We start from the raw sequence: 55,466 nt of genomic DNA, 5'->3' as shown, positions 1-55,466 counted from the left end.
GTAGGAGCCGGAGAGCCGCAGGGCGAGGGTGCGCGCCATCCGGGCGCCCAGGCCGGTCCGGGTCATGCCCTGCCCCACTACCATGCCGGACAGGACCAGCCAGAACGCGGAGGATGAGAAGCCCGAGAACACCGTCGCGGCCGAGCCGAGACGCAGCAGCATCGCCAGTCCGAAGAAGGCGAGTGCCGTGACGATCTCGGGCAGCAGCGCGGTCGCCCACAGGCCCATGCACAGCACGAGCAGCCCCGCCGTCGCCGCAATCAGTCCCTCGCCGCTCACCGCGATCGTCCCCGCACCACGCTACGCCGGAAGCGGCATCCTCATCGGATTGGAACGGTTCGCAATTCGGGACTTGTTGAGCGAGCCTTCGCCTGCGGCGAAGGCTGTGGATCCGGTGGGCCGATCTGGCCCAGGGGTCCTCACGACATTGCCCGACCGAAGGCCGGCCGGGCGTCGCGCGGTTTCGAGGATGCGCCGCGGGGACGAGACCCGCGCCGCCTGACTCAGTAGCCGTAGCCGTAGTAGCCGTTGCAGGCAGCCGGGTCGTAGGCGCCGTAGCCGTAAGTGTAGGCGCAATTGTCGTAGCCGTAGTCGAGACCGCCCAGGCCGTAACCGACGCCGAGGCCGAGCCCGAGGCCGGCGAGTCCGTAGCCGACGCCGCGTCCGTAGCGGTGGCCGTAATAGCCGCGGTTGACGAAGCCGCGACCGGCGATCCCGCGGTTCCCGACCCCGCCGAACCGGCCGGCCTGGTTATATCCGCCGGCCTGCAGGCCGCCGGTCCGGACGCCGCCGACGCCGGCCACGCCGAGCCCGGCCCCGCGGAAGCCGCCGCCCAGTCCGCCGACCCGCGCCCCGCCGACGCCGTTCTGGAAGGCGCCGCCGCCGAAGCCGCCGTTCCGGAACGCCCCGCCGCCGACACTGCCGCCGCGGAAGCCGCCGCCGAAACCGCCACCGTGGAAGCCGCCCCCGCCAAATCCACCGCCGTGGAAGCCACCGCCGCCGAAGCCGCGGGCATCGGCGACGGTCGGCGCGAGCGCGACGGCCGTCAGGAGGGCGGTGGAGACGAGTGCGATACGAGTCTTGGGAAAGCTCAGCCTGATGTGTGGTGCTTTAACCACTCAACCCGGCTCTAAGGCGGCTGTATCCAAGCTTGAGTATGACCGATGGCGTGGCAGTCGGTCGCTGAGTTGGCGATATGTACGTCGGGCTCGAACGTCACCCTGGACTTCACGAAGTCTCACCGGAAGGGCGGTTCATCGAAACTGCGCAGCTTGCGCGAGTGGAGACCTTGCCGATCGGCCCGAAGAACGTCGATGGCCGCCAGCCCGACCCGGAGGTGCTCCGAGACGGCCCGGTCGTAGAAGGCGTTGGCGGCACCCGGGAGCTTGATCTCGCCGTGGAGCGGCTTGTCTGAGACGCAGAGCAGCGCGCCGTAGGGAACGCGCAGGCGGAAGCCCTGGGCGGCGACCGTGCCGCTCTCCATGTCCACCGCCACGGCGCGGGACTGGTTGATCCGACGCCGCTCCTGGCTGAAGCGCAGTTCCCAGTTGCGATCGTCGTAGGTCACCACCGTGCCGGTGCGCAGGCGCCGCTTGAGCGCGTCAGCCTGCTCGCCCGTCACCGCGGCGGCGGCGTCCTGAAGGGCGACCTGCACCTCGGCGAGGGCCGGCACCGGCACGTCCGGCGGCACGAGCTCGTCGAGGATCCGGTCGCGGCGGAGGTAGGCGTGCGCCAGCACGTAGTCGCCGATGGTCTGCGACTGCCGCAGGCCGCCGCAATGGCCGACCATCAGCCAGCAATCTGGGCGCAGCACCGCGAGGTGGTCGGTGATCGTCTTCGCGTTCGAGGGGCCGACGCCGATATTGACCAGCGTCGTGCCCTGCTGGGTCCCGTCGGAGTCGCGCGCCACCAAGTGGTAGGCCGGCATCTGGTGGCGGTGCCAGGGCGAGGCGGCGATCACCGCGGCCGGGTCGGCATCGGCCGCCTCGGCACGGGTCACGGAAACGCCGCCCGGCAGGACCAGCCGCTCGAACCCCTCCGCGCCCGAGGCGAGCCGCTCCAAGCCGTGGCGGACGAACTGGTCGACGTAGCGGTGATAGTTGGTGAGCAGGATCCAGGGCTGGACGTCGCGCCAGTCGCAGCCGGTGTAGTGGACGAGGCGCCGGAGCGAGTAATCGACCCGAACCGCGTCGAACAGCGCCAGGGGCAGCGGCTCGCCAGGGATCTGGTCGAACAGCCCGTCCGCGATCTCGTCGCCCACGAGCGACAGGAGCGGCACCGGGAAATAGGTGGCGAGGTCCGCGCCGTCGACGCTCCGCCCGCGCGCGTCCAGCCCGGCCTCCAGCACGTAGGGATAGGGAATCTCCTGCGCGCTGAGACCGACCTCGAGGGCGATGCCGTAGTCGGCGATCAGCGGCTCCAGCTGGCGGGTCAGGTACGTCCGGAAGAATCCCGGATGCGTGATTGTGGTGGCGTAGGTGCCGGCGGCCTGGAGCTTGGCGGTGGCGCGCCGGACCCGGGGCAGCGGCCCGTCCGGGCGGTAGCTGATCCGCAGTTCCGGGTAGCGGAAGGCGAGACGCTCCGTGGCGTCCGGCGGCGGCCCGCCGGCGAGGTAGCGCTCCAGCGCGGTCCGCAGGGCGCCGGCCGCGTCGTCGTAGAGTTCGACCAGCCGGTCGATGGCGGTCGCGGCATCCGCCACCGCCTGCATCGGCCGCAATTCCCGCTCGATCATGTCGCCTCCGTTCCTGCTGCCGGATCTACACCCCGCGCCGTCCGGGGGCGAGATGCGGGGTTGCGAGCCGCGGACACATGGCCGACAAGCCGACCGGCGCGGAGCGCGGCGGCGAGGACGCGGGCATGGACACGGGGCTGGACGCGGATGAGTTCGGGACCCGTCCCGGTGAAGAGGGGGCCGCCCTGCCCGCGACCTTCGACGCGGGCCTCCACTTCATCGGCCGGCTGCGCACGCCCTGGCAGGCGCGGTCCGACTGTCCGAAGAACGGCCTGCAGGCCGACGGAATCTGCACCGTCGAGGTCGATCCGGCCTACGCCCCCGGCCTGCGCAACGTCACGGGCTGCACGCACCTGATCCTCCTCTACTGGATGGACCGGGCGACCCGCGGCCTCGTGATCCAGCGGCCGCGCCACGCCGACGGCCCCAGGGGCACGTTCTCCCTGCGCTCGCCCGCCCGTCCCAACCCGATCGCCCTGTCGGTCGTGGAACTGCTCGGCCGCGACGGCGACACGCTCCGCGTGCGCGGGCTCGACTGCCTCGACGGCACGCCGCTCCTCGACATCAAGCCCTACTTCGCCTCGACGGACGCGCGGCCCGACGCCCGGGTCGACCGGGCCGGGGCCGAGCCGTGAAGCGCGTCGTTCTCCTCATTATCGTCGGGCTCGCCCTCCTGGCGATCGGCGGCTTCGCCGGGTGGCGCCTGCATCGGCCGGGGGCCGACGCGCGGGCCTACGCCGAGATGCGCCTGATCGCCGTGCAGGTCAGCCTCGACGAGGCGCCGCCGGACTACGTGTTCTGGGCCGGCGATTCCCAGGTGGAGTTGCAGCCCGGGAGCCAGCGGCCCTGCGGGCTCGACTTCCTCAACGGCGGGATCAGCGGCGCGACCGCGGGCAGCTACGCGGACTACCTCGCGCGCCTGACCTTCAAGGTGCAGCCGCGGCTCGCGGTCCTGACCATCGGGACCAACGACATCTTGGTGAAGAACAACCCGCAGCTGCACAAGCCGACGGAGCAGTTCGAGGCCGCCACCGAGACGATCGTCAAGCGGCTGCAGACCCTCAGCCCGCGCGTCGTGGTGACCGCCCTCCCCCCGGTCGGTCGCGAGATCGGCAAGCTGGTCGATGCCGGCGCGGTCGCGGATTACTCGCGCCGGTTGCAGAACCTCTGCGGGCGGCTCGGCTGCGTCTTCGCGGATCCGTTCGCAGCCCTGCGCGACGGCGATACGGGCTACGCCAAGCCCGGCGCCCTGCGCGACGGGCTGCACCTCGCGGCATTCCGGCCGGCGCTGAGGGCGGTCGAGCCGGCGCTCTGCACCCCGTGAGGGCCGGCGCCGCGTCGTTGCGAGCGGTGCGTAGCAATCCAGGAGCGCGTCACGGATCGAAGCGTCACGCTGCCCTGGGTCGCTTAGCTCCGCTCGCGATGACGGCGCGGGATCGGGCCGGACGCCGGCTCATTCCCACTCGATCGTGCCGGGCGGCTTCGAGGTGATGTCGTAGGTCACCCGGTTGATGCCCTTCACCTCGTTGATGATCCGGGTCGCGACCCGGCCCAGGAAGGCCATGTCGAACGGGTAGAAGTCGGCGGTCATGCCGTCGACCGAGGTGACGGCGCGCAGCGCGCAGACGTGGTCGTAGGTGCGCCCGTCGCCCATCACGCCGACGGTCTTCACCGGCAGGATCACCGCGAAGGCCTGCCAGATCGTGTCGTAGAGGCCGGCCTGCCGGATCTCGTCGAGGTAGATCGCGTCGGCCTTGCGTAGGGCTTCCAGCTTCTCGCCGGTGATCGTGCCGGGGCAGCGGATCGCCAGGCCCGGGCCCGGGAACGGGTGGCGGCCGACGAAGCCCTCGGGCAGGCCGAGCTCCTTGCCGAGCACCCGGACCTCGTCCTTGAACAGCTCGCGCAGCGGCTCCACGAGCTTCATGTCCATGCGCTCGGGCAGGCCGCCGACGTTGTGGTGGCTCTTGATCGTCACGGACGGACCGCCGGTGAACGACACGCTCTCGATCACGTCGGGGTAGAGCGTGCCCTGCGCGAGGAACTTCGCCCCGCCGATCTTCTTTGATTCAGCCTCGAAAACGTCGATGAACAGGCGGCCGATAGTCTTGCGCTTGATTTCCGGGTCGCTGACGCCCTCCAGAGCCGCGAGGAACATCCCCGATGCCTCCACGTGGACCAGCGGGATGTTGTAGTGGTCGCGGAACAGCGCCACGACCTGCTCGGCCTCGCCGAGGCGCAGGAGCCCATGGTCGACGAACACGCAGGTCAGCTGATCGCCGATCGCCTCGTGGATCAGCACCGCCGCCACGGCCGAATCGACGCCGCCCGACAGGCCGCAGATCACCTTCTCGGAGCCGACCTGCTCGCGGATCTTAGCGATGGCCTCTTCGCGGTAGGCGCCCATGGTCCAGTCGCCCGAGCAGCCCGCGACGTCGCGCACGAAGTTGCGGATCAGCAGGGCGCCGTGGGGCGTGTGCGCCACCTCCGGGTGGAACTGGACCGCGTAGTAGTTGCGGGCCTCGTCGGCAACCGCCGCGAAGGGGGCGTTCCTGGAGATCGCCACGGTGGTGAAGCCGTCCGGCAGCTTGGTGACGCGATCACCGTGGCTCATCCAGACCGGGTATTTCTCGCCCTTGTGCCAGACGCCCTTGAACAGCGGGCAGTCGGCCAGGATCTCGACCTCGGCGCGGCCGAACTCCGCGTGGTGGCCGCCCTCGACGGCGCCGCCGAGCTGGGCCGCCATGGTTTGCTGGCCGTAGCAGATGCCGAAGACCGGGACGCCCGAATCGAACACGAGCTGGGGCGCGCGGGGCGAGGCCTCGACGGTAACCGATTCGGGGCCGCCGGAGAGGATCACGCCCTTGGGCTTCTGCTCGCGGAACGCGGCCTCGGCCTTCGTGAAGGGCACGATCTCGCAGTAGACGCCCTCCTCCCGCACGCGGCGGGCGATGAGCTGCGTCACCTGAGAGCCGAAATCGACGATCAGGATCTTGTCGTGGTCGGTGTTCATCGCGGGCGATTATCCGAAGCCCGCGGCGCGTGCAACGCACAAGTCCGGATTGTCCGGCCTTCCGACGTGCCGTCACCGACGGAATGCCGGACCCGAACGTCAGGTCCCGCGCGTCGCCGTCGCCCCGTCGGTGCCGGCGCGGCCAGCCGCGCGCGGCGGTCTCGGCTGGCCCGACGCGCGCCAGCTCTCAGTCGAAGTTGCGGACCTTGGCCGAGCCACCGAGGCTGATCGCGGGCTTCGCGGCGGCGCCGGCGAGGCTCACCTTCTTCTGGCCGGGCGGGGTCTTGGCGCGCAGCTGCGGGGCGGGCTCGGGAGTCGGTCGCGACGGCTTCAAGTGCGCCTGGCCGTGGATCACCGAGCCGATCTCCCCCGCCACGCGGATCAGGTCGTCGCGCTCGCAGGAACGAGCGACCTTTAGCCCGAGCTTGTGCATGTGGCTCTTGCCGTAGAGGTAGGCGGCGAGCTGCGCGCGCTTCAGCGGCGGGATCTGCTCCAGGATCAGCGGCAGGTCGAAGTCGTCGGCCCGGTACACGGAGCCCAGAACCTCGAGGGTCACCGGGCAATCGACTTCGGGCTCGGCGCCGCTGGTCGGATGCGCTTGCGTCATGGATGCCTCTCGGAGGTCGATGGATCGGGACCGGGCTCGGATGCCCCGGAGCCGGGGTCGAGTTCAACCCCTATCGGAACGGTGAGGTTCGCAATCCTGTCCTGCGCGGGCGCAGGCGTCGGTGGCGGGACCGGTTCGGGCTTCCAGGCGCCCAGGCAGCCGGTGCAGACCGATTCGATCACCGCGCGGGCATGGGCCTGCCGACGGGCCCAGAGCATCTCCCGGGCGAGGCGCGCCGCCTCGGCGTCCGGCAGCGGGCGGATGCGGATGAAGAGCGGCTCCTGCGCGGCGACGGGTGCCGGTGTCAGGGCGAGGAGCCCGAGCAGCGCCATCGCGGGATCGGCGGCACGCCACCGGCGCCGCGGCGCCGACCATGCAGGTCCCGCCATGTCACTCTCCCGCCCGGAACGAGCGCGATACCTCACCCGTCAGGGTAAACCGCCTCTTAACGGCCGCCGCGGCCGCGCGGAACTTCACCTCGGGAAGCCGGTAGAACCAGGGGGGACCGAGCGGGAGACGGCTTGATGCCTCAGATGTTCGACTGGATCTTCTTCGCGATCATGCTGCCGTTCCCGGCCTACCTGGTCTGGGACTTCATGCGGCATCGATAGGCGCGGCGAAACGGCGCTCACCCGCCGGGCGCAGCGGCCGCACGGCCGACCGGCGCGGTCCGTTCGGGCTCGATGCCCGGCTCCGCCGCCTGCTCGGCCCGCCGCCGCTCCTGCGCGCGCCCGAGCCAGACGCTGTTCACGAGCCACGCCATCGACAGCGGGATCGCGGCGCCGGCCACGCTGGCGCTGCCGAGCCCCATGCCCTGGATGCCGGTGAACGACCACGCGCCGACCTGATCGCCCAACCGGTAGACCACCGTGTCGATGAAGCTCTTCGCCTTGTAGCGGTCCTCCCGGGGGACGACGGTGAACAGCACCTCGCGCACCGGCCGGGCGATCGCGAAGTTCCCGGCCCGGCGGAGCACCTGGAACGCCACGATGACGCCGATCGTCGGCCAGAGCGCGAGCGCCGCGAAGCCGAGGATGCTGAAGGCCGGGAGGATCGCCAGCGTCAGGGCGACGCCGATTCGGTTCACGATCCGGCCGGTGAGGAACAGCTGGATGCCCAGCGTGAGGACGTTCACCGCGAGGTCGACGCTGGCGAAGAACGCCGTCTGCGCGCCGCGGTCCGGGAAGCTCCGCTTCGCGATGCCCGCCTGCTCGAAGTACAGGAACGTCGAGGTCACCGAGAACAGCAGCAGGAACAGCGAGATGTTGAGTAGGTAGGGCGACGCGAGGGTCCGGGTGACGCCGGCGAGCACGCTGCCGCCGATCGTCCGGTCCTGCCCGTCCTCGGCGCCCCCGTCGCGGCCCGGCACCTCGTGCAGCTGCGTCGACAGCGCGGCGAGCCCGCGCATGCAGAACACCGCGATCTCGAGGAGCACCACCGCGCACAGCATCAGGCCCCAGGTCGGGACGTTCTTGGCCAAGATCGCCGTGGTCGCCGAGCCCGCGATGGCGCCGAGCGTCGCGCCGGCCGCGATGAAGCCGAACAATCGCTTGCCCTGGGCGTTCGAGAACACGTCGACGATCGTCGCCCAGAAGATCGAGACCACGAACAGGTTGAAGATCGACAGCCAGACGAAGAACACCCGGCCGATCCACACGCCCCACTCGGCGGGCGCGAGGTAGAGCGTCAGCGCGAACGCCAGGATGTTGGCCGCGAAGAACCGATAGGTGATCGGCACGAACCGCGCCCGCGGCATCCGTTTCACCAGGTAGGCGAAGGGCAGGTTGAGGGCGAGCATCCCCAGGAGGGTGGCGGTGAACAGCCAGGGCAGGTTCTCGATGCCGCCGGCGACGCCCATCTGGTCCCGGATCGGGCGCAGGACGTAGTAGGCGGCCAGGATCGAGAAGATGTAGGCCCATGACCAGGCCAGCGCCCGGCCCTCGCCGGGCTGAACGTCGATCAGGCGCGCGAGCGTGCCGCGGGCGGGTTCAGGCATGGGCCGATCTCACCGGAATGGGCTTCTTCCCCGGACGGGCCTCCCTCGGGGAAGGCTCGGTCGGACCCCTCGCCGTTGCGGGGCCCGGCAAGGGGCCGGGCGACGCGCCTACTTCGCCAGTCCGAGTTTCTCGCGCATCTCCGGCGCGGTTACGTCGTGACCGAAGCCCGGGCTGCCCATGGCGAACTTGTCGGCATCCTTGAGCGGGCCGACCACCACCGGGTCGAACCCGGCATCGCGGACGAGGCCCTCGGCGACCTTCAGCGCCTCCGGGTCGTCCCCGGCGATCGGGATCGCCATCCGCCCGCCCGCACGACCCTTGCCGCCGTCCGCGCCCTCCTTGGCGAAGATCTTGTAATTGGCCGCATTGAAGGCGCGCACGATCTTGGCGCCGGGGAAGTACTTGGCCGAGGTCGCGCCGATCCCGCTGGCCTGGACCTCGTCGTAGAGCGCGCCGTCGCGCTTCTGCGTGGCGTTGCCGGCATCGAGGACGACCTTCCCCTTGAGGGACGGGCCGATCTCCTTCGCGAGGTCCGGATAGGCCTTGTAGGGGACGGCGATGAACACGGCGTCGCCGAACTTGATCGCCTCCTCGGGCGTGCCGGCCCTGGCCTTGGGCCCGAGCTCCGAGACCATCGCGGCGAGCTGCTCCGGGTGGCGGGAGGCGAACATGACCTCGTGGCCGTCCTTGACCCAGAGCGACCCGATCGTGCCGCCGATGTTCCCGGCGCCGATCACGCCGATCCGGATCTTCTTCGCGTCGTCCTGGGCCGCGGCGGGCACGGCCGCGGGAAGAGCGGCGGCCACGGCGAGGCCAACCGCGAGGGCGAGCGCCGCGCGGCGCGAGGTGAGATCAGACCGCATCGATGAACGTCTCCATCTGCTTGCGCTGCGCCGCGTCGGGAAGCTTGCCCCGCGCGGCCCCGAGGTTGTCCTCGACATAGGCGGCCTTCGCCATGCCGGGGATCGGGCAGGTCACGGCCAGGTTGCCGAGCACGTATTTCAGGAAGAACTGCGGCCAGCTCGCGCAGCCGAGATCCTTGGCGACCGCCGGCAACTCCTTACCCTGGACCGCCTTGAACAGGCGATCGCGGCCGAACGGCACGTTGGTCATCACCGCCACGCCGCGATCCGCGGCCAGCGGGAGCACGCGCTCCGCGGCGGCACGGTTGTCGATGGCGTAGTTCACCTGAATGAAGTCGAGGCTCTCGCGCTTCATGACGGCCTCCAGGGCGTCGAGCTGGTTGTCGCGCCAGACCGTGACGCCGACGTACCGGACGCGCTTCTGCGCTTTCAGATCGCGCAGGACCGCCAGATTCCCGGTCACGTCGATCAGGTTGTGGACCGCCACCAGGTCGAGGGTGTCGACCTTCATGCGCTTCAGCGATCGGTCGAACTCCGCCAGCGTCGCGTCGCGGCCGGTCGTGTCGACCTTGCTGGCGAGGAAGATCTTCTGGCGCAGGCCGGGCTCCGCCAGGATCAGGCCGAGGACGTCCTCGGCGGTGCCGTAGCTCGGGGCTGTGTCGATCACCGATCCGCCGAGTGCGACGAAGGTCTTCACCGCCTCCTTCAGGGGCGCCACCGCCTCGGGCGTCGGCTCGACCTCGTAGCGCCGGGACGTGCCGATCCCGATGGCCGGAAGCGTCTCGCCGGTGGAGGGTATCGGGCGGCGGATCAGCGGCTCGGCCGCCGCGGCGAGGCGGCCGGCGAGCGGGGCGATAGCGGCTGCGGCGATGACGGCGCGACGGGATACGGGCATGGCCGGCCTCCGACGGATTCAGGACCCGCCGGGAGATAGGGCGCGTCCGCGCTCTGTGTATTCTTAATTCTCACGCTTCCGCGAGGGATGCGCGCTGCACCTTCGAGGCTCGGTCTAATCTTCCTCGGGCGGGTCCTCGAATTCCGCGCCCTCGGTATCGGGGGCGATGCGGAACCGGTACTCGTCGATCGCCAGGAACGCCCGGTGGGCGACCTGCGGGTCGATCCCGTCGCGGACGACCAGGGTCTGGAAGTCGATGAACAGGCGCGCGACGCGGGCCTCCTCCGTCAGGGTGGCCAGGGCGGACGAGCTCGCGCCGGCGCGCATCATGTAGCGCTTGGCCTCTCCGGCCGCGTCTGGCGCGGGCAGGACGACGACCTGCCCGGCGGTTTCCGGCTTCAGATCCGCCCAGCGGACGGGCGTCCAGGCGATGATGGCGTCGGTGTGCTTCATCGAAGGCTCCGGCAGGTGGACGGGGATCCGCCTACCGGGCGCGGCCGGGAACGTCGAGGCTCCCGGCGTTCCGGATCAGGGTGCGCGCTCCATCTGGCCGCGGATCTCGCCCTTCGGGTTCGCGGCGGTGTGGAGGTTGAAGTAGACCTTCCCCGCCTCGAGATCGGCGGCCTTGGCGTCATCGAGGGTCGCCTCGCCGGTGAAGGGGCTGCTCGCCGCCGTCACCGGCACGAGCACGCCGGCATTCTCGCCCGCCTTGGCCGGTCCGTGGAAATGGGCGGCCGTGACCGGCCCGGTGAGGCCGCTGTACTGGCCCGACCAGCTCAGGCGCTTGGTGGCGGGATCGAAGGTCGCGGTGATCTCGCCCTTGCCGGAGGACGCGGTTGCCGGCACCTCGCTGCCGCCGGTGAGCGCCGCGCGGTAGGTGACGTCCTGGCCCGCGGCGAATGCCGGACCCGTGGCGAGCGGCACCCCGAGGACGAGAAGGGCAGCGAGGCTGGTGGTCCAGCGATGGCTCTTGCGCGCTGTCATCGAACGCTCCGCGATCTGACGGGCCGTCGAGCGGCCCGTGCCAAACCTAGCGGGCCGGGACGGGTCGGACATGGCGAAGTGGCTGTCGCCGAGCGATTCTCGGTGACAGCCAAGCGTTTCCCTCCCGCGCGCGACGGTACGCGGCCTGCCCGACCTCCGGAGGCGCGATTTGCTCACGGGAAGACGTTGACACGGAGCGCCCGCTCTTCCTATACCGCCGCCACTGCACGCATCGTCTCGATGGACGGTCGCGGCTCGTGGCGGGGTAGCTCAGCTGGTTAGAGCAGAGGAATCATAATCCTTGTGTCGGGGGTTCAAATCCCTCCCTCGCTACCAACAGTTTCAGTAATCTTCGTCTATAAATTCAATTCTCCTCTGAGCGTGCCGGCCTCTGTGTCGGATCTGGGCCGCAGCCGGAACGCTGATCCTGAGGATCGCAAATCCTTCCGCGAGCGGCCGGTCTCCAAGACGATCAGTTCTTCGCTCGACCGCTTCGGTCGCACGCGAAGCCACTCACTTTTCAATCCCGTCTCGCTTGCCGCGAAGCAATGGACGTCTGAACTTGCTTCAGGATCTTGTACGGCTTGCCGTCGAGGACGGAGATCGGCGCGTCGAGCGCTACCGACCTTTCGATCTCGGCCGGCCCGACAGCTGATCGGGTCGCGACCCTTTAAGGCAGGCGAAGGTTGATGCCGGCGAACACCGTCCCGTCTTGAAAGTTCAGGACGGTATCCGTCCATCGCATGACGCGGCGGCCACGATTGCCGGGCGGACCGCGGCTGCCGGTCCGAACCGGCGGGCGACCGTGATCTCTCTAAACGGAACCGGCCGGGACTGGATGGCTTGGCCTCCTGATGCACGACTTCGAAGAGACGCCGGCCATTCGGGAGACGGTGAAATCGATCGGCCCGGACGTCGGCGCGATGTCGCGCGCGCAACTTGAGGCGGAGGTGCTGCGCCTGCGCTCGAGGCTGCCGGAGGCAGGGGGCGAGACCGTCGGCCGGGAGGTGCGCCCGGTGCATCGGACCGCCGGGCAGGACGCGCCAGCGAGCGAATGGCGCCACCGGGTCGTCTTCGACAACGTCAGGGACTTCGCCATCGTCGTCACCGACCGCGACGGCTCGGTCATCGCCTGGAACCCCGGCGCCGAGCGGATCTTCGGTTGGACGGCGGAGGAGATGCGCGGGCAGCCCGCCGACCGGATCTTCACGCCCGAGGACCGTGCGGAGGGGCGCCCTGAGGCCGAGATGCGGCTCGCGACGAGCGAGGCGCGCGCCTCCGTCGAGCGCTGGCACCTCCGCAAGGACGGCAGTCGCGTCTGGACGTCGGGCGAGATGATGCCGCTGCTCGACGAGGCCGGTGCTCATCGCGGGTTCACCAAGATTGTCCGCGACCGCACGGCCGAGCACGAGGCCGCAAGGTCGCTGAGGCAGCGCGAGGCCCACCTCCGGCATACCGTCGAACTGAATCCCCAGGTGCCGTGGACCTGCGACCCGGCGGGCAACATCACCTCATACTCGAACCGCTGGCTGGAACTGACGGGCCAGGCACCCGGCGAACCCGACGGCGCGGGCTGGATGAAGGCCCTGCATCCGGAGGACGTCCCCCACACGGTCGCGGTATTCTCGGCCTGTCTCGCCTCGGGCGAGCCGGTCGACGTGGACTATCGCATCAACATCGCGGCGACCGGCACGTACCGCTGGATGCGGGCGCGCGCGCGTCCCCGCCGCGACGGAGCCGGCGCCATCGTGGCCTGGTACGGGGTGGTCGAGGACATCCACGACCGCCGCCTGGCCGAGGCGGCGCTGCAGGAGAGCGAGGCCCGTTACCGGACGCTATTCGAGACGGTCGAGGTCGGGTTCTGCATCCTCATGATGCGGTTCGACGCAAACGGACGGGCGGTCGATTACCTGATCGAGGAGGCCAATCCGGCCTTCGCCCGGCAGACGGGCGCCGACGTCGCCGACCGCTGGGTCAGCACGTTCGCGCCCGACCTCGAACGGCACTGGTTCGACAGCTACGGCCGCGTCGCCCTGACCGGGAAACCCGCCCATTTCGAGAACTACGCCGCCGTGTTCGGGCGCTGGTTCGACGTGCGTGCGCACCGGGTCGGGGACCCGCGCGACCACCGCGTCGCGGTCTTCTTCAGCGACATCACCGCGCGCAGGAGCGCCGAGTTGCTGGCGGAGGCCAGCGCGCGCGAGCTCCGGCTCATCACCGACGCGCTGCCGGTGCTGATCGCGTTCATCGACGCCGGCCACGTCTACCGCTTCGCCAACGAGGCCTACAAGGACTGGTTCTCCGCCCTGCCCGGCGAGGTCGTCGGACGCGATGTCCGCGAGCTGCTCGGCCCCGCCGCCTACGCCGTGCGGCGACCCTTCATCGATCGGGCGCTCGGGGGTGAGCCCGTCACCTTCGAGACGGACTGGCCGCACCGCGACGGGCGCCACCGCGTCGCCGAGATCCGCTACCTGCCGCGACGGACCGCCGGCGGCCGCGTCGACGGTTTCCACGTCTTCGTGCAGGACGTGACCGTCCGGGTGCAGACGGAGGCCGACCTCGCCCGCCAGGTCGCCGCCCGGACCGCCGAGCGCGACCAGATCTGGCAGGCCTCGTCCGACCTGCTCTGCGTGGCCAACCTCGACGGCTACTTCGTCGGCCTCAACCCGGCCTGGTCGCGAACCCTCGGGTGGACCGACGCCGACATGAAGGCGCGGCCGTTCCTCGATTTCGTCCACCCCGACGACGTCGCGTCGACCGTGGCGGCGGCGGGGGGACTGTCGCGCGGTGAGGCCCAGCTCACGTTCGAGAACCGCTACCGCCGCAAGGACGGCAGCTATGTCTGGCTGTCCTGGAACGCGGTGCCCCGCGACGGGCTGATCTACTCGTCCGTGCGCGACGTGACCGAGATCAAGCAGCAGGCCGAGGCGCTGGCCAAGACGGAGGAGGCTCTGCGGCAGTCGCAGAAGATGGAGGCGGTCGGCCAGCTGACCGGCGGCCTCGCACACGATTTCAACAACCTGCTCGCGGGCATCTCCGGTTCCCTGGAACTGATGCAGACGCGGATGAGCCAGGGGCGGATGGGTGACCTCGACCGCTACATGAGCGTCGCCCAGGGCGCGGCCAAGCGGGCCGCCGCCCTGACGCATCGCCTGCTGGCCTTCTCCCGCCGCCAGACCCTCGACCCCAAACCCACCAACGTGAACCGCCTCGTCCACGACATGGAGGAGCTGGTCCGGCGCACCGTCGGTCCGGCCGTCCACTTGGAGGTCGTCGGTCTCGCGGGGCTGTGGCCGGCGCTGATCGATCCGGGCCAGCTGGAGAACGCGCTGCTCAACCTGTGCATCAACGCCCGCGACGCGATGCCGGACGGCGGTCGCATCACCATCGAGACCGCCAACAGGTGGATCGACGAGGTCGGCGGCCGCCAGCACGACCTCGCGCCCGGCCAGTATCTCGGAGTCTGCGTGACCGACACCGGCACCGGCATGGCGCCGGACCTGATCGGAAAGGTGTTCGAGCCGTTCTTCACCACAAAGCCCACCGGCGAGGGCACGGGCCTCGGCCTGTCTATGGTTTACGGCTTCGCCAAGCAGTCCGGCGGGCAGGTGCGGATCTACTCCGAGGTCGGCGCGGGGACGACCGTCTGCCTCTACCTGCCGCGGCACTACGGCGAGGCCGACGAGGACGCGGTCGCGCGCAGGCTTTCCGAGGTCGAGCAAGCGGGCCAGGGCGAGACGGTGCTGATCGTCGACGACGAGCCCTCGGTGCGCATGCTGGTCACCGAGGTGCTGGAGGACCTCGGCTACACCGCCATCGAGGCCGCCGACAGCGTCGCCGGCCTGAAGGTGCTGCAGTCGGACGTGCGCATCGATCTGCTGGTGACGGATGTCGGCCTGCCGGGGGGCATGAACGGGCGACAGATGGCGGACGCCGGCCGCGAGCGGCGACCGGACCTGAAGGTGCTGTTCATCACCGGGTACGCGGAGAACGCCGTGCTCGGGAACGGCTACCTTCGGCCCGGGATGCAGGTCTTGACCAAGCCGTTCGTGCTGGAGACCCTCGCCTCCCGCATCAAGGACCTCATCGCCGAGACTTGAACCCCCTCGTCCGAAAGGGCCGCGCCCCCAGAGGGCAGCCGACTGCTCGTGCAACGGGAGCGGGCGAGCCCTGGGGTGCCGCCAGCGAGGTGACCGCCTCGTGGATCGGTCGCCTCGTCCGTGATCCGGTTCCCCGGGCCGGTCGCGCACATGATCGCAGGGCAGGCCGCGGGACGACCGCGTCGTGCCACCGGGTCCGCATTCGCGAGACCGATGACGGAGCGACGCCGAAGGTGTTGATGCCCGGTTCTCGTCGTCGGGCCCTATCCCGGGGCTTGCACGGCCGGGTGATATTGCGGGCTCTCACGCCTGTCGAACATCCCGTAATCGCGAATGATCCGAACAGCTCGGAGGCGCGTGCCGGCGACTGATGAGACGGCGTTCGCCGCGCCGGCATCACTCCACGACAGCAGCACCAGCACCTTTCCCGGATTGGTAAAGGAATCGAACGCGTCCCAACTCACCAGCCCCTCGGTCCGCTGGTCGAGACCGAGCATGGCCATGAGGTCGACATCGAAGGGCGTGGGCCGGTCCGCCGACATCGCCTCCGACAGTGTACAGGCCTTGGCTTGGCCGACTTCCGTCTCATCGAGGCGTTGCTCGCGGACCCGATGTCCCGCCGGCGGGTGGGTGTCAGCCGTCACCTCGCCGACGCGGAGATGGTAGTCCGCGAACACCTCGGACCGGCCTTTCCCCTGGATCAGGTGATGACCGGCATGGGTGCGCCAGCGGATCACCGACTTCTCGTCCCGCCACGTCGAGTGCGAAAGGACCCAGCCCGGCCGCGTCCGGCTCGTGAAGCGCTCGTTGTCGATGAAGCCGTCGATGCCCTCAAGCTCAGGCTTCAGCACGCGCGCGTGTTCCAGATAGGCGTCCTTGCGACCGTCGCCGGGTCGGACTTCGAAGATGACGGAGAACATGGGCTCCTCCCTGGGTGTCGATACAATTCAAGCCGGGACCGGCTCACTCAGACATGCGGCGGAGGCTCGTCAGAGGGCCCTACGCCCGGCCTCGAGATGCATCAGATGCGTGCCGCGCCCGAGCTTGATGTCACGCCGGTCCGGGGTGCCGGAGAAGGCATCGAGCAGCCACGCGGCGTCGGTCGTCAGACCGTCTCGCTCACCCCGGAACTGGGGAGACAGCCGGCGAAGGAACAGTGTGGGCCCGGATCGCGGATCTTCGATCCGATGATGCTCCTGCGTGTCGTCCATCTTATCGGGCGTCATGGGCGTTACCTCCTGCCGTGGCTGGCGAACCCTGGGCACAGACGTGGCGCGGTTCTCCAGCTTCTCGCTCCCACTCTGATCCGGAGATCCCGGCCGAGTCAGCCGTAAACGCTTCGGTCCAAACCGAAGCGTCGTCGGATGCGGCGGGCGTTGAGCGCGTGTAGGTTCAGCTCATGACGCAGGGTCCTGCACTCTCCGAGATCGGCGCGCTCGTCGGAGATCCCAGCCGCGCCAATATCCTGTCGACCTTGATCGACGGGCGAGCGCTGACCGCGACCGAACTGGCCTGGACGGCCGGCGTCGCGCCAGCCACCGCGAGCGAGCACCTGACGAAGCTCGTGGCCGGCGGCCTGCTCACGGTGTCGCGCCAAGGTCGGCACCGATACTTCCGCCTCGCCTCCGTCGAGGTCGCCCGCATGCTCGAGGCCATGATGGTGATCGCGAACCGGGGCGAGCCGGAGGAAGCGTCGCGCCGAGCGACGCCGCGGATCGATCCAGCCTTGCGCGAGGCCCGCACCTGCTACGATCACCTCGCCGGACGGCTCGGCGTCGGGATCGCCGATGCGCTGGTCGCACGGGGACTGATCGTCCTGGGCGAGGAGGCGGGTGAAGTGACCGCATCCGGCAGTGCGTGGCTGGCCGCGTTCGGTGTCGAAGTCGAACCGGCCGGACGAACCCGCCGCCTGCTCTGCCGCCCCTGCCTGGACTGGAGCGAGCGGAGACCGCACCTCGCCGGCCGTCTCGGAGCCGCCCTGTGCCGCCGCTGCGAGGATCTCGGGTGGATCGAGCGTCAGCGCGACGGGCGCGCCATCCGCGTGACCGAGAGGGGAAGACTCGGCTTCGAGAGCGAGTTCGGCTTGGTCGAGTGACGGTCGGTCGTGATCCGGTCTGCACCCTCCAAAGCGATCAGAACGCCTTCCCCGGCAGGCGAAACAGTCTGGCGAACCGCTGCACGACGTCCCGGTCCCCGCCCGCCGCAGGAGATGGGCACGTTCATGTACGACCGGAACATCGAGGATCCGGATGGCCACGTCGTCGAGCTGATGTGGATGGACCCCGAGGCCGTGACGCGAGGGCACTCTCCGGCTTGAAGCCTTTCCGCGCGCACCCCGACTCGAGGAGGCAACCCATGACTTACGTGAGCGGGTTCGTCACGCCGGTTCCCGACGCGAACCGGGAGGCCTATGTCGCGTCGGCCAGGGCGGCTTGGGCGCTGTTCCGGGAGTACGGCGCGCTCCACCAGATGGAGGCCTGGGGCGGCAACGTTCCGGAGGGCGAGCGGACCGATTTCCGGCGGTCCGTCGCCCTTCGCGACGGCGAGAGCGTCGTCCTCGGGTGGATCCTCTGGCCCGACCGGGAAACGGCAGACCGGTGCGAGGCCGCGATGCGGACCGATCCGCGCTTCCGCGATCTGACCATGCCGTTCGACGGGGCGCGAATGATCTTCGGAGGTTTCGCCGCGGTCTTCGAAGCGTCGCGCGGGGCGGCGTAGAGGAGACGAGGATCCTGATCCTCGACGGCGTGGCCCCGACGCTCCGGTGCAACCCTGAGGCGACCTAGCCTGTTCGATGTTCGGCCTGATCGGCGGTGCCGGCGATGTCGACCGCTGCCCCCGATCCCGCAGGATGTTCCGCCACGAAGCGCTCGAAGGTCGCGCGATCCTTGGCGCGCTTCAGCGCGTCGACGAAACCCTCGAAGTCCCGGAGACGCGTTTCGAGCGCGCGGCGCTCCCCCTCGATGCGGCCGATCTCGCCGTCGCGCCAGGCGTCGAAGGCGGTGTTGCCGCTGGTCCGGGGCGACGTGAACCGGCGCCGCTCACGGAACCCGGTGCCGGGCCCGAGCGACCGGCGCAGGCGTTCGAGGCCCGGCAGGCCGGACAGCCCGAGATCGCGCCGCACGAGCGCCTGCCGCGCGACGAGGACGAGGGCGGCGAAGCTGCCGACAGAGAGGGCATCGTGGATCCAGGGCATGATGGGCATGGGACAGCTCCTTGCGCGTACCGGCGCCGTTGAGGACGGACGGAGCATGCCGACATGCCGCTACTGCGGGCTGAACCGGTCGGTTAAGGCCGGGTTAAGCCTTCAGGCCTGTTGACGGACAACCCGTCCGCGACGCCGCGCGACCGCGGGGCGGAATGCCGTGGGTCCGGGGGTTCAGCCCAGGACGACCCTGAGCTTGTTGGCGAGCTCGTCCCGTTGATAGGGCTTGCTCAGGAGAGGCAGGTCGGCCGGCACCGCGTGCTCGTCGAGCGCCGTGCCCGTGTACCCGGACGTCAGGAGCACCCGCAGGCCGGGACGCAGGCGCCGGGCCTCGACCGAGAGCTGCACGCCGTTCATGCCACCGGGCATGACGACGTCCGAGAACAGGATATCGATGCGCTCGGGGCCGCCCAGCCGCTCCAGGGCCTCCGACGCCCGGGTCGCGGTCAGGGTCCGGTAACCGAGCTCGCCCAGGCTCTCGACCGCCATCTCCAGCACCGCCGGCTCGTCCTCGACCACGAGCACCACCTCACCGGAGGCCGCCCGCCGCAGCGGGAGGGTGTTGTCCGGCCGGGCCTCGACGGCCCTCTCGGCCGAGCGCGGCAGGTAGAGCTCGACGGAGGTGCCGGCGCCGGGCTCGCTCTTGATCTGCGCGTGCCCTCCGGCCTGCCGCACGAACCCGTAGACTTGGCTGAGGCCGAGGCCCGTTCCCTTGCCGACATCCTTGGTCGTGAAGAACGGCTCGAAGGCGCGGCTGCGCGTGGCGGCGTCCATGCCCTGGCCCGTGTCGGTGACCGAGACGAGCACGTAGGCGCCCGGCCGCAGGTCGGGCCGGTCGGGAATCTCCGCGGCATCGAGGTGCCCGTTGCAGGTCTTGACCGTCAGGACGCCGCCGTCCGGCATCGCGTCCCGGGCGTTGACCGCGAGGTTCAGCACCGCACTCTCGAACTGTCCCGGATCGAGCCGGACCGGATCGAGGACCGCGTCGAGGTCGAACCGGATCTCGACGGTCTCGCCGACGGCCCGCTTCAGCAGGGCCTGGAAGTCCTTGAGCAGCCGGTTGGGGTTGACGGTCTCGGGCCGGAGCACCTGGCGCCGCGAGAACGACAGCAGCTTCTCGGTGACCTCGGCCCCGCGCCGCGCCGCCGTCATCGCCGACGTGGCCAGCCTCTCGACGCGCTGCGGGTTGTCGGGCTTGCGCACGATCATGTCGAGGTTGCCGACGATGATGGTCAGCAGGTTGTTGAAGTCGTGCGCCACGCCGCCGGTCAACTGGCCGATGGCCTCCATCTTCTGAGCCTGGTTCAGGCGTTCCTCGGCCTCGCGCTGGCGCGTCGTGTCCATCACGACGCCCGCCATGGACCGGGGCTGGCCGCTCCCGTCGCGGTAGACCTTGCCCCGCATCGTGACCGAGCGGGCGGCCCCGTCCTCGGCCCGCCGGATGTGGCAGTCGATGTCGAGGCGGCCCGTCCCGATGGCGGCATCGAACGCCGCCCGCACGGCGTCTCGGTCCTCGGGGACGACGTGCTCGACGAAGGTCCCGACGTCCCATGCCGCGACCGGAGCGCTGTGGCCGAAGATCGCGTCGTGCCTCGGCGACCGGCGCGCCGTGTTGCCACGGAGGTCGAGCTCCCAGTCGCCCATCTCGGCCGCTTCCAGCGCCAGGGCGAGGTTGTCGCGGGCACGCTGCAGCTCCGCCCGCCGGGCCTCCCGGTCCTCGGCGGCGGCCGCGGCCTGGGCGTACAGGAAGTCGACCTCGCGCAGGTAGACGCCGAGCAGGATGAAGCCGGCCACCAGGGCTTCCATCCGGCCCGCGAACCAGCCGACCGTGCCGCGGGCGGCGCCCGGAAGCGTGACCATGTTGTCGAAGACGAGCAGCAGAAGCGACACGGCCAGCCAGAGCTGCAGCACGGTCCGCAGGCGGGTCTTCCACCACAGCACGGCCAGCGCGACGACGGTCAGGGCGACCACGCCCGGCCCGATGCCCGAGGTGGTGAGCAGCCAGTAATCGTCGCCCTCGACGCATTTCGGCAGGAGGTGGACGTAGCGGACGGCCACCACGCCGGTGAGCGCGGCGGCCGCGACGGTCCCGGCGACGGTGGCCCAGCCGATCCGTCCGGCCTTTCCGCGCGGGGCCTGCGGCGGACGCTCGTCGCCCTCCAGGAGCGCGTAGGGCAGCGCGAAGAGCGGCGGCCCGAGATGCCAGAAGGTCCAGAGCCACGTCGTGGTGTCCGGCCCGTCGCCGAGGAGCCGACCCTGCGCGAGGACGTTCGGGAACGACAGCATCTGCAGGAGGACGACGAGCGTCACGTAGAGGCTGCCGGCCCCGAGCACGAGCAGCGGCGCCGAGCCGATGCGGCGGTACTGCGTGAGGAACAGGTACGTGGTCAGGCCGTAGACCACGATCAGCGCCGATTGGTAGACGGGCACGAAGCCCGGCATCGGCGGCATCGGGCGGTTGGCGAACGGCAGCAGCGCGAGGGTGACGGCCCCGAACAGGAGGCTGACGGCGACCGCGAGCCGACGCTGCGTCCGGCCGGCCCGGGCTGTCGCCAGGGTCGCCAGGGTCGGCGCCGTCGAGGACTCGCTCATCGTGTGCTCCGGACCGAAGCGGGATGGCTGGCTGCGCCGGCTGATCGCTCGCGAGACATCAGGTGTACCACGGCGCTTCTCGCTGTTCCAAGCGAGGCATCGGGGCGTTCCCGTCCGTTAAAAGGGCGAAGCTCGGCCGTCGCTCCCGTGCCGTGGCGGCGGTGGGCGACGGATGGCGGCCTCGGCGGAATCGCCTTGCCCGGCGAGAGTGGAGAGCTCTTTCCTGAAGGAGGCGGGTCCCCGGCGCGGGCTGGGAGCGGTTCGAGCGGGGCATCGCCCAGCCCGTCGTGCGCACCGTACGGAAGCGAGTCCGGTTCGGTCAGCCGGGCACACTACGCGCGCAGATTCAGCCGATAGCGATAGGCATCGCCTCGGAACAGGCCTTCCACGTACTCGATCATCACCGAGTCCTGATTGTAGCTGTGGCGCTTGATCAGCAGGCACGGGAGGGGCTGTTCGAAGGCGAAGATCTCGCACTCGTCAGCCGTCGGCATGGTCGCCTCCACCGTCTGCTCGCAGCGCACGAGGCGGCCGCCCGGGTGCGCGCTCAGGAAGGCGTAGACGGAACCGGAGAGGTCGCCGGTCTCGAGGGCGGGCACGGCGCGGATGTTGTACCAGGCGACCTCGCGCGACATCGGCACGCCGTCGCCGGAGCGAACGCGCGTCAGACGCAGGAACGGGGCCGTCGAGGGCAGGCCGAAGATCGATGCGATCGAGCGGTCCTCGGTGACCGCCCGATCGAGGATGCGCGAGGATGGGATCTTCCCCAGCTCCCGCATCTCCTCCGTGAAGCCCTTGAGCCGGTCCATACCCGGGCGCACGGGCTCGGGGGGACGGCGCACGAGGAAGCCGCAGCGCCCGCGCGGGACGAGCAGCTCGTTGTCGCTGAGTTCGGCATAGGCGCGTTGGACCGTCACGCGGCTGACCCCGAGGCTGTCGGCGAGCTGGCGCTCGGCCGGCAAGGTGACGCCCGGCGGCAGCGAGCCCGACAGGATCAGTTCGCGTAGCTGACCCTCGATCTGCCGGTACAGCGGCATCGCCGTGTCGGCGCGCAGGCGGAGGAGAGAGAGCACGGAGGGACGCTCGCCCTCCGCGAGGTCCGCCTCGACAGCACCCTTGATCGTCCGATTTTTGGGGCGCACGTCCGATCGGCCTCCGGTACAGCTATTCGCAGTGTACAGGTTCGGAGCGCTCCATGCGCCTGTTCGTCGTCGGAAGCTTCGTGATCGCCTGCTCGGTCAAGGTGGCGCGGCTGCCGCAGGCGGGCGAGTCCCTCGATGGCTTGGCCTTCCTCGCCGAGCCTGGCGGCAAGGGCTTCAACCTCGCGCTCGCCGCGCACCAGCTCGGCGTCGAGGTGGACGGACTCTTCGCCGTCGGCACGGACGTGTTCTCCCCTATGGTCCGCGCCACCTTCGCGCGGGTCGGATTCGCCGAGGACATGCTGGTGCCGCATGCCGGCTCGACGGGCGCCGGCGTCGCGTTCGTCGACGCGGCCGGCGAGAACTGTCTCGCGGTCTGCCTCGGTGCCAACCTCGCCCTCGGTGCGGAGGACGTCCGAGCCGTCGCCGCCCGCCTCGAGCGAGCGGACCTCGTGGCGGCGACGTTCGAATCGCCGGACGCCTCGATCCGAGCGGCGTTCGCGCTCGCTCGGCAGGCGGGCATCCCCACGCTGCTGAATCCCTCCCCGATGCGCCCCATCGACCCGGCGATCCTGGCCGATACCGCGATCCTCGTCGTCAACGCGGTCGAGGCCGCCGACCTCGGCCTCGGGACTCCCGACGCCATCGCGGACGCCACGGAAGCGACGCCGGGGATCGCCGCCCTGCTCTCCGGAGGCCTCGGACTGCTGATCGTGACCCTGGGAGAGCGCGGCGCGGTGGCGTTCCGCCCCGGACTGCCCCCCCTCCGCCAGCCGGCCTTCGCGGTCGCGGCGGTCGATACGGTCGGCGCGGGGGACGCGTTCACGGCCGGGCTGATCGCGGGCCTGCTCGCGGGAGAGCCCCTCGACGCGATCCTGCGGCAGGCCGCGGCCTGCGGTGCGCTCACGACCTGCCGGTTCGGGGCTTTCGAGGCCTTTCCGACCGCGCAGGTGCTGGCCGCCTTCCTCCGCGACGCCGATATGTGATTCACGCCGCGCCCAGGCGCTTCGTCGTCTGCCCGCTGAAGAGCGCGAGCGACGTGACGATGCTCAGCAAATCGGCCTGCCGCTTCGTTCCGGTCTTGTTGAAGATCGAGTTGAGCTGGGTGCGGACGGTGCTTGTCTGGACGCCGACGCTCTCGGCGTAGCTCTGCAGACGCAAGCCTCCGGCGAGCGCCTGGAGCAACCGCGCCTCCGCCGGCGTCAGGTCGAACAGCATGTTCAGCAGGCCGTCGTCCGGAACCGCCCGCGCGCCGACATGCACGAGAACGAGGAGCACCGCCGAGGCACCGAAGACGTCGCCGGGGCGCTGCTTCAGGCGCATGACATGAGCGATCTGAGGACGGTTATCAGAGTAGCTGCGCACCGGCATCGTCTGCGCCGCGCGCCGGCCGCCAACGACGTTGCCGATCGCGTCCTGCAGCAGCTTGCTGTTGATCAGGCTCTTGAAGAGCTGGCCGCCGTGCTGGCCGGGGGGCAGGACCTCCTCCCGCTCCTGCAGCCGGGCATTCATGGTCAGCACCCGACCCGAGGCCGACAGAACGGCGGCGGGGAGTCCGATCTGGCTGAGCGTCGCGGTCGTGACGCGGCCGCGCTCGCAGCTGAACTGAGCGCTGAGCTCGCAGGCGCGCACGAGGTGTGGTCGCAAGGCGTCCAGTCCGGGCAGGACGGAGGCCTCATGGGGGCCGGTTTGAGCCCGCCGTTCGGCGGTCACGATCGCGATGTCGCCTGTCGAAAGGGGAATCGTTGTGCCCACCTGCCAGAACGGCCTGTCGCCTTCGCGGGGCCAGCCTTCGTAGGAGGCCGGCACGAGGTCGACGTCGCGCGTGAAGCCCGCCTGGGCGTCGGTGCGCCACGGCGCCATCCGACCGCTGCTGCGCCCCGCGCCGGTCTGGTGACCGAGTCGCTGCTCCAGGGCCGGTGAGGCGATCCAGCGGGAGGTCCCGACGGGCGGGAGCACCGTGAGCACAGCGCCGTCCGAGTTCGCCATATCGCCGATGGACTGGAGGACGTCGGGCCAGAGTTCCGGCGTGCCCGCAGCCTCGTAGATCCGGTCGATAAGCGCTTCCCGCATTGGCACGTCCCGCGACGATTCTTCTGACCGCGGTAATACCAATATCAGTCCAAAACCGACATTTGCATCCTTCAAATAGAGGATGCCGTCCGGCAGGGACGGTGCGCCGAGGGCCGTTTTGACGGACTTGCCGCCCCCCGGCCCCGGACACGCGGCGTCGACACGGCCGCCCTGACCGCCGGCGCGGCGGTGTAAGTGCCTGGCGCCACGGTGCTTTGTCGCCCGACCGGAACGCCGGCGGCGAGCGCGACGCGGCGCTGGCGGTGCCATCCGCCGAACAGAGGATGCCAGGGTTCCGGCCCTCCCTAGTGTGTCGACGCGAGGGAGGAACAGCCATGAAAACAGTCGTCGCCACCGCCGTGGTCGTCTTGTTCTGCGTCGGCGCCCGCGCCGACGAGCTGAACGACATGCCGGACATCGCGTGTGCCCAAGCGTCGTCCGCCGTGGAGCGCGATCACATCGGGTGCCCGGGCACCGACAGGGCGGCCGCGGGGTCCCGGGCGGCCGCCTCGCCCCTCGACCGCGCGGAAGACGACTGACCGGATTCCCGGTGCCATGAGCGTCGTCGCCACGGCACTGCTCACCGGCGCGAGTCTCGGTCTGTCCATCGCCGCGCCGATCGGGCCGACGAGCTTGCTGTGCGTTCAGCGAACGCTGTCAGGCGGCCTGTCGACCGGCCTCGCCACCGGGCTCGGTGTCGCCACCGTGCACCTGACATACGGGGGTCTCGTCATGCGCTGGGGCGCGGAGCTCGCCGCGGTGTGGTCGAACGGCGCCGTTCTCTCCCTGATCTCGGGGGCGGTGCTTCTCGCCCTCGCGGTCCGGGTGCTTCGCAGCGTCTCGGTGCTGCAGGAGGGCCGCGCGTGCCGCGACACGCTGGCGGTGAGCTACGGCAGCGCGGTCGTGCTGGCCCTGACGAATCCGGTCACTCCCGTGCTGTTCCTGGCCGCGATGCCGGCCTTCCTCGAGCGCGGGACCGCGCCGTTCCCGGTCCTGGCGGCCGGTGTCTTCGTCGGCTCGTTCGGCTGGTGGGTGATGCTCAACACCGCGGTGTCCCTGTTCCGGCGCTGCGTGACCAGCCAGGTTCTGAATCGGATGAACAAGGCCGCGGGCCTTCTTCTCGCCCTCCTGGCGCTGAGCTTGCTCGTTCGGGGGCTGGACGGTGGCACGGCGGCCCGTTCGAGCAGCGCGGGCGTGAGCGGGGTGTCGGGCGCGGGCACCCGAGCGCCGAGCCGGCTCTGAGCCGCCGCGCAGCGCGGGACGCGATCTCGCCCCGGCTCGCAGCGCGGTCGACAGCGTGGCCGCCCCCGGCCGTGTCGGCGGTGATACCGCGGACCGGATCCGGAGAGCCGCGCCCGTCAGGAGCGTCGGAGGCGTACGGTGGGCGCGGGCCGCGTCACTGCCTGCCAGGCACGGTGCCGTGGACGGCGTTGCGCCATGCCTCCGCGCCGCCGGCTTGGTGCCAGAGCCACGCCGTTGCCGCCACCCAGGGGCCACCAATCAGGATGAAGGCGATCAGACCCATGTCGTCCCTCCTCGGCTAGGGAACGCCAGCCTACGCCAAATCGACGCGAACGCCAGGTGGACTTGGCCCGGCCGCGCGCGCGCCGGGGCCGCTCGGCGTCGTGGCACGTCAGCCGACGGGGCCGGCATCGAGCGACACGCGGAAGCGCATCCGCACCACGCCCGTGTCGTCGCGGACCGCCGCGATGTAATCCTGGCGCCCGGGCCGGTCGGAGAGCCCCTGCGCGATCCGCGTCATGATCTTCACGGCCTGCGACCGGGCGGCTTCGAGACCGGGCAGGTCGTAGCCGTCCTTGTCGCGGACGAGCTCGGTTCCGTCGTGCAGGTCGATGAAGAAGCGGGGCATGGGCGGCTCGGCGGGGGGATCCGTCCGCTACGCTAAGCAGTTTCCGCACCGGCCCGCGTACCCCTTTTCGGCAGGTCGCCGTCGCGGCGCTCCCGTGATCGCGCCGGCACCGGCGGTGGCTCGGAACGGGCCGGGCGACGGCCCTAGCGGTAGTCGCCCGGGGTCAGACCGTGCCGGGCCATCTTGTCGTAGAGGGTCTTGCGCGGCAGGCCGAGGGCTTCCGCGGCGGCGCGGACATCGCCGCCGGCCATGATCAGCTCGTCGCGGATCAGCTGCCGCTCGAAGCGATCGACCTGGTCGGTGAGGCTGGCGGCGGCCCTCTCGGCCGCGGGCTGCGCCGCCGCCGCGAGGCCCAGCGCGCAGCGCTCGGCGAAATGGCCGAGCTCGCGGACGTTGCCGGGCCAGGCGTGGCGGCGCAGGTGCTCGCGGATCGCCGGCGTGACGGGCGGCACCGGGCGCCCGAACTTCTCCGCGGCCCGGCGCAGGAAGTGCTGGAACAGCAGCAGCACGTCCTCCCCGCGGTCGCGCAGGGGCGGGATCGCGATCGTGATGACGTTGAGCCGGTGATAGAGGTCGTCGCGGAAGGTGCCCTGCGCGGCTGCCTGCCCGAGATCGACCTTCGTGGCGGCGACCACGCGCATGTCGACCGGGCGCACCTCGTTGGTGCCGAGCGGTTCCACGGTGCGCTCCTGGAGCACGCGGAGGAGCTTGACCTGCAGCGGCAGCGGCATGCTCTCGATCTCGTCGAGGAAGAGCGTGCCGCCCTGCGCGTGCTCGATGCGGCCGACCCGGCGCTTGAGGGCCCCGGTGAAGGCGCCGGCCTCGTGCCCGAACAGCTCGCTCTCGACCACGCTGTCGGGCAGCGCCCCGCAATTCATGGCGACGAGGTTTCGCTCCGCGCGGCGGCTCCACCGGTGCAGGGCGCCGGCCACGACCTCCTTGCCGGACCCGGTCTCGCCGAAAACCAGCACGTCGACGTCGGCCTGCGCCACCTCGCGCACCAGGGCGCGCAGGCCCACGATCTCCGGGGAGGTCCCGAGGAAAGCCGGATCCTCCTCGATCGCCGCGTCGAGCCGGGCCCGCAGCGCCCGGTTCTCGATCACGAGCCGCCGCCGCTCCAGCGCCCGGCGCACGGACACGACGAGCGCCTCGGCGGGATAGGGCTTGGCCAGGAAGTCGTAGGCCCCGTCCTGCATGGCGGCCACCGCCATGCGGATGTCCCCGTGGCCGGTGATCAGGATGACCGGCAGGTCGGGGTCGACCCGGCGCAGCCGCGTCAGGAGGGCGACGCCGTCGAGCCCCGGCAGCCGCACGTCGGTGACCACCACGCCGGGCGGCGCGGCCAGGATCGCCGCGAGCGCCGGCTCGGCGGCCGCGAAGGCCTCGACGGCGAAACCCTCGAGCTCCAGGCTCTGGCCGTTGGCCCGGCGCACGTCGGCCTCGTCGTCGATGAAGACGACGCGCTCGGTCCCCGCCTGCGCGTCCGCCGGTCCGCTCACGGTGTCGCTCCCACGGGCTTGCCCACGTTCGGGACCGCGTCCGCCGCCCGGATCATCTCCATCCGGAAGACCGTCCCGGCGCCGTCGCCGCCGGCCAGGATCAGGTTCCCGCCGCAATCCTCCACGATCCCGCGGGATATGGCGAGGCCCAGGCCGAGGCCGTCCGCCTTGGTCGTGAAGAAGGCGTCGAAGATCTGGCCGCGCACCTCCGCGGGGATCCCGGGCCCGGTATCGGTCACCTCGATCGCGACGCGCTCGTCCCCCTCGACGAGGTGCAGGCTGACGCGGGCCACTTCGCGACCCGCCACGGCGTCGACGGCGTTCTGCAGCAGGTTGACCAGGACCTGCTCCAGCCGCGGGCCGTCCCCGAGGACGCGCAGATCCGGGGCGGGCCGGTCCGCCTCCAGCGGGACGTGCAGCGCGGCGGCGCGCGCCGCCACGAGCTCCAGCGCGTTCGCCACCACCTCACGCAGGGAAACCGGTTCCCGCCGCGGCGAGGCGCGGCGGGCGAAGCCCTTGAGTTGCCGGGTGAGTCCGGCGATGCGGTCGGTGAGCCGCCCGATGGCGGCGGCATTCTCGGCCGCGTCCTCGCCCCGGCCGCGGCGGATCAGGATCGCGGCATTGTCCGCGTAGGAGCGGATCGCCGCCAGCGGCTGGTTGATCTCGTGGGCCATGCTGGCCGCGAACTGGCCCAGCGCCGCGAGCCGGCCGGCCTGCGCCAGTTCGCGGCCGAGGCGCTCGCGCTCGGCCTCGGCGCGCTGCCGCTCCGCGATCTCGGCGCGCAGCTGGGCATTGGTCTCCCGCAGCGCCCGCGTCCGCGCCTCGACGCTCGATTCCAGCTCCGCCCGGCGCGCCGCGGCCTCGGCGAGCCGCGCCCGGGTCCGGCGGCCGCGATCGGTGAGCGCGAAGATCCCGTATCCGGCGAATGCCGTGACGAGGGCCGCGATGATCCAGGCCTGCAGGCGTTCCCGCTCGACGGCGGTGCCGAGCGGCGTCAGCGTCCGCAGCTGCCAGTCCGTGCCCGGTACGGGCGCCTGCGACAGGATCGCGCTCCAGGCCGGCAGCGACCCGCGCCCGACCCGCACCACGTCCGGCTCGCCCGCGACCGGATGGAGCGGCAGGCGCTCCAGGCGGGCGTTGCCGAATTCCTGTCCCGCCTCGATCCGGGCGCGCTCGGCCGCGTCGACGGCGCTGAGCGTGTCGAAGCGCCAGCCCGGCTCGCTTGTGACGAGGACGATGCCACGGGCGTCGGTGACGAAGGTGACCTCACGGGCGGCCCGCCACGCCGACTCGACGGCGTCGAACTCGACCTTCACCACGACGACGCCGCTCCCGGCCCCGATCCGGCGCGCGAGGTACAGGCCCGGCCGGCCGCTGACCGTCCCGAGGGCGAACTGGGAGCCGGCGCCGCCGGCCAGGGCCTGCTTGAAATACGGGCGGAACCCGTAGTCCCGGCCGACGAAGCTGCGATCCTCGCCCGCGTTGCTCGCCGCGACCGTGAGTCCGTCGGCGCGGATGATGTAGATGACCGCCGAACCCGTGGCGGCGGCGACCTGGGCGAGCCGCCGGTCGACACGGTCCAGGAGGTCGCGCCCGGGATCGGGACCGACCGCGGCGGCGACCTCGGGGTCGGCCGCGAGCGCCAGCGGCAGGGACGCCTGCTTCTGCATCTCCGCGAGCAGGACGCCGACCTGAAGACCGATCGCCGAACGGGCGCCGCGCCGCAGGTCCGAGAGGGCCCAGCGCTCCGCGGCGCGCCCGGCGAGCCAAGCCGTCACGAGGATCGCGCAGAGCCCGACCACGACGGCGACACCCCGGCGCGAAGGCGGGCGGTGACCGGAGGGCGGGTGCCCGCTCACCGACGGCGGGCCAGTGCGGAGATCCGGACCGTTCCGACCGGCGACGTGCGGGAATCCGCAAGACCATCCGCAGCCCTGCCGGGAGTCTGCTTGAAAAAAGCTATCTTCAGCAAGTGGTTAAAGAAATGTAGCGGCCGCCGGTCAATTGGCATGCCGGTTGCCATTCTCGTCACGAAACGCAGCCATGTCGTCAGAGAACGGCTGCGCGCCGGAAGGCCAACAGCAAGCGCGGACACCGCCGGGACACCCCGACGCGAGCCGCCCCGCCCGAAACCCGAGACAGGGAGAACGCCCGATGGCTGCCGTACCGTCACCACTCACCGCCCCGCATCCGCCCGCCAAATCGAAGCCGCTGTACCGGACACTGTACTTCCAGGTCTTGGTCGCCGTCGCGATCGGCATCCTGCTCGGCCATTTCTACCCGCAGCTCGGCGCCGAGTTGAAGCCGCTGGGCGACGCCTTCATCAAGCTCGTCAAGATGATCATCGCGCCGGTGATCTTCCTGACCGTCGTCTCCGGCATCGCCGGGATGACCAACCTCGAGAAGGTCGGTCGGGTCGGCGGCAAGGCGCTGATCTACTTCCTGACGTTCTCGACGCTGGCGCTGATCGTCGGCCTCATCGTCGCCAACGTGCTCCAGCCGGGCAACGGCCTGCACATCGATCCGAAGTCGCTCGATCCGAAGGCGGTCGCCACCTACGCCGGCAAGGCGAAGGAGCAGAGCATCGTCGACTTCCTGATGAACATCATTCCCACGACGGCGGTCGGCGCGTTCGCGGGCGGTGAGATCCTGCAGGTGCTGTTCTTCTCGGTGCTGTTCGGCTTCGGTCTCGCCTTCCTGGGCGACCGCGGCAAGCCGGTGCTCGACATCATCAAGGTCCTGTCCGAGGCGATTTTCGGCGTCGTCAACATCATCATGAAGGTCGCCCCGATCGGCGCCTTCGGCGCGATGGCGTTCACGATCGGCAAGTACGGGATCAGCTCGCTGGCCAACCTCGCCTACCTCGTCGGCGCCTTCTACCTGACGTCGGCGATCTTCGTGCTGGTCGTGCTCGGGGCGGTCGCCCGCTACAACGGCTTCTCGATCATCAAGCTCATCCGTTACATCAAGGAAGAGCTGCTCCTCGTGCTCGGCACGTCGTCCTCCGAGTCGGCACTGCCCTCGCTGCTGGAGAAGATGGAGCGGGCCGGCTGCTCGAAGCCGGTCGTCGGCCTCGTGGTGCCCACGGGCTACTCGTTCAACCTCGACGGCACCAACATCTACATGACCATGGCGGCGCTGTTCATCGCGCAGGCGACCGACACGCCGCTGAGCTACGGTGAGCAGGCGCTGCTGCTGCTCGTCGCCATGCTGTCGTCCAAGGGTGCCGCCGGCGTCACCGGCTCGGGCTTCATCACCCTGGCGGCGACGCTCGCCGTGGTGCCCTCCGTGCCGGTGGTCGGCATGGCGCTGATCCTCGGCGTCGACCGCTTCATGTCGGAGTGCCGCGCGCTGACCAACTTCATCGGCAACGCGGTGGCCTGCATCGTGGTGGCGCGCTGGGAGAACGAGGTCGACGAGGCCAAGCTCGCCGCGGCCCTGTCCGGCCAGACCATGGCGCCGCTTCCCCCCGCGCCGGCTCTCCAGCCGGCCGAGTGAGCCCGCGGCGTCGCGGGCCGCGCACGGCGCAGCGCGCGACGCCGTGACGGTGGAAAACGCACGCCGCGCCGCGGATCCCTCCGCGGCGCGGCTCTCGCATGCCGAAGGAACGCGGCCGAAGGAACGCGACGGAGCCGCGGCCCGACGCCGCCGAACGCTGTCAGGCCGCGTCGAGGGTGTGGGGCGCGAAGGCGGCGACGACCGGCCGGAACGCGCCGACGATCGCCGGGTCGAGCCGCCCCGCCATGCCCTCCAGGATCGCGTAGGCCGCCTCGCTCGCCATGGGCCGCTTGTAGGGCCGCTGCTCGATCAGGGCCGCGTGGATGTCGCAGACGGTGACGAGGCGGACGAGGTCGGGGATCTCCTCCCCCTTGAGCCGGTCCGGATAGCCCGACCCGTCGAGCATCTCGTGGTGCGACCGGACGACGTGCAGCATCTGCTGCTCGAAGCCCTGATCGACGAGCATGCTGTAGCCCTTCTCCGGATGCAGCCGCATGACGGCCAGCTCGGCGTCGTCGAGCCGGCCCGGCTTGTTGAGGATGGCGGCCGGGATGTGGATCTTGCCGACGTCGTGCAGCAGGGCCGCCTTGGTCAGGCGGTGGCGCTCCTGCTCGCCGAGGCCGAGGCTCGCCGCGAAGGCCGCCGCCAGACCGGCGACCAGCAGGCAGTGCTGGTGCGTGGCGTCGTCGAACTGGCGGACCGCCCGGACCCAGTCGCGGATCCCGGTGTCCCGGATCGCGAGGTCGATGGCCTGGGTTCCGTTGTCGATGACGCCGGGCGTGATCGGCTGGTCGGGCACGAACACCGAGGCATAGAATCCGCGCACCGCCGCGGCCGTCCGCACGGCGCAGGCCGGCAGGGGCTCGTCCGCGAAGGTCGCGAGGCGCGCGGCCGCGCGCGGCGCCCCCAGCGTCTCCCGCAGGCGATCCGTGTCGAACGGCGCGCACAGCGTGTGGGTCGCGCCGAGGGCGACGCCGAGCAGCCGGGTTCGTGGGCTGTCGGTGTGGAGCAGGACGGTCAGCGGAGCGCCGTGCCGGACCTCCGCGAGACGGCGGCGGAGACGCTCGACGGAGCTCGCGCCCAGATCGTGCACGTCGGTGACGATCGCGGTCGCGCCGCCGAAGGGCAATTCCGCGGCGCGCAGATCGTGGAGCTCACAGGACAGGCCATCGGACAGGTCCTGGGCCAGGCCCTGGCTGCGTGCGGGATCGTCCGTGATGAGGAGTATCCGGCCCATCGGCACGCCTTCCGGACCGCGCCTTACGGGAACATCGCGTCGACCGTGTCCTGCGATACCGAGGCGTCGCCGGGCAGGACGGGGCCGTTGAGCAGGGCCGCCTCCTCGCTGCGCGTGTCGGCCGTCGGATTCGGCCGCGACGGCGCGTCGCCGGGACCGGACCAGACGCGCAGCATCTCGCCGATCCGCTCCTCGACGAGGACGATCGTGCGCACGACCTTCGAGATCCGCTGGCCGGTAAGGTCCTGGAAATTGCAGGATTCGAAGATCGTCTGCATCTCGATCTGGATGGCCTGGGCGTCGGCCCGGTTGGCGTCCTCGCCCGACCGTCTGACGATGCCGCGCGCGAGCGCGTCCACCTTCTCCGAAGCCGTCAGGATCGCGTTGGTGGCGTCCTCGGTGCCCTGCACCACGGCGAGGAGCTCGTCCCGCGCGCGGCTCGTCTCCTGTTCCTGCCGGAGGTCGGCGATCTCCTGGCGCGTGCGCGCGATCGCGTCGGAGATCGACAGGAGCTGGGTCCGGAGGAGCCCAACACCCTCTTCGATGGAGGCAACGTCCGGCAGAGCGCGGGCCATGATCGGGGATCGCCATGCGGTTTATATTGGCCGGTGAAACTATCGGCGACCTCTTAAGCCGCGCTTAATGGCACTTATCTCGACGCGATTCTGTGCCGCTCCGGCCGATCGTGACTGTGCAATGTCCTATTTCCACGTCATCCACGCGTCAAAGCACGCCGAACGTGCGCCGAACGTGCGCTGAACCCGCGCCTCGTCTTGTCGACCGCTTCGCGCGACGTCGACGCGACGATCTCCGCCCGGCCGAAGAGTGCGATCTCGCCGCGTTACCGATGAGGGCTGGAACAGCCGCGCTCTCAACTGTTGGTTGATGCTAATGAACTATTCCGGCGCCCGCTCGGTAGCACATGTGCGTGAACGGCTCGACTTTGAGCAGTGATGCGCGGAGAAAAGTAAGCTTTTGATGCTCTCTCGAGCTCTGTGGTTCCGATTTCGAGTTGGGATGTGAGCAGGGCAATCCGAGCGGCGTCGCGCTTGCTCGACCTCCGGGGACGGGCCGCGCGCTTCGCGCGGGCACGCGGGGGCGCGACGGCCGTGGAGTTCGCCCTGGTGGCCCTGCCGTTCTTCGCGCTGGTCGGGGCCTGCCTCGAGAACGGGATCGTGTTCTGGGAGCAGGAGATCCTCCAGCAGGCGGTGTCCGACGCCAGCCGGCAGATCTACACGGGCACGTTCCAGACGACGAACGCCGGCACAACCGACCCCGCGACGCTGATGAGCCGCTTCCGGACGGCGATCTGCACGCAGCCGAACGGCACGCCCCGGATCACGATCTTCACCTGCGCCAACGTCCGGGTCAGCGTGATGAAGGTGGCCGATTACGGGTCCGCCACCCCGGTCTCGCCGGTCGCGACCAACGCCAGCGGTGCGAGCGACTGGAACCCGAACTTCGCCAGCTACGCCTGCGCCGGGAACTCGGCCATCGTGATCGTGCAGGCCGCGGTCGACATCCCGGTCTTCTTCCCGCTGCTCGGTGCCGCCGTGCCCAACCTGCCGAACAAGCGGCGGGTGCTGCAGGCCGCGACGGTGTTCAAGGTGGAACCCTACACCGCACCGTCGGGGTGCTCGTGATGGGCGGCCTGCCGATCGGCCTGAGCCGCTTCCGCCGCGATGAGCGCGGGATCGCCGCCGTCGAGTTCGCGCTCGTCCTGCCCCTGCTGATCGTCCTGTATTTCGGGACCGCCGAGCTGACGCGCGTCGTCGACGCGACCCGGAAACTGACCCTTTTCGCGCGCACGCTGGGCGATCTGTCCGGGCGGGTGGACAACGCTCTGGCGACCCAGAACGGGATGGCTCTGGCGACACAGGACGGGATGACGAAGATCACCAGCGCGGCGACCGCGATCCTGCGCCCGCTGGACGCGTCCGGCCTGCAGATCGTGGTCAACGCGATGGGCGTGGAAACGGTCAACGGGTCGCTCAAGGGCTTCGTCTGCTCCAGCTGGCCGCAGAACGCCACGAAGCGCCCGGCCAACCAGGCCAATGGGAGCAACGGACTCCCCGCGACGCCGGCCGCCTATCAGTTCGACGGGGCCCGCTACATCCTGGCGGAAGTCACGATGCCCTACACCCCGATCATCGGGAGTGCCCTGTACCGCTGGATCTTCGGCGGCCGCGGATTGACCTTCACGCGGCAGATCCCGTGGTCCGAGCGCACCCCCAGCGAGATCGTCATGCCGGGCGGCACCGCCTGCCCGGTCTACAACTAGTGTTTGAGGGAAGGCCCGTGTCGGTGTTCCGCATCCGGTTGAACCGCGCTCTCAGGCTGGCCGTCGCGGCGTTTCCGCGGGCGCGCTCCGGTCAGGTCGCGCTGACGTTCGCGCTCGTCACGCTGCCGGTCATGTTCGCCACGGCGGCGGCGATCGATTACGGGCGCCGCAATGCCGCGAAGACCCAGCTCGACACCGCCCTCGACGGCGCCGTGCTCGCGGTGATGTCGCAGAAGACCAACACGATCCCGGCGACGACCTTGCAGAACATGGAGACGCAGTTCCGCGCCGAGGCCGCCAAGGTTCCGGGCGTCACGGTGACCTCGTTCGCCCCCGGTGCGCCGGTGAACAGCGCGAAGACGCTGAGCCTCACCGCCACCTACACGGCGACGGTCAAGACCAGCCTGGCATCGATGATGCAGATCCCGGCCATGCCCATCAGCGGCACGTCCTCGGCGACCCGCAACACTTCGCAGTACATCAACTACTACCTGTTGCTCGACAACTCGCCGTCGATGGGGCTCGCGGCGACCGATGCCGACGTGAGCAACATGAAGCGCGCCACCAACGGGTGCGCGTTCGCCTGCCACCAGCACACCTTCGACAACAAGGGCAACATCATCGGCGACGATCAGAACGACTTCTACCATGTGGCGTCACGGAACAACATCAAGCTCCGCATCCAGGTTCTGAGGGACGCGGTCTCGGCGCTCGTCGATCAGGCGAATGTCAGCATGTTGCTGCCGCAACAGTTCCAGATGGAGATGTGGACCTTCAACGATTCGGTGACGCAGACGCGGCTGCAGGCGATGACGCCGACCTTGAACAATATCAAGACCGCGACCCCAAATATCGATATCGCCTACGCCTACTACAATCAGTCCGACAATCAGACCGATTTCGAGCGGGCCATCGCGAAGATGAACGCGACGATCCCGGCCAGCGGCGACGGGCTGACGCCGGACAAGCCGATCCGGTTCCTGTTCATGGTCACCGACGGCGTCGAGGACACCGGCGGCAGCGTCACCAACCAGAGCGCGGGTTTCCAGATCCAGAGCAACCGCTTCATCGGGCCGCTGAGTCCCTCGACCTGCACGAATCTCAAGAACAAGAACGTCAAGATCGGGATCATCTACACGCAGTACCTGCCGATCTACGATAACGATTTCTACAACAGCTACGTGAGGCCGTACGAGTCGAAGATCGGGCCGGCCCTGCAGGCCTGCGCGTCCGACGGCATGTATTTTCCGGTGACCACGAACGGCGACATCACCGCCGCCATGCTGAAGCTTTTCAGCACCACGCTCGCGAGCGTGCGCCTGAGCAACTGACGCGCCGCGCCCCGCTCACGTCGTCGCCGGTGATCCGAGGACGTTGACCCACAGGACGGTGGTCTGGCTGCGCGGGTCGGGATTGCTGAAGCGGTGCGGCCGCCGGCTCTCGAAGCGGAAGCTGTCGCCCTCCGCGAGCTGGAGCGTCCGCGCCTCGACGATCAGGGTGAGGCGCCCCGCGAGGACGAGGCCGGCTTCCTCGCCGTCGTGGCTGAACGGCTCGTCGCCGGTGCTCGCGCCGGGCTTCAGCACCATGTGGAACAGGCTCATCCCCTGCGTGCCCCCTGGCGGGGTCAGGAGCTGCTTGGTGATGCCGGCCCGCCAGAGCTGAAGTTCCGGCCGGTCCTTCCGGAACACGACGATGGGATCCGGGTCGGGCGCGTCCGGCCCCGCTTCGAACAGGCCGCCGATCCCGATCTGCAGCGTGTCGGCGAGCAGCGCCAGGACCCGCAGGGACGGCGACGACAGGCCCCGCTCGACCTGGCTGATGAAGCCGATCGACAGGCCCGTGCTGGACGCCACCGCCTCCAGCGAGAGCCCGCGCGCGCGACGCAGGCCGCGCAGGCGCTGACCCACAGCCCGGTCGACCGGTTCCGGACCCGTTGCCTCGCCTCGGGGGATGCTCACCGTCACGCCAGCCTGCCTCTCGTGTGCTTCTTCATGCACGTGAAAGTCGCTTGCGTCGATACCGAAAACGTGCGGTATTCTTCACGAGAATGAAATCGGGCCCGGCTTCCGCCGCGTGACCCGGGCACTGCACGGGAGCGGCACCATGGGAAGACGGTTGGCCAAGCTGTGTCTGTCGTCGGCGCTGCTCCTCGGCGTCCTCGGCGCTCCCGTCGGCGCGCAGGCCCTGAAGGTGGGATCGACGCCCACCGGCCTGCCCTTCACCTTCCTCGATACCAAGACGAACAGCATTCAAGGCGTGATGGTCGACCTCGTCAACGCGGTCAGCAAGGAGGCGGGTTTCACGGTCGCGGTCGAGCCGCTGCAATTCTCGACGCTGATCCCGGCGCTCACCGCCTCGAAGATCGATATCATCGCGGCGGCGATGTTCATCACGCCGCAGCGCAAGGAGGTCGTGTCGTTCTCGGCGCCCGTCTACAGCTACGGCGAGGGGCTGATCGTCCCGAAGACCGACACGAAGGACTACACGTCCTTCGCCGACCTGAAGGGCGAGACGGTGGGCGCCCAGGTCGGCACCGCCTTCGTCGAGCCGCTGAAGAAGTCAGGCCTCTTCAACGAGGTGAAGATCTACGACGCGATCCCCGACATCATCCGGGACGTCAATTCCGGGCGGCTGAAGGCCGGCTTCGCCGACGCGCCGATCCTCGCCTACTACGTCAAGCAGGGCCTGTTTCCCGGCGTCCGCCTCGTCGAGACCTTCAAGCCGACCGTCGTCGCCTCGGTCGGCCTCAGCGTCCGCAAGACCGACACCGAGCTCCTCGCCAAGATCGACAAGGCGCTCGCCAAGCTGAAGGCCGACGGGACGCTCCAGGCGATCCTGACCAAGTGGGGTCTGCCGCCGTCGGCCGACCGGTCCTGACCTTCATGCGCGAGTTCCTCGCCGACGCCCAGGACTACCTGCCGATCCTGCTGCAGGGCGTGCAGCTCACGATCCTGATCACGATCGCGTCCCTGGTGGTCTCGACGCTGCTCGGGCTGGTCTGGGCGGTGATGCGGGTCTCCGGCATCGCGATCCTGTCGGGCTTCAGCGCGGTGATGATCAACATCCTGCGCGGCATCCCGATCATCGTGCAGCTGTTCTACATCTACTTCGTGATGCCCGATTTCGGCCTGTCGCTCACCGCCGTCCAGGCGGCGATCATCGGGCTCGGCATCGCCTACTCGGCCTATCAGGCCGAGAACTTCCGCGCCGGCATCGAGGCGGTGGATCGCGGCCAGGTCGAGGCGGCGCTGTCGATCGGCATGGGCTGGGGCATGACCATGCGGCGGGTGATCCTGCCGCAGGCGATCCGGATCGCGCTGCCGCCCTACGGCAACATCATGATCATGATGCTCAAGGACTCGTCGCAGGCCTCGACCATCACGGTCGCCGAGCTGGCGCTCCAGGGAAAGCTGATCGCCTCGTCGACCTTCAAGAACACCAGCGTCTACACGCTGGTGGCGCTGATGTACCTCGGGCTGAGCCTGCCGCTGATCCTGCTGGTCCGCCACTTCGAGGCGAAGGGACGGCATCGATGATCGTGCTGGAGGACGTCCGCAAGCATTACGGCGCGCTGGAGGTGATCAAGGGCGTCTCGGCCGAGGTCACCAAGGGCGAGGTCGTCTGCATCATCGGGCCCTCGGGATCCGGCAAGTCGACACTCCTGCGCTGCATCAACGGGCTCGAGGCCTACGACGGCGGCGAGATCCGCGTCGACGGGCAGCGTGTCGACCGGGACAAGCGCGGCATCAAGGCGATCCGCACCCGGGTCTCGATGGTCTTCCAGCGCTTCAACCTGTTCGCCAACCGGACGGCGCTCGAGAACGTCGTCGAGGGGCCGATCCACGTGAAGGGCGAGCCCCGGGGCGAGGCCGAGGAGCGGGCGCGCGCCCTGCTCGCCCGGGTCGGGCTCTCGGGCAAGGAGCACGCCCGGCCGAACGAGCTCTCCGGCGGGCAGCAGCAGCGCGTCGCGATCGCCCGGGCGCTCGCGATGCGGCCTGAGGCGATCCTGTTCGACGAGCCGACCTCGGCCCTCGATCCCGAGCTCGTCGGCGACGTGCTGAAGGTCATGCGCGCCCTCGCCGACGAGGGTATGACGATGCTCGTGGTCACCCACGAGATCGGCTTCGCCCGCGAGGTCGCCGACCGGGTCCTCTTCCTCGACGGCGGCCGACTCGTCGAGCAGGGGCCGGCCGCCGAGGTCCTCAACCGGCCGCAGAATCCGCGTACCCGGGACTTCCTGCAGCGCGTGCTGCACCCGCTCTAGGACACGCCGTGGCCGAACCGTTCCCGCTCGCACCCTCGCTCTGGGCCACGACGGCGGCGCCCGCGCCGGACACGCCGCCGCTGGCCCGATCCGGCCTGGCCGAGGTGGTGATCGTCGGCGGCGGGTTCTGCGGCCTGTCCACCGCCCTGCATCTCGCCGAGCGCGGCATCCGACCCGTCGTGCTCGAGGCGCAGGAGGTCGGCTACGGCGGGTCCGGTCGCAACGGCGGCCAGGTCATCCCGGGCCTGAAATACGATCCCGCCGACCTCGTGGCGCGGTTCGGTCGGGAGCGCGGCGAGCGACTCGCGCGCTTCGCCGGCGGGACCGCCGACGTCGTGTTCGACCTCATCGCCCGGCACGGGATGGACGTGCCGCATTCCCGCGCCGGCTGGATCCAGGGCGCCCACACCGAGGCCGGGCTCGCCGAGGTCGCCAAGCGGGCGGCCCAGTGGGCGGATCTCGGTGCGCCCACCCGCGTCCTCGACAGGGCCGAGACCGAGCAGCTGCTGGGGACCGACCGCTATCTCGGCGGCTGGCTCGACGGCCGCGGCGGGGCGATCCAGCCCCTGAGCTACGCCCGCGGCCTCGCCCGGGCCGCCCAGAAGGCCGGCGCCACGATCCACGGCGGATCGCCGGTCACCGGCCTCGAACGGACCGGATCGGGCTGGACGGTCACCACGGCCCAGGGCGAGCGGGTGACGACCGGCCGGGTCGTGCTGTGCACCAACGGCTACACGGGCGGCCTGTGGCCGAACCTCGCGCGGACGGTGATCGCGGCGAACTCGTTCCAGGTCGCCACGGTGCCGCTGACCGACAACCTGCGGCGCTCGATCCTGCCCGAAGGCCACGTCTCCTCGGACACGCGCAAGCTCCTGCTCTACTTCCGCCTCGACCATACCGGACGCCTACTGATGGGCGGCCGCGGTCCGTTCCGGGAGCCGCGCGATCCCGCCGACTGGGCCCATCTCGAGCGGATCGTCGGCAAGCTCTTCCCCCAGCTCGACGGGATCGCCTTCGACCATCGCTGGTGCGGCCGCGTCGCGATCACCCGGGACTACCTGCCCCATCTCCACGAGCCGGCGCCCGGGCTCCTCATCGATATCGGCTGCCAGGGCCGGGGCGTCGGCCTCCAGTCGGCGATGGGCCGGGCGATGGCCGCCTACATCGCGACCGGAGATGCCGGCAACCTGCCCCTGCCGCTGACGCCGATCGAGCCGCTGCCGCTCCACGGGCTGAACCGGCTGTACGTCTCGGCGATCATCGCCTGGTACCGCCTGCGCGACGGCGGCATCCGCTGATCCTACCGGCCCGCCGTCACCGCGCGCGCCACAGCGCCCCGATCAGGCCCAGGGCGGCGAGCGCCAGCGCGAGGAGCACCCACCACAGGGCCCCCGGCCCGACATGGGTGAGCACGACGGCCCCAGCCGGCGGCGCCAGGGCCTGGGCGGCCAGGGCCGGCCGGGCGAGGCGGCCGACCACCAGCGGGTAGCGCACGGGGCCGAACAGGGCGAGCGGGACCGTGCCGCGGGCGATCGAGTAGATCCCGTTGCCGCCCGCGTAGAGCACCAGCCAGAGCGCCACGCCCGGCAGCCCGGCCGCGAGGAGCCACAGCCCGAGGGCGATCAGGCCGAAGGCGGCCGTCAGTGTCCAGAGCGGGTGGTGGCGGCCCTTGAGGGAGATCTCGGCGACGCGGGCGCTCACCTGCGCGGGCCCGATCAGCGCCCCGTACGAGACGGCGGCGGCGAGCGACACGCCGCGCGCCTGCAGCAGGGTGAGCAGGTGCACCGAGACCTGGGACATGATCGCGCCGCCGAGGACCAGCACCCCCGCGAACAGCAGGAACGCGCGGCGCTCCCGGGTCGATAGCGGCGCGGACCCCGCCTCCTGTGGCCCGTCGGAGACCGGGAGTGCCGGCGCGTGCGGGATCATCGCGAGGATGAGCGGCAGCGTCACCGCGAGGTGCAGGCAGGCATAGGTGAGGCAGGCGCCCCGCCAGCCGACATGGGCCACCAGGAAGGCCGAGAGCGGCCAGCACACGGTGCTGGCGAACCCGCCCCAGAGGGTCAGCGTGGTGATGGCCGGCCGCGCGGCCGCGCCGTAGAGCCGCCCGAGGGTCGCGAAGGCGGGGTCATACAGGCCGCAGCCCATGCCGGCGCCGAGGATCAGCCAGCCGGCGAGATAGATCGGCAGGTTCGGCGCCACGGCCACGACGGTCAGCCCGGCGGCGAGGAGCAGCGCCGCGAGGGCGAGGACCGGCCGCCCGCCGTGCCGGTGGATCGCCGCCCCGACATGCGGCGAGGCGAGGGCCGCGACGAGGAGGCCGAAGGCCAGTCCGCCGACCACCCAGGCGAGGGGCCAGCCGGTGCTCTCGGCGATGGGGGCCGCCATCACCGCCGGCAGGTAGAACGACGAGCCCCAGGCGAGGATCTCCACGACGCCGAGTGCGGCGATCACCGGCCAGCGGCTGGCTTCGCTCATGTCCGGACCGCCGCCGCCACGGCCCGCGGTCGCTCAGGCCGTGGCGACACGGCGGCCCTGCTCGTCGACCACCGGCTCGCCGTCCTCCTTCACGAACCCGCCCCGCTGTGGCGGCAGGAGATCCAGCACCGCCTCCGAGGGGCGGCACAGGCGTACGCCCTTCGGCGTGACCACGAGCGGCCGGTTGAGCAGGATCGGATGCGCCGCGACGGCGTCGAGCAACTGCCCGTCGGTCAGGTCCGGGTTGCCGAGGTCGAGCTCGGCGTAGGGCGTGCCCTTCTCCCGGAGCACGTCGCGCACAGACAGCCCGGCGCGGTCGAGGAGCTGCAGCAGCAGCGCGCGGGTCGGCGGCGTCTTGAGATACTCGACCACGTGGGGTTCGATCCCGGCGTTACGGATCATCGCGAGGGTGTTGCGCGACGTGCCGCAGGCCGGATTGTGGTAGATCACGACGTCGAACGGCTCAGACATGTGCTGCGTCTCCCGAGGGGCTGAGGCAGGCGGCCAGGGTCTCCGCCGCCGGCGTGCAGATCTCCGCGCGGCCCTGGCAGCAATCGCGCATCAGGAACGCGATCAGATCGGCCAGCACCGGGTAGGCGGCACTGTAGAGGATGGAGCGACCGTCGCGCCGCGAGCTGACCAGCCCGGCGCGGCTCAATTCCTTCAGGTGATGCGACACCGTCGCGGCCGACACTCCGACCGCCTCGGCCAGCGTCCCGGAGGCGAGGCCTTCCGGACCGGCTCTCACCAGCGCCCGCACCAGCCGCAGCCTGTGCTCCTGCGCCAGGGCCGCGAAGGCCGCCAGGGCTTGCGCGTCGTCCATTTTCCCGACAATCTTCAAACGGTTGTTTGAACGTATGAGAAAGCGTCCCGGTGAGCAAGAGCCCGGCCCCTGCCCCTTCGGTCCGTGACGGCCTGCCGAATCTCAGCGCGGCGCATTTCGCAACGCCGACCGACGGGGCCGGTCGGGGGATCCCGCTCGCGCACGCGCCGCGCTTCCTGATCCTGTACGGGTCGCTCCGCGAACGCTCCTTCAGCCGGTTCCTGGCCTATGAGGCCGCGCGGCTCCTGGAGACGATGGGCGGCGAGGTCCGCATCTACCACGCCGACGGCCTGCCGCTGCCCGACGATGCGACCGCCGACCATCCGAAGGTGCGGGAGATCCGCGCCCTCTCGGCCTGGTCCGAGGGGCAAGTCTGGGTCTCGCCCGAGCGGCACGGCGCGCTCACCGGCGTGATGAAGAGCCAGATCGACTGGCTGCCCCTGTCCGAGGGGAGTCTGCGCCCGACGCAGGGCCGGACCCTCGCGGTGATGCAGGTCTCGGGCGGGTCCCAGAGCTTCAACGCCGTGAACGCCCTGCGCGTCCTCGGCCGCTGGATGCGGATGATCACGATCCCCAACCAGTCCTCGGTGCCGATGGCCTACCGGGAGTTCGACGAGGCCGGCCGTATGAGGCCCGGGCCGCTCTACGACCGGGTCGTCGACGTGTGCGAGGAACTCATGAAGTTCACGCTGCTGACCCGCGGATGCGCCGATTACCTCGTGGACCGCTACAGCGAGCGCAAGGAGCGCGATCCCGACCGGCTCGCCGGTGTCGCGGCCGATATCGGCTTCGCGAAGCCCTCACCGCCGGGCGCCTGAGCCCCGCCGGCCCGAGCGCGCCGCCACGCGGTCCGGCCGGGGCCGGTGCTCACTGGAATCGCCGCATCTCCGGCGCCAGCGAGCGTCCCGCTTCGAGGAGGGCGCGGACCTTGCGGGTCGCGTGCTGGAGGATGTCCGGCCGCGCATCCTCGTAGGACGTCTCCTCGACGAAGCTCCGCAGGGCCTCCGTGATCCGGTCCTCGATCTCGTCCATCAGGGCGAGCCCCTCCGGACCTTCCCGCCGCAGATGCGCGTCTGCGAGCGTCAGGTAGGCGGCGCTCGCCAGCAGGAAGGCGATCCCGTTCGCCTCCTGAGCCGCCGCGGAACTCGCGTCGCCGCCGTCCATGCCGTCTGCGACGTCGTCGTCCATCGGCTCACATACTCCCCGTTCGTTGCTCACGCTGTGCCGCTCCCGCCGCGTCGCGCCAAGTAGAGAAAAAGGGTCGGTCCCCGTCCCCATTCGGGCGACGTCGGGGCCCGATCCGGACCGCCGGCCCCGCGTCGCCGCCGGGCGCCGGACCGGTCCGCTCGGCTCTCCCCGGGCCTCAATGGCCCGGATCGGCGCGGTCCTCGGTCGCGCGCCGCTCGCGCATCCGGAGCAGTGCCCGGCGCCAGGCATCCACCACCGCCGCGCGTGCGCGGGCATCATTCTCGCGGTCGGACTCCGCCGTCCGGGCCTTGCCGTCGGCCTGCCTGCTCCGGGCTCTCGGATCTCGGTTCATGATCGCCTCCTGTCGTGTCCAGACCGAGAGACACCGGATCCCGGGACGCCGCGGTGAGGCGGCGCACGCGGACCATGAAAACCGCGTGCGGCGGAGCACAGGCGGCCGACGGCCCCGCGACGCGCGCAATTTTTCTGATCGTGGACCGAAGAGTTTTTCAGGAGCGCCCACACTCATTTTCGGAGTACTGTCACGGCGCCGGCATGTGCCCTCGTGCGATGCCGCAAATATTGATGCGGTGCAATAACGATCGTATTCAAAACTCAGCCGATCTCCGGGGCCGAGACGTCCCGGCACCACGGGGGCGGCGCATGGCACAGTCGGAGGCGACGGGCATCACGGCCGGCCGCTCCTCCACGTGCCGGGGAGGATCACGGGCTCCATGAGGAAGAACAAGGTCATCTCGGCGGAAGAGGCGATCGCGCTGATCCGCGAGAACGACGTCGTGACCACCACGGGGTTCGTCCAGAGCTGCATCCCGGAGGCCCTGCACGCCGCCCTCGAGAAGCGGTTCGTCGAGACCGGATCACCCCGCGGCCTCACCCTGATCATGACGGCCGGCGCCGGCGACAGCAAAGGGCTCGGCACCGGCCGCCTGCACCATGACGGCCTCCTCACGCGGGTCATCGCGGCCAATTTCGGCCGCATGCCCAAGGTCGCCAAGGCCGCGCAGGACAACCTGATCCGCGGCTACAACCTGCCCCAGGGCGTGATCTCCCAGCTCTACCGGGCCTGCGCGGCGGGTCAGCCGGGCCTGTTCTCGAAGGTCGGCCTGAAGACCTACGTCGACCCGCGCCACGGGGGCGCCAAGGTCAACGAGCTGACCACCGAGGACATCGTCAAGCTCGTCGAGGTCGATGGCGAGGAGTGGCTGTTCTACACGGCGACCAAGATCGACGTGGCCTTCATCCGGGCCACCTCGGCCGATCCGTCGGGCAACCTCTCCTACGAGAAGGAGGCGCTGACCCTGGACTGCCTCGCCCAGGCCATGGCGGCCCGCAACAACGGCGGCATCGTCATCGCCCAGGTCGAGCGCATCGTCGACGACGGCTACCTTCTGCCGAAGGACGTGCGCGTGCCCGGCATCCTCGTCGACTGCGTGGTGGTCGCCGAGCCCGAGATGCACCGGATGAACTACGGCGTGATGCACGACGCGGCGCTCGCCGGCGAGATCCGGGTCCCGGTCACCGGCATCAAGCGGATGGCGCTGAACGAGCGCAAGATCATCGCGCGCCGCGCCGCCTTCGAGCTGCCGCCGAACGGCGTGGTCAATCTCGGCGTCGGCGCGCCCGAGGGCATCTCGTCGGTCGCCAACGAGGAGAAGATCACCCCCTACATCACCCTCACCACCGAGGCGGGCGCGGTCGGCGGGGTGCTGGCGTCCGGCTCGAGCTTCGGCGCGGCCACGAACGCCGACTGCATCATCGACCAGAACCAGATGTTCGACTTCTACGACGGCGGCGGCCTCGACATGACCTGCCTGGGCATGGCCGAGTGCGACGCGGCCGGCAACGTCAACACCTCGCGGTTCGGCGGCAAGCTGAACGGCTGCGGCGGCTTCATCAACATCTCGCAGAACGCCCGCACCGTCGTGTTCGCCGGGACGTTCACGGCCGGCGGTCTCGAGATCGCGGTGTCCGACGGTCAGGTGCGCATCGTGAACGAGGGCAAGGCCCGCAAGTTCGTCACCCAGGTCCAGCAGAACACCTTCTCGGGCCCCTACGCGGTCGAGCGGTCGCAGCCGGTCCTCTACGTGACCGAGCGGTGCGTCTTCCAGCTGACTCCGGAGGGCTTGGAGCTGATCGAGGTCGCGCCGGGGATCGACATCGAGCGCGACATCCTTGCCCACATGGATTTTGCCCCCGTCGTGCGCAATCCGGTGCCGATGGATCCGCGCATCTTCCGCGAGGAGCCGATGGAGCTGATCTCGGATCTGCTCAACCTCGATCTGAAGTCCCGCGTCAGCTACGACGGCGAGCGCAACATCCTCTTCGTCAACCTGGAAGGCTGGTACTGCCGGGTGAAGGGCGACATGGACGAGCTGCGCATGACCATCGTCGAGGCCTGCCGGAAGGCGGGCCAGCGGGTCAACGCCGTGATCAATCACGACGGCTTCCGGCTCAACGAGAACTTGGTCGACGACTACGCCGGCATGGTCCAGTACCTGCAGGCGAACTACTACGCGACCACGACCCGCTACGCGACCAGCGCCTTCCTGCGCCTCAAGATGGAGGAGGCCCTGAACAAGCGCGGGGTCGCGCCGCACGTCTTCGAGCGCAAGGAGGAGGCGCAGGCCTTCGTTAGCAGCACCGAGGACAAGAAGGCCCGCAAGCGCATCTCCCCGGCGGTCGCGTCGGCGGCGTGACGTCCGGCCGGCCGCGGGTTCGCTCCGGGCGCGCCGGGCCCCGCTCGCGCCACGGCGCGGTCGGTGCCGCGGCCTGCCTCAGGCGACCGGCAGGCCGAGGACCCGCCGCGATTCCTCGGACAGCACCGCGTGGCGCGCCGATTCGGGGCCGTCATTCGGCGTTCGCGCGGCTGCCTGCGTGACGAGGTCCCGGAACCGCTTCTTGTCGAGGGCGCGGCCGCGCAGGCTTCCGAGCACGGCGTCCAGCACCATGCGGACGGCCCGGGCGCGCTGGCGCTCGCGCTCCAGTTCGGCGGCGAGCAGCGGATCCCCGAACTGGGCCGCGCCGAGCGGCGCCACCAAGACGGCGCCGTCAATGACGGCGGGATCCCGGTCGTCGGTCTCGACCGCAGAATCCGTGATGCCGTCGAGGATCTTGGTCGCCTCGGTCAGCAGGATCTTGTGCTGGACCGCCGCCGAGAGGTTCCCCGGAACCTTCTGGCTCGCCGCGCCGATCAGGCGCTTGAACTTGGCCCGATCCAGCCCGAAACGGCCGATGCTGGCCCGCAGCGCCGCCAGCACGGTGCGGAGCGCCTCGGTCCGGTAGGTCGCCTTGAGGAGCTGATCCCGCAGCGCCCCCGCCGAGGCCATCTCGACGAAGGACGTCTCGGGCAGTTGCTGCACCTGTTCCGCCAGCTCGACGATGGCGCGCTGCATCAGCGCGGTGCGCTGCTCGCGGATCTCGCCCGGCGCGAGCCGCTGGCGTCCCTTGCGGAGCCACACGAAGAATTCCGTCGCGTCCCGGTCGAGGAAATCCTCGACGCGCAGATCGATGTAGCCGAGCTGCGCAAGCTCCAGGATCATCAGATTGAAACTCGCCGGCACGAACACCCAGGCATGGGCGTCGGCGTAGTAGGGAAGTTGCGCGGCGCCGAGCCACTGCGGCTCGTCGGTGAGCGGATTCGCGGGAATGGCCGGCCGCGTGTCCTGGCCCGACCAGGCGCCGACCGTGCCGTTGTCCTTCAGCGCCATGTTCAGGGCGTAGTCGATGTGGGTCCGGACCGTGTGCCGGTTCCGCTTCTCCAGGAACGCCGCGACCGCGTCCGCCGTCCCGGTGAGGGAACGGTAGAAATCGAAGCATTTGCGCTTGTCGGGCACGGCCAGGATCACCACGCCGTCCGGCCGAAGCAGCGTCTCGGCGGCGCGCAGGAAGGTCACGATGTCGGTCGTGTGCTCGATGACGTGGCTGGCGATGAACGCGTCGAAGGTGCCGTGCTGGTCGACCGGGACCGCGTCCGCGATCGAGCCGCCTGTCCAGACGAAATCCACCTCCTCGATGCGGTCGACCGTCTGGTCGTGATACTTCTCGATGAGCTCCGAGCGCGGCGCGTGATCGATGACGAACGTGTTCCAGCCGTCGCGCTTCGGCGCGAGCGGGCTGAAGCTCGGGCCAATCTCCACGATGCGGGCGTCCTTGGTCAACGACCTCAGGAGTTGCTGCGCACGATCCATTGCCACTAAGCTCCGATCAAACGCTTCGCGAATGCGCTGTAGAAGCGCGGTGAAGGCCGCGTTGGCGGGAAGGAATACCGTTGCACAAGAGGCCGCTCGCCGCCGTCACGATGGCCTACAACGAAAAGACCATGCTTCCGCTCTGGCTGAAGCACTACGAGCGACAAGTCGGGGCTGAAAACTGTTATATCCTCGACCACGGTTCCGACGACGGCTCGACGACCGGACTGCGCGCGAACGTCGTCCGGTTGCCGCGGTTGCCCCTGAACGAGTGGGAGCGCGCCCACACGGTCAGGGATTTCTGCGCATCGCTGTTCATCGGCTTCAAATATGTTCTCTATGCGGATAGCGACGAGCTGATCCTCCCCGATCCGGACGTATCGTCTACACTCTCCGATTACATCGCCGCGCGGCCGCTGCCCCCCATCCTCGATCTGTTCGGGGCCGACGTCATGCACGTCGGGGACGAGGCCCCTATCGACGTCGCGGCGCCGATCTCCGGCCAGCGGGGATACATCCGGCCGATATCCACCCTGTGCAAGGCGACCATCGTGTCGGAGCGGGTCGACTGGCACGTCGGCTTCCACTGCCTGATCCAGGATCACCGCCCCGATTTCCGCGACCTGTTCCTGTTCCACCTGGCGTATCTCGACCACGACATCCTCTTCAGGCGCCAGCAGAAGCGGAATGCGGCCGCGCCGATCGGCATCCCGAACTCCCACCACGCCATCGACCCGACGGAGTTCCTGACCTTCGTGAAGGCCGATATCGGTCGCGTCCCGCGCCGCCCCGTTCAGATGCGTCCGGGTGAGGCGCATTTCGAGACCACGAAGCGGCTGTTCGCCGACGCGATCGAGCGCAAGAGCGCGATCCAGGCGCCCGACCTCTGGACGCTGCCCGAGCGCTTCGTCGGATCCTTCTAGGGCAGGACAGTCGAACCGGCTCGGAGAACGCCGCGTCTGTGCCGGCACGGCCATCCGGTATATCTCGGGCCGCCCGACGCCGCTTCGGCCATGCCGGCGAACCCTTGGGGAGCTTCGACCCTGCGCGACGATCAGAGCCTCATCGCGCCGGGCGCGGACCGGAGCAACGCCGCCGCGCCCTGGGCCGAACGCGTCGCGGATCTCGCGCACGCGGCGCTCATCGGCGAACTGGAGACCTGGCCCAAGCCCGGCCTCGTGAGCCCGGTCGATTCCGGCAGCCACGACGACATGGATGCGGAGACGCTCCGCCGCAGCGCGGCGGCGCTCCGGCCGTTCTTCGCGGAACTGGTCGCGGCGGGCGCCCGCGATGCCGTAATGGCGGAACTCCGGGCAATCGGTCTAGCCGCCGAGACCGCGATGATGCGGGCGACCGGCGGCGTCAACGCGCATCGGGGCGCCATCTTCTCGCTGGGGCTGATCTGTGCCGCGGCGGGAGCGCGGGGCGTGGGGCCCGGTGCGGAGCGCGCGAGCGCCGAAGGGCTGGCGGAGGCGGTCGGTCACCTCTGGGGGACAGCGATCACCCGGGCGCCGGTCTCGGCCGTCAGCCACGGCGGCCGCGCGGCGCGGCGCTTCGGCGTCGGTGGCGCCAGCGCCGAGGCCGCGGCGGGCTTTCCGACCATCCGCGCCGTCGCCCTGCCCGCTCTCCGCTTCGGCCGATCGTGCGCCCCCGGCGATGCCGAGGCGGCCCGCGTGCACTGCTTCTTCGCCCTCCTGGCGGTCGTCGACGACACGAACCTCCTGCACCGCGGCGGTGCCAACGGCCTCGTCGGCGCGCGCGCGGCCGCCGCGACCTTTCTCGACGCCGGGGGCATCGCGGCCCCCGACTGGCGCGCGCGCGCGGCGGCGATCCACCGCGCCTTCGTGGCCGCGCGCCTGAGCCCCGGCGGCTGCGCCGATCTCCTCGCCGCGACGCTGCTGCTGGACGCCCTCGCCTCCCCACCCTGACGCGCGCGCAGCCCCGGGGCGCGTCGGTCGCAGTTTCGCGGATGCGGGCTCTACCTACATGCGGATTCTATCCCGCCCTCCCCCCCGGACCGCCCGTGACCCTGTTCAGGATCGCCCTCCTCGCGCTCGCCGCGCTCTTCCTCGTGCCGGTGGCGATCTCCGCCCTGCTCTACGCGACGCGGGCGAGCGGCGACTGGCGTCTGGCGGATCGGTCCAGCGCCGGCCTGCTGCCGCGCGCGGAAGCGCATCCCGGCGCCGTGCTGCGCATCTTCTCGGCGCGGACCGTGAGCTGGCGCGGCATCGTGGCCACGCACAGCTGGATCGTCGTCAAGGAGCGCGGCGCCCGCGCCTACAGCCGCTTCGACTACACGGCCTGGGGCCAGCCGATCTGGGTCGACCGGTTCGTGCCGGACGGACGCTGGTTCGGGAACCCGCCGACGGTGGTGTTCGCAGCCGACGGCGCCGAGGCGGAGGCGATGCTCCCGCGCATCCGGCAGGCCGTGGCCGAGTACCGGTTCAGCCGGCCCGGCGACTACGTCGTGTGGCCCGGCCCGAACTCGAACACCTTCGTGGCCGCCGTCATGGCGGCGGTGCCGGAGATCCGCGAGAGCCTTCCCACCACCGCGATCGGCAAGGATTTCCCCTATGACGGGCGCTGGATCGGCCTGACGCCGTCGCGGACCGGGATCCGCATCAACCTCGGCGGCTATGCCGGGGTAACCCTCGGCTGGGTCGAGGGCCTGGAGCTGAACCTGCTCGGCGGCGTCGCCGGGATCGACCTGCGGCGGCCCGGTCTCAAGCTGCCGGCCCTGGGTCGGGTCGGGCTCTGAGCGCCGACGCGGTCCCAGGGCGCGCGACCGTCGGCACCCCGGGACGCGCCGCTCACGGCGCGAGGTCGTGGACCGGCTCCTTCACCGGCGTGGCGCTGCTGTTCAGCACGGTGCTGCCGGTCGAGACCGGCTTCAGCACGGCCCGGTCGATCTGCGGCGGGGTCGGGAGCTGGAGCTGCGCGCTCGTGTCAGTCCATTCGCGCGCGACACGGTCGGGATCGTCGTTGAGCTTCGTGCCGTAGCTCGGCACGATCTCCCGGATCTTCGCCTGCCATTCCGGCGTGGCGACCTTCTGGGCGAAGACCTTCTCCAGCACCTGCAGCATGATCGGCGCCGCCGTGGAGGCGCCGGGCGAGGCCCCGAGGAGCGCCGCGATGCTGCCGTCCTTGGCGTTGACGATCTCGGTGCCGAGCTTCAGCACGCCGCCCTTGTTCGGGTCGCGCTTGATGATCTGCACACGCTGCCCCGCCTGCCAGAGGCGCCACTCCTCCTTCCTGGCCTTCGGGAAGTACTCGCGCAGCGCCGCGATCCGGTCGTCGTCCGACAGCATCAGCTGCCCCGCCAGGTACTCGACCAGCGGGAACTCGTCGACGCCGACCTTCATCATCGGCCAGATGTTGCTGGTGGTCGTGGAGCTGAGGAGGTCGAAGTACGAGCCCTCCTTCAGGAACTTGGTCGAGAAGGTCGCGAACGGCCCGAACAGGATCACGCGCTTGCCGTTGATCACGCGGGTGTCGAGATGCGGCACCGACATCGGCGGGGAGCCCACGGACGCCTTGCCGTACGCCTTGGCGAGATGGAGCGTGGCGACGTCGGGATTGTCGTTGATCAGGAACGAGCCGCCCACCGGGAAACCGGCATACTCGTCGCCCTCGGGGATGCCGGATTTCTGCAGGAGGTGCAGGGCACCGCCGCCCGCGCCGATGAACACGAACTTGGCGTCGGTCGTCCGGCGCGTCCCGTCCTTCAGGTTCTTGGCGGTCACCCGCCACGAGCCGTCGCCGTTCTTGGTGATGCTCTCGACCTCGGTGGAGAGCCGGAGGTTGAAGCTCGGCTGCTTCTTCAGGTGGGCGACGTACTGGCGGGTCACCTCGCCCCACTCGCAGTCGGTCCCGAGCGGCGACCAAGTCGCGGCGACCTTCTGCTTCGGGTCGCGGCCCTCCATCATCAGCGGCACCCACTTGCGGAGCTGCTCGGGATCCTCAGAGTACTCCATGCCGGCGAAGAGCGGGCTCGCCTTCAGGGCCTCCCAGCGCTTCTTCAGGTAGGCGATGTTGTCGTCGCCCCAGACGAAGCTCATATGGGGCGTGTAGTTGATGAAGGCGCGCGGGTCCGTCATCACGCCGGTCTTGACCTGATGCGCCAGGAACTGCCGGGTCACCTGGAACGCCTCGTTGATCTCCACCGCCTTGGCGATCTCGATCTGCCCCTTCTTCTTCTCGGGCGTGTAGTTCAGCTCCGCCAGGGCCGAGTGTCCTGTGCCGGCGTTGTTCCAGCCGTTCGAGCTCTCGAGGGCGACCTGATCCAGCCGTTCGACCATCTGGATCGACCAATTCGGCTCCAGCGCGTTCAGCCAGACGCCCAGCGTCGCGCTCATGATCCCGCCGCCGATCAGCAGCACGTCGACCTTGCTGTCCGCGCCCTCGGCCAGGGCCAGCGCGCCCGGCAGGGCCGCCAGCGCCAGGCCGGTGGCGGCCGTGCCGAGGAGCCGCCGCCGGCTCAGGGGCAGCACGTCCGCGGCCCGGCGGTCGCGCCGGTGTTGGGTCTCGTCGTCGCCACGCATGGGCAGATCCCGCTTTTGCGTACCGCACGGCCCGATCGGCCGCCGCGCGTACGGAAGACACTCGATGCGACGGGCGCGAATCCCGCCCGTCCGGCCTTCCGGATCGTTTCCCCGTTCCCGTCGCGGCACGCTCGCGGTCTCGCTCGACCCGGCACGACGGTCCTGCCCTGGCCCGCATCGCGTCCGTCGTCCCCGAGCCGCACGGATCGTGGGACGACGGGGCGCGCTCGCGCGACGCAGAGGCCTTCCCTCCGTCTAGCCGCGCGATCTCGCCGGAGAACGGATCACCGGTTCAAGACATCGCTCGCGCGGTGGCGCGATTGCCGGGTGGGCGGGAAGATGCTGGCTGGCTTGGCTCAGCAGATTGATGGTGGCCTCATAGAGGACGGGGCCTGAAAGGACAATTACTGCCAGGGTTGCAATCGCCGCCATCCTGTCAGTCCGTCGCGATGACCGGCGCGCATGGCGGCGACCCGCCGATAGACTGGCCGCGATCGGTCGCCCGATCGGTCGCCCGATCGGTCGCCCGGTCCGTCGCTCGACGCGACGGCGTGGCGAAGGCGCGCCGCTACGGGATGTGCTTGAACCGGATGATGCTGCGCGACAGGCGGCCGTCATCCCAGTTGGGCATCACGCGCCAGGGAGTCGTGACGTCGGCGTAGTCGCCGTCGATATGGATGGTGCGGCGCTGCTCGGTGCCGACCCATTCGGGCGCCCACGCGGTCTGCACGCTGGTGACCCACTGGTCACCCTCGATCCGGTAGCGGCCGATATAGGCGACGAGGGTCTTCATCAGCGCGGCCCGCTCGGCGTCGGTGGTCGCCGGCGTGCGGGCGCTGCCCTCGAGGTTGAAGGCGACCCAGCCGTCCTTGGTGAAGATGACGCGACCGCGCGGCGTGCCGCCCATGGCGTCGACGAGCGTGCCGTTCTCCTTGTCCTCGACCTTGTAGGAGACGAGCTCCCAGGTGCCGACGATCCGGTCCGCCAAGCGCGCCCCGACCACCGCCGCGCCGACGCGGTCCGGCGCGGAGGCGCTCCAGGCCAAGTCGGCCGCCAGGAGACCGGAAAGCGCCAGGAGGGTACGGACGGCCGCCGCGGCCGATCGTTGTGCGGGCATGGTCTGGACCGGGGACTCGCGTGTCGCGGCGCCGGAACGCGCCGCCACCGCGTTCTGCGGGCCGGCACGGCGCGTTCCAAGCGCCGCGCGAGCAGTGCTGGTAGACCGTCTGCGCGCTTGCGGCCGTTGCCGCGGGCGAGAAGTCGTCAGCCGCCGTTGCGGGCCATGCGGGTCGTGACCGTGCCGGCGGCGAGGCTCGGCAGCGGGTCCTGCGTGCCGCTGACGACCACCAGCCGCTGAACCTCGCCGCGCAGGAAGGCCTGGAGGAACCGGTCGTAGTCGCGGAACGACACGCAGCCGTTCGAGTCGCCGCGCGGGCCCAGCATATAGGTGTGCGCCAGCAGGCCGACACGGCCGTAGACCGCCTCGTTGCCGCCGACCGGCGTGAGGCGGATCGCCCGCACGCCGTGGAAGGGCCGTTCGCGCTCGGTGAGATCGTAGGTGCCGGGCGGAGTCGGGCCGCGCATCCGGACGTTGACGAAGCGCGGCTCGTCCATCCCCTCGCCCAGGCCGGAATGCGCCTCCAGGCGCTCGCCGCTCGGAAGGGTCACGGTCCGGGCGGCGATGTTGTAGACCGCGATGCCGGCCGAGGGGCCCGGATCCCGGGCCGGGGCCAGCGGTGGCGAGACGCGCTGCTGCGGCGGCGCGACGTCGGCCGGCTTGCTCTCGAGCGCCGTGTAGGCCAGCGCCGGTCCGCGCTCGATGCCGAACAGCTTCTCGATGAACGAGCGCTCTTCGGGTTGGGGGATGGGCTGAGCCGCCGGCGGCACCTCGCGGCGCGCCATGCGCCGGTCGGACCGCCGGGCGAGTGCGGTGCCCGCGGGCCCGCGGAGCTCGGGCGGACGGGGGATCGGCAGCGGGACCACCATCGCGCTGAGCGGTGTCTCGGTGACCTGCGTTCTGGGCTGCGCGTCGGCGCCGGCATCGGCGCTTTCGGGGACGGGTTCGGGCGTCAGCGAGGGTGGGGCGATCTGATTCCAGGCCCATCGTGACTGCGAATTGCCGAGGGCGTCGCGACTGGGCTCGGGCGATTCGGCGGCCTCCGGCTCGGCGGCGGCGGTCTCGGCCCTGTCCTCCGCGGACGGTGCGGGCACCGGCGCTTCCGTCCGGGCGTTCTCGATGCCGGTTACCGGGACCGGGGCGCGATGCAGGACGCTGCCCCCGAGGGCGGCGAGCGTCACCGCGCCGGTGAGCACCGTCAGTGGCGCGAGCCACGTGCTGCGCGCGTTCCGGGTCTTGAGGCCGTCCAGCGGCACGGATTCGACAGCCATCGCGGTTGCCCAAGCTCCTCGTCGCGAGGCGGGGCTTGCCGGCTGCCGCCCTCCGCACAGGATACGGATCCGCGGCGGGCGGACCGGCCCCGCTCAGCGTGAGACAGCGGGGTCGGGCCGGCTTTTCTGGGGCGATGCGATGGTCGATCTTGGCTCGATCGGGACCATTTTCGGGCGCGCCGCCGCAGTTCTCGCAATACGTCTCGGTCTATTCGAGGCCGAGATACTGCTAATTGTTGTCGATCTGGCGCCCGAGAATGGCGATCGCCTTCTCGTAGACCGGCGCCGCGTTCCAGCCCTGGATCGCCGCGAAGTTCGGCTCGCCGGGCTGGTAGCCGGCGCCGGCCCGCCAGCCGTGCGCCTTGAGGAAATTGGCCGTGGACGACAGGGCGGCGCCGACGTTGTTGAGGTCGCCGGTGCCGTAGGCCAGCACGTTCTTCGGCAGGAACTGGGTGTGCCCGACCTCGCCGTGCGCCGCGCCGCGGGTATTCGGTGTCAGGAGCCCGCGATCGACCAGGGTCAGCGCAGCGTAGAGCTGGTCCGTGAAGTATTCGGAACGCCGGCAATCGTAGGCGAGCGTCGCCACCGCGGAGAGCGTGTTGACGTTGCCGCGCACCGCGCCGAAGCCGGTCTCCATGCCCCAGATCGCCAGGAGCGGGCCCGGCGGCACGCCGTAGCGCTGCTCGATCGAGTCGAAGAGGGCCGCGTTCTGCTGCTTCAGGGCGCGGCCCCGCTTGACGATGGTCGGGCCGCCGCGCTTGGCGAGGAACTGCTCCAGCGACAGCTTGAAGCTGTGCTGCCCCCGGTCCGCCGAGATGGTGGCGGTCGAGTAGGTGGTGTTCTGCAGCGCCGCGAGGCTGGCCGCGCTGGCCCGGCCGCGCGCCTCCTCGGCGAATTGCCGCTTCCACGCATCGAAGCCGGCCGCGGTGTTGCCGCACTGCGCGGCCTGCGCCTGCCCGGCGCTGAGAGCGATCCCGGCGAAGGCCGCGACCGCG

54 protein-coding genes, 1 tRNA gene and 1 pseudogene (2 of these 56 cut by a window edge) are annotated in these 55,466 nt (G+C 70.4%); 23 read left to right on the top strand and 33 right to left on the bottom strand.

All coding sequences use genetic code 11. From position 1 onward, the window contains the following. The 3 genes from BM419_RS02125 to BM419_RS02115 form a co-directional block, all read right to left on the bottom strand. Positions 1-279, bottom strand: partial view of an SLC13 family permease gene (locus BM419_RS02125; protein WP_091924686.1) — the 5' portion only. Its footprint begins 1,023 nt before the window's first position; only the first 279 of its 1,302 coding nucleotides appear in the window; it begins with the start codon at positions 277-279; the stop codon falls past the left edge of the window. A 224-nt stretch (positions 280-503) separates the two neighbouring features. Continuing rightward, a complete protein-coding gene (locus BM419_RS02120; RefSeq protein WP_244540686.1) occupies positions 504-1,118 on the bottom strand; it encodes a hypothetical protein in 615 nt (204 codons plus the stop codon). Positions 1,119-1,237: 119 nt separating this feature from the next. Further along, positions 1,238-2,731 (bottom strand): AMP nucleosidase, encoded by a 1,494-nt coding sequence (locus tag BM419_RS02115; RefSeq protein ID WP_091924683.1) that lies wholly within the window; start codon positions 2,729-2,731, stop codon positions 1,238-1,240. A 125-nt stretch (positions 2,732-2,856) separates the two neighbouring features. Here BM419_RS02115 and tsaA point away from each other — a divergent pair, with 125 nt between their 5' ends. Beyond that, positions 2,857-3,366 carry a tRNA (N6-threonylcarbamoyladenosine(37)-N6)-methyltransferase TrmO gene (gene tsaA, locus BM419_RS02110; RefSeq protein ID WP_091924799.1) on the top strand — a complete coding sequence of 170 codons (510 nt, stop codon included), beginning with the start codon at positions 2,857-2,859 and terminating at the stop codon, positions 3,364-3,366. Further along, on the top strand, positions 3,363-4,055 hold the full coding sequence (locus BM419_RS02105; RefSeq protein WP_091924680.1) for an SGNH/GDSL hydrolase family protein: 693 nt from the start codon (positions 3,363-3,365) through the stop codon (positions 4,053-4,055). The genes tsaA and BM419_RS02105 overlap by 4 nt, the downstream gene beginning before the upstream one ends. A gap of 129 nt (positions 4,056-4,184) precedes the next feature. Here the strand turns inward: BM419_RS02105 and guaA are convergent, their stop codons facing one another. The 8 genes from guaA to BM419_RS02065 all read right to left on the bottom strand — a co-directional run bounded on the left by guaA (position 4,185) and on the right by BM419_RS02065 (position 11,087). Further along, positions 4,185-5,741, bottom strand: a complete 1,557-nt coding sequence (guaA, locus tag BM419_RS02100; protein ID WP_091924678.1) for a glutamine-hydrolyzing GMP synthase — start codon at positions 5,739-5,741, stop codon at positions 4,185-4,187. A 187-nt stretch (positions 5,742-5,928) separates the two neighbouring features. Continuing rightward, entirely contained in the window at positions 5,929-6,348 is a 420-nt protein-coding gene (locus tag BM419_RS02095) for a hypothetical protein (protein WP_020091761.1), read from the bottom strand. Next, on the bottom strand, positions 6,345-6,680 hold the full coding sequence (locus BM419_RS02090; protein WP_091924676.1) for a hypothetical protein: 336 nt from the start codon (positions 6,678-6,680) through the stop codon (positions 6,345-6,347). Before BM419_RS02090 ends, BM419_RS02095 begins: the two co-directional genes overlap by 4 nt. 296 nt (positions 6,681-6,976) lie before the next feature. Beyond that, positions 6,977-8,344: an NTP/NDP exchange transporter gene (locus BM419_RS02085; protein WP_091924674.1), complete on the bottom strand. Its 1,368-nt coding sequence runs from the start codon at positions 8,342-8,344 to the stop codon at positions 6,977-6,979. Positions 8,345-8,452: 108 nt separating this feature from the next. Continuing rightward, on the bottom strand, positions 8,453-9,208 hold the full coding sequence (locus BM419_RS02080) for an NADPH-dependent F420 reductase (RefSeq protein WP_091924672.1): 756 nt from the start codon (positions 9,206-9,208) through the stop codon (positions 8,453-8,455). Further along, entirely contained in the window at positions 9,198-10,103 is a 906-nt protein-coding gene (locus BM419_RS02075) for an aldo/keto reductase (RefSeq protein WP_091924670.1), read from the bottom strand. The genes BM419_RS02080 and BM419_RS02075 overlap by 11 nt, the downstream gene beginning before the upstream one ends. Before the next feature lie 114 nt (positions 10,104-10,217). Further along, positions 10,218-10,556, bottom strand: a complete 339-nt coding sequence (locus BM419_RS02070; RefSeq protein ID WP_020091756.1) for a hypothetical protein — start codon at positions 10,554-10,556, stop codon at positions 10,218-10,220. 75 nt (positions 10,557-10,631) lie between these two features. Continuing rightward, positions 10,632-11,087 (bottom strand): CHRD domain-containing protein, encoded by a 456-nt coding sequence (locus tag BM419_RS02065; protein WP_091924668.1) that lies wholly within the window; start codon positions 11,085-11,087, stop codon positions 10,632-10,634. A 259-nt stretch (positions 11,088-11,346) separates the two neighbouring features. Here BM419_RS02065 and BM419_RS02060 point away from each other — a divergent pair. Continuing rightward, positions 11,347-11,423: transfer RNA gene (locus BM419_RS02060), tRNA-Met, on the top strand. A gap of 518 nt (positions 11,424-11,941) precedes the next feature. Beyond that, positions 11,942-15,187, top strand: a complete 3,246-nt coding sequence (locus tag BM419_RS02055; protein WP_091924667.1) for a PAS domain S-box protein — start codon at positions 11,942-11,944, stop codon at positions 15,185-15,187. Positions 15,188-15,450: 263 nt separating this feature from the next. Here the strand turns inward: BM419_RS02055 and BM419_RS02050 are convergent, their stop codons facing one another. Then, complete coding sequence (locus tag BM419_RS02050; protein ID WP_056521306.1) at positions 15,451-16,107, bottom strand: antibiotic biosynthesis monooxygenase family protein; 657 nt, start codon at positions 16,105-16,107, stop codon at positions 15,451-15,453. A 69-nt stretch (positions 16,108-16,176) separates the two neighbouring features. Next, a complete protein-coding gene (locus tag BM419_RS02045) occupies positions 16,177-16,413 on the bottom strand; it encodes a hypothetical protein (protein WP_056521309.1) in 237 nt (78 codons plus the stop codon). A gap of 173 nt (positions 16,414-16,586) precedes the next feature. Between BM419_RS02045 and BM419_RS02040 the strand changes: the two genes are divergently transcribed. The 3 genes and pseudogenes from BM419_RS02040 (at position 16,587) to BM419_RS02035 (ending at position 17,905) form a co-directional block, all read left to right on the top strand. Then, positions 16,587-17,282, top strand: coding sequence for an ArsR/SmtB family transcription factor (locus BM419_RS02040; RefSeq protein WP_056521312.1), 696 nt, complete (start codon positions 16,587-16,589; stop codon positions 17,280-17,282). A 96-nt stretch (positions 17,283-17,378) separates the two neighbouring features. Next, positions 17,379-17,504 (top strand): annotated as a pseudogene (locus tag BM419_RS32770) (lactoylglutathione lyase); the annotation flags it as partial. A 38-nt stretch (positions 17,505-17,542) separates the two neighbouring features. After that, positions 17,543-17,905, top strand: coding sequence for a DUF1428 domain-containing protein (locus BM419_RS02035; RefSeq protein WP_091924665.1), 363 nt, complete (start codon positions 17,543-17,545; stop codon positions 17,903-17,905). A 64-nt stretch (positions 17,906-17,969) separates the two neighbouring features. Here BM419_RS02035 and BM419_RS02030 read toward each other — a convergent pair whose 3' ends face one another. The 3 genes from BM419_RS02030 to BM419_RS02020 form a co-directional block, all read right to left on the bottom strand. Continuing rightward, positions 17,970-18,392 (bottom strand): DUF2852 domain-containing protein, encoded by a 423-nt coding sequence (locus tag BM419_RS02030; protein ID WP_091924663.1) that lies wholly within the window; start codon positions 18,390-18,392, stop codon positions 17,970-17,972. Between the two features lie 174 nt (positions 18,393-18,566). Then, positions 18,567-20,984 carry an MASE4 domain-containing protein gene (locus BM419_RS02025; protein WP_056521322.1) on the bottom strand — a complete coding sequence of 806 codons (2,418 nt, stop codon included), beginning with the start codon at positions 20,982-20,984 and terminating at the stop codon, positions 18,567-18,569. A 332-nt stretch (positions 20,985-21,316) separates the two neighbouring features. Then, on the bottom strand, positions 21,317-22,126 hold the full coding sequence (locus BM419_RS02020) for a GntR family transcriptional regulator (protein ID WP_170868080.1): 810 nt from the start codon (positions 22,124-22,126) through the stop codon (positions 21,317-21,319). Between the two features lie 53 nt (positions 22,127-22,179). Here BM419_RS02020 and BM419_RS02015 point away from each other — a divergent pair, with 53 nt between their 5' ends. Continuing rightward, entirely contained in the window at positions 22,180-23,109 is a 930-nt protein-coding gene (locus BM419_RS02015) for a ribokinase (RefSeq protein ID WP_091924660.1), read from the top strand. Between the two features lies 1 nt (position 23,110). Here BM419_RS02015 and BM419_RS02010 read toward each other — a convergent pair whose 3' ends face one another. Further along, a complete protein-coding gene (locus BM419_RS02010; protein ID WP_091924657.1) occupies positions 23,111-24,196 on the bottom strand; it encodes a helix-turn-helix transcriptional regulator in 1,086 nt (361 codons plus the stop codon). Positions 24,197-24,531: 335 nt separating this feature from the next. Here BM419_RS02010 and BM419_RS02005 point away from each other — a divergent pair, with 335 nt between their 5' ends. Continuing rightward, on the top strand, positions 24,532-24,735 hold the full coding sequence (locus tag BM419_RS02005) for a hypothetical protein (protein WP_091924654.1): 204 nt from the start codon (positions 24,532-24,534) through the stop codon (positions 24,733-24,735). Positions 24,736-24,751: 16 nt separating this feature from the next. Continuing rightward, the gene (locus BM419_RS02000; protein WP_091924652.1) at positions 24,752-25,438 is read left to right on the top strand and encodes a LysE family translocator; all 687 of its coding nucleotides are present in this window, start codon (positions 24,752-24,754) and stop codon (positions 25,436-25,438) included. A 154-nt stretch (positions 25,439-25,592) separates the two neighbouring features. Here BM419_RS02000 and BM419_RS33170 read toward each other — a convergent pair whose 3' ends face one another. The 4 genes from BM419_RS33170 to BM419_RS01985 form a co-directional block, all read right to left on the bottom strand. Continuing rightward, positions 25,593-25,721: a hypothetical protein gene (locus tag BM419_RS33170; RefSeq protein ID WP_020091741.1), complete on the bottom strand. Its 129-nt coding sequence runs from the start codon at positions 25,719-25,721 to the stop codon at positions 25,593-25,595. Between the two features lie 108 nt (positions 25,722-25,829). Further along, the gene (locus tag BM419_RS01995; protein WP_020091740.1) at positions 25,830-26,066 is read right to left on the bottom strand and encodes a DUF6894 family protein; all 237 of its coding nucleotides are present in this window, start codon (positions 26,064-26,066) and stop codon (positions 25,830-25,832) included. Between the two features lie 143 nt (positions 26,067-26,209). Continuing rightward, on the bottom strand, positions 26,210-27,565 hold the full coding sequence (locus BM419_RS01990; protein WP_056521335.1) for a sigma-54-dependent transcriptional regulator: 1,356 nt from the start codon (positions 27,563-27,565) through the stop codon (positions 26,210-26,212). Further along, the gene (locus BM419_RS01985; protein WP_244540685.1) at positions 27,562-29,367 is read right to left on the bottom strand and encodes a sensor histidine kinase; all 1,806 of its coding nucleotides are present in this window, start codon (positions 29,365-29,367) and stop codon (positions 27,562-27,564) included. The genes BM419_RS01990 and BM419_RS01985 overlap by 4 nt, the downstream gene beginning before the upstream one ends. 352 nt (positions 29,368-29,719) lie before the next feature. Between BM419_RS01985 and BM419_RS01980 the strand changes: the two genes are divergently transcribed. Further along, positions 29,720-31,063, top strand: a complete 1,344-nt coding sequence (locus tag BM419_RS01980) for a dicarboxylate/amino acid:cation symporter (protein WP_091678645.1) — start codon at positions 29,720-29,722, stop codon at positions 31,061-31,063. A 160-nt stretch (positions 31,064-31,223) separates the two neighbouring features. Here the strand turns inward: BM419_RS01980 and BM419_RS01975 are convergent, their stop codons facing one another. Both BM419_RS01975 and BM419_RS01970 read right to left on the bottom strand, forming a co-directional pair. Next, positions 31,224-32,300, bottom strand: coding sequence for an HD-GYP domain-containing protein (locus BM419_RS01975; protein ID WP_091924647.1), 1,077 nt, complete (start codon positions 32,298-32,300; stop codon positions 31,224-31,226). A gap of 23 nt (positions 32,301-32,323) precedes the next feature. Continuing rightward, positions 32,324-32,875 carry a protein phosphatase CheZ gene (locus tag BM419_RS01970; RefSeq protein WP_091924644.1) on the bottom strand — a complete coding sequence of 184 codons (552 nt, stop codon included), beginning with the start codon at positions 32,873-32,875 and terminating at the stop codon, positions 32,324-32,326. Positions 32,876-33,349: 474 nt separating this feature from the next. Between BM419_RS01970 and BM419_RS01965 the strand changes: the two genes are divergently transcribed. The 3 genes from BM419_RS01965 to BM419_RS01955 are packed head-to-tail and all read left to right on the top strand — an operon-like array spanning position 33,350 to position 35,912. Then, positions 33,350-33,943 carry a TadE family protein gene (locus BM419_RS01965; RefSeq protein WP_091924641.1) on the top strand — a complete coding sequence of 198 codons (594 nt, stop codon included), beginning with the start codon at positions 33,350-33,352 and terminating at the stop codon, positions 33,941-33,943. Then, positions 33,943-34,581 carry a TadE/TadG family type IV pilus assembly protein gene (locus BM419_RS01960; protein ID WP_056522208.1) on the top strand — a complete coding sequence of 213 codons (639 nt, stop codon included), beginning with the start codon at positions 33,943-33,945 and terminating at the stop codon, positions 34,579-34,581. The genes BM419_RS01965 and BM419_RS01960 overlap by 1 nt, the downstream gene beginning before the upstream one ends. Positions 34,582-34,598: 17 nt before the next feature. Next, a complete protein-coding gene (locus BM419_RS01955; protein ID WP_091924638.1) occupies positions 34,599-35,912 on the top strand; it encodes a TadE/TadG family type IV pilus assembly protein in 1,314 nt (437 codons plus the stop codon). A gap of 15 nt (positions 35,913-35,927) precedes the next feature. Here the strand turns inward: BM419_RS01955 and BM419_RS01950 are convergent, their stop codons facing one another. After that, complete coding sequence (locus BM419_RS01950; protein ID WP_234081040.1) at positions 35,928-36,539, bottom strand: helix-turn-helix domain-containing protein; 612 nt, start codon at positions 36,537-36,539, stop codon at positions 35,928-35,930. 145 nt (positions 36,540-36,684) lie between these two features. Between BM419_RS01950 and BM419_RS01945 the strand changes: the two genes are divergently transcribed. The 4 genes from BM419_RS01945 to BM419_RS01930 are packed head-to-tail and all read left to right on the top strand — an operon-like array spanning position 36,685 to position 40,143. After that, positions 36,685-37,458: an ABC transporter substrate-binding protein gene (locus BM419_RS01945; RefSeq protein WP_056521351.1), complete on the top strand. Its 774-nt coding sequence runs from the start codon at positions 36,685-36,687 to the stop codon at positions 37,456-37,458. A gap of 5 nt (positions 37,459-37,463) precedes the next feature. Continuing rightward, positions 37,464-38,117, top strand: a complete 654-nt coding sequence (locus BM419_RS01940; protein WP_091924793.1) for an amino acid ABC transporter permease — start codon at positions 37,464-37,466, stop codon at positions 38,115-38,117. Beyond that, positions 38,114-38,845 carry an amino acid ABC transporter ATP-binding protein gene (locus BM419_RS01935; protein WP_020091727.1) on the top strand — a complete coding sequence of 244 codons (732 nt, stop codon included), beginning with the start codon at positions 38,114-38,116 and terminating at the stop codon, positions 38,843-38,845. Before BM419_RS01940 ends, BM419_RS01935 begins: the two co-directional genes overlap by 4 nt. A gap of 8 nt (positions 38,846-38,853) precedes the next feature. Further along, positions 38,854-40,143 (top strand): NAD(P)/FAD-dependent oxidoreductase, encoded by a 1,290-nt coding sequence (locus BM419_RS01930; protein WP_091678664.1) that lies wholly within the window; start codon positions 38,854-38,856, stop codon positions 40,141-40,143. Between the two features lie 16 nt (positions 40,144-40,159). Here BM419_RS01930 and BM419_RS01925 read toward each other — a convergent pair whose 3' ends face one another. The 3 genes from BM419_RS01925 to BM419_RS01915 are packed head-to-tail and all read right to left on the bottom strand — an operon-like array spanning position 40,160 to position 42,146. Continuing rightward, positions 40,160-41,323: an MFS transporter gene (locus BM419_RS01925; protein ID WP_091924633.1), complete on the bottom strand. Its 1,164-nt coding sequence runs from the start codon at positions 41,321-41,323 to the stop codon at positions 40,160-40,162. A gap of 33 nt (positions 41,324-41,356) precedes the next feature. Then, positions 41,357-41,794 carry an arsenate reductase (glutaredoxin) gene (gene arsC, locus BM419_RS01920; protein ID WP_091924630.1) on the bottom strand — a complete coding sequence of 146 codons (438 nt, stop codon included), beginning with the start codon at positions 41,792-41,794 and terminating at the stop codon, positions 41,357-41,359. Continuing rightward, positions 41,787-42,146: an ArsR/SmtB family transcription factor gene (locus tag BM419_RS01915; protein WP_091924628.1), complete on the bottom strand. Its 360-nt coding sequence runs from the start codon at positions 42,144-42,146 to the stop codon at positions 41,787-41,789. The genes arsC and BM419_RS01915 overlap by 8 nt, the downstream gene beginning before the upstream one ends. Positions 42,147-42,196: 50 nt before the next feature. On the opposite strand from BM419_RS01915, the gene arsH reads away from it, so the two are divergent. Beyond that, positions 42,197-42,964: an arsenical resistance protein ArsH gene (arsH, locus tag BM419_RS01910; RefSeq protein ID WP_091924625.1), complete on the top strand. Its 768-nt coding sequence runs from the start codon at positions 42,197-42,199 to the stop codon at positions 42,962-42,964. A 49-nt stretch (positions 42,965-43,013) separates the two neighbouring features. On the opposite strand, the gene BM419_RS01905 is transcribed toward arsH, so the two are convergent. Next, positions 43,014-43,334, bottom strand: coding sequence for a hypothetical protein (locus BM419_RS01905; RefSeq protein ID WP_020091721.1), 321 nt, complete (start codon positions 43,332-43,334; stop codon positions 43,014-43,016). Positions 43,335-44,068: 734 nt separating this feature from the next. Here BM419_RS01905 and BM419_RS01900 point away from each other — a divergent pair. Further along, positions 44,069-46,051 carry an acyl CoA:acetate/3-ketoacid CoA transferase gene (locus BM419_RS01900; protein WP_020091719.1) on the top strand — a complete coding sequence of 661 codons (1,983 nt, stop codon included), beginning with the start codon at positions 44,069-44,071 and terminating at the stop codon, positions 46,049-46,051. Positions 46,052-46,129: 78 nt separating this feature from the next. Here BM419_RS01900 and BM419_RS01895 read toward each other — a convergent pair whose 3' ends face one another. Further along, entirely contained in the window at positions 46,130-47,542 is a 1,413-nt protein-coding gene (locus BM419_RS01895; protein WP_091924623.1) for a class I SAM-dependent methyltransferase, read from the bottom strand. Between the two features lie 80 nt (positions 47,543-47,622). Here BM419_RS01895 and BM419_RS01890 point away from each other — a divergent pair, with 80 nt between their 5' ends. The 3 genes from BM419_RS01890 to BM419_RS01880 all read left to right on the top strand — a co-directional run bounded on the left by BM419_RS01890 (position 47,623) and on the right by BM419_RS01880 (position 50,300). Next, a complete protein-coding gene (locus BM419_RS01890) occupies positions 47,623-48,465 on the top strand; it encodes a glycosyltransferase family 2 protein (RefSeq protein WP_056521372.1) in 843 nt (280 codons plus the stop codon). Between the two features lie 90 nt (positions 48,466-48,555). Next, a complete protein-coding gene (gene mdcB, locus BM419_RS01885) occupies positions 48,556-49,470 on the top strand; it encodes a triphosphoribosyl-dephospho-CoA synthase MdcB (protein ID WP_091924620.1) in 915 nt (304 codons plus the stop codon). A 95-nt stretch (positions 49,471-49,565) separates the two neighbouring features. Beyond that, positions 49,566-50,300: a DUF3750 domain-containing protein gene (locus BM419_RS01880; RefSeq protein ID WP_091924617.1), complete on the top strand. Its 735-nt coding sequence runs from the start codon at positions 49,566-49,568 to the stop codon at positions 50,298-50,300. A gap of 52 nt (positions 50,301-50,352) precedes the next feature. Here BM419_RS01880 and mqo read toward each other — a convergent pair whose 3' ends face one another. The 4 genes from mqo to BM419_RS01860 all read right to left on the bottom strand — a co-directional run. Further along, complete coding sequence (gene mqo, locus BM419_RS01875; RefSeq protein ID WP_091924615.1) at positions 50,353-52,083, bottom strand: malate dehydrogenase (quinone); 1,731 nt, start codon at positions 52,081-52,083, stop codon at positions 50,353-50,355. A gap of 568 nt (positions 52,084-52,651) precedes the next feature. Continuing rightward, on the bottom strand, positions 52,652-53,200 hold the full coding sequence (locus tag BM419_RS01870) for a lipocalin-like domain-containing protein (RefSeq protein WP_244540684.1): 549 nt from the start codon (positions 53,198-53,200) through the stop codon (positions 52,652-52,654). A gap of 146 nt (positions 53,201-53,346) precedes the next feature. Next, positions 53,347-54,471: a DUF2778 domain-containing protein gene (locus tag BM419_RS01865; RefSeq protein WP_091924610.1), complete on the bottom strand. Its 1,125-nt coding sequence runs from the start codon at positions 54,469-54,471 to the stop codon at positions 53,347-53,349. Between the two features lie 229 nt (positions 54,472-54,700). Further along, a protein-coding gene (locus BM419_RS01860) for a lytic murein transglycosylase (protein ID WP_020091711.1) crosses the window boundary here: on the bottom strand, positions 54,701-55,466 show its 3' portion. The gene runs 29 nt beyond the window's last position; only the last 766 of its 795 coding nucleotides appear in the window; its start codon lies off the right edge, out of view — the gene reads right to left on this strand; the stop codon is at positions 54,701-54,703.

Origin of the sequence: Methylobacterium sp. yr668, from assembly GCF_900116245.1 — a bacterium.
Taxonomy (GTDB): Bacteria; Pseudomonadota; Alphaproteobacteria; order Rhizobiales; family Beijerinckiaceae; genus Methylobacterium.
This window is presented reverse-complemented; position numbering and strand designations above follow the sequence as displayed.

What these genes read in the sequence shown, in the direction of transcription:
- BM419_RS01895 (WP_091924623.1), bottom strand. Translation starts at nt 47,542, where the DNA reads ATGGATCGTGCGCAGCAACTCCTGAGGTCGTTGACCAAGGACGCCCGC.
- BM419_RS01980 (WP_091678645.1), top strand. Translation starts at nt 29,720, where the DNA reads ATGGCTGCCGTACCGTCACCACTCACCGCCCCGCATCCGCCCGCCAAA.
- BM419_RS01995 (WP_020091740.1), bottom strand. Translation starts at nt 26,066, where the DNA reads ATGCCCCGCTTCTTCATCGACCTGCACGACGGAACCGAGCTCGTCCGC.
- BM419_RS02030 (WP_091924663.1), bottom strand. Translation starts at nt 18,392, where the DNA reads ATGCCCATCATGCCCTGGATCCACGATGCCCTCTCTGTCGGCAGCTTC.
- BM419_RS33170 (WP_020091741.1), bottom strand. Translation starts at nt 25,721, where the DNA reads ATGGGTCTGATCGCCTTCATCCTGATTGGTGGCCCCTGGGTGGCGGCA.
- guaA (WP_091924678.1), bottom strand. Translation starts at nt 5,741, where the DNA reads ATGAACACCGACCACGACAAGATCCTGATCGTCGATTTCGGCTCTCAG.
- BM419_RS01975 (WP_091924647.1), bottom strand. Translation starts at nt 32,300, where the DNA reads ATGGGCCGGATACTCCTCATCACGGACGATCCCGCACGCAGCCAGGGC.
- BM419_RS01905 (WP_020091721.1), bottom strand. Translation starts at nt 43,334, where the DNA reads ATGGACGACGACGTCGCAGACGGCATGGACGGCGGCGACGCGAGTTCC.
- BM419_RS01900 (WP_020091719.1), top strand. Translation starts at nt 44,069, where the DNA reads ATGAGGAAGAACAAGGTCATCTCGGCGGAAGAGGCGATCGCGCTGATC.
- BM419_RS02080 (WP_091924672.1), bottom strand. Translation starts at nt 9,208, where the DNA reads ATGCGGTCTGATCTCACCTCGCGCCGCGCGGCGCTCGCCCTCGCGGTT.
- BM419_RS02070 (WP_020091756.1), bottom strand. Translation starts at nt 10,556, where the DNA reads ATGAAGCACACCGACGCCATCATCGCCTGGACGCCCGTCCGCTGGGCG.
- BM419_RS01870 (WP_244540684.1), bottom strand. Translation starts at nt 53,200, where the DNA reads ATGCCCGCACAACGATCGGCCGCGGCGGCCGTCCGTACCCTCCTGGCG.
- BM419_RS01865 (WP_091924610.1), bottom strand. Translation starts at nt 54,471, where the DNA reads ATGGCTGTCGAATCCGTGCCGCTGGACGGCCTCAAGACCCGGAACGCG.
- BM419_RS02040 (WP_056521312.1), top strand. Translation starts at nt 16,587, where the DNA reads ATGACGCAGGGTCCTGCACTCTCCGAGATCGGCGCGCTCGTCGGAGAT.
- BM419_RS02025 (WP_056521322.1), bottom strand. Translation starts at nt 20,984, where the DNA reads ATGAGCGAGTCCTCGACGGCGCCGACCCTGGCGACCCTGGCGACAGCC.
- BM419_RS02055 (WP_091924667.1), top strand. Translation starts at nt 11,942, where the DNA reads ATGCACGACTTCGAAGAGACGCCGGCCATTCGGGAGACGGTGAAATCG.
- BM419_RS01960 (WP_056522208.1), top strand. Translation starts at nt 33,943, where the DNA reads ATGGGCGGCCTGCCGATCGGCCTGAGCCGCTTCCGCCGCGATGAGCGC.
- BM419_RS02090 (WP_091924676.1), bottom strand. Translation starts at nt 6,680, where the DNA reads ATGGCGCTGCTCGGGCTCCTCGCCCTGACACCGGCACCCGTCGCCGCG.
- arsC (WP_091924630.1), bottom strand. Translation starts at nt 41,794, where the DNA reads ATGTCTGAGCCGTTCGACGTCGTGATCTACCACAATCCGGCCTGCGGC.
- tsaA (WP_091924799.1), top strand. Translation starts at nt 2,857, where the DNA reads ATGGACACGGGGCTGGACGCGGATGAGTTCGGGACCCGTCCCGGTGAA.
- BM419_RS02015 (WP_091924660.1), top strand. Translation starts at nt 22,180, where the DNA reads ATGCGCCTGTTCGTCGTCGGAAGCTTCGTGATCGCCTGCTCGGTCAAG.
- mqo (WP_091924615.1), bottom strand. Translation starts at nt 52,083, where the DNA reads ATGCGTGGCGACGACGAGACCCAACACCGGCGCGACCGCCGGGCCGCG.
- BM419_RS02005 (WP_091924654.1), top strand. Translation starts at nt 24,532, where the DNA reads ATGAAAACAGTCGTCGCCACCGCCGTGGTCGTCTTGTTCTGCGTCGGC.
- mdcB (WP_091924620.1), top strand. Translation starts at nt 48,556, where the DNA reads ATGCCGGCGAACCCTTGGGGAGCTTCGACCCTGCGCGACGATCAGAGC.
- BM419_RS01940 (WP_091924793.1), top strand. Translation starts at nt 37,464, where the DNA reads ATGCGCGAGTTCCTCGCCGACGCCCAGGACTACCTGCCGATCCTGCTG.
- BM419_RS01925 (WP_091924633.1), bottom strand. Translation starts at nt 41,323, where the DNA reads ATGAGCGAAGCCAGCCGCTGGCCGGTGATCGCCGCACTCGGCGTCGTG.
- BM419_RS02075 (WP_091924670.1), bottom strand. Translation starts at nt 10,103, where the DNA reads ATGCCCGTATCCCGTCGCGCCGTCATCGCCGCAGCCGCTATCGCCCCG.
- BM419_RS02035 (WP_091924665.1), top strand. Translation starts at nt 17,543, where the DNA reads ATGACTTACGTGAGCGGGTTCGTCACGCCGGTTCCCGACGCGAACCGG.
- BM419_RS01935 (WP_020091727.1), top strand. Translation starts at nt 38,114, where the DNA reads ATGATCGTGCTGGAGGACGTCCGCAAGCATTACGGCGCGCTGGAGGTG.
- BM419_RS01915 (WP_091924628.1), bottom strand. Translation starts at nt 42,146, where the DNA reads ATGGACGACGCGCAAGCCCTGGCGGCCTTCGCGGCCCTGGCGCAGGAG.
- BM419_RS02010 (WP_091924657.1), bottom strand. Translation starts at nt 24,196, where the DNA reads ATGCGGGAAGCGCTTATCGACCGGATCTACGAGGCTGCGGGCACGCCG.
- BM419_RS01945 (WP_056521351.1), top strand. Translation starts at nt 36,685, where the DNA reads ATGGGAAGACGGTTGGCCAAGCTGTGTCTGTCGTCGGCGCTGCTCCTC.
- BM419_RS02050 (WP_056521306.1), bottom strand. Translation starts at nt 16,107, where the DNA reads ATGTTCTCCGTCATCTTCGAAGTCCGACCCGGCGACGGTCGCAAGGAC.
- BM419_RS02085 (WP_091924674.1), bottom strand. Translation starts at nt 8,344, where the DNA reads ATGCCTGAACCCGCCCGCGGCACGCTCGCGCGCCTGATCGACGTTCAG.
- BM419_RS01970 (WP_091924644.1), bottom strand. Translation starts at nt 32,875, where the DNA reads ATGGCCCGCGCTCTGCCGGACGTTGCCTCCATCGAAGAGGGTGTTGGG.
- BM419_RS02115 (WP_091924683.1), bottom strand. Translation starts at nt 2,731, where the DNA reads ATGATCGAGCGGGAATTGCGGCCGATGCAGGCGGTGGCGGATGCCGCG.
- BM419_RS02045 (WP_056521309.1), bottom strand. Translation starts at nt 16,413, where the DNA reads ATGACGCCCGATAAGATGGACGACACGCAGGAGCATCATCGGATCGAA.
- BM419_RS02065 (WP_091924668.1), bottom strand. Translation starts at nt 11,087, where the DNA reads ATGACAGCGCGCAAGAGCCATCGCTGGACCACCAGCCTCGCTGCCCTT.
- BM419_RS02000 (WP_091924652.1), top strand. Translation starts at nt 24,752, where the DNA reads ATGAGCGTCGTCGCCACGGCACTGCTCACCGGCGCGAGTCTCGGTCTG.
- BM419_RS02095 (WP_020091761.1), bottom strand. Translation starts at nt 6,348, where the DNA reads ATGACGCAAGCGCATCCGACCAGCGGCGCCGAGCCCGAAGTCGATTGC.